Annotated in this window: 46 protein-coding genes, 6 tRNA genes and 1 riboswitch (2 of these 53 cut by a window edge); of the genes, 26 read left to right on the top strand and 26 right to left on the bottom strand. The window is 44.7% G+C overall.

Annotation, left to right across the window (positions count from 1 at the left end; genetic code table 11):
• Positions 1-2,052, bottom strand: the 5' portion of a protein-coding gene (locus tag BLW16_RS12510) for an Ig-like domain-containing protein (RefSeq protein ID WP_245735257.1). Its footprint begins 8,892 nt before the window's first position; only the first 2,052 of its 10,944 coding nucleotides appear in the window; the start codon lies at positions 2,050-2,052; its stop codon lies off the left edge, out of view.
• Between the two features lie 377 nt (positions 2,053-2,429).
• On the opposite strand from BLW16_RS12510, the gene BLW16_RS12505 reads away from it, so the two are divergent.
• Positions 2,430-4,940: an NACHT domain-containing protein gene (locus BLW16_RS12505; protein WP_090557053.1), complete on the top strand. Its 2,511-nt coding sequence runs from the start codon at positions 2,430-2,432 to the stop codon at positions 4,938-4,940.
• 299 nt (positions 4,941-5,239) lie between these two features.
• Here the strand turns inward: BLW16_RS12505 and BLW16_RS12500 are convergent, their stop codons facing one another.
• The 5 genes from BLW16_RS12500 to BLW16_RS12480 form a co-directional block, all read right to left on the bottom strand.
• Positions 5,240-6,841, bottom strand: coding sequence for a S8 family peptidase (locus BLW16_RS12500; protein WP_090557051.1), 1,602 nt, complete (start codon positions 6,839-6,841; stop codon positions 5,240-5,242).
• A 58-nt stretch (positions 6,842-6,899) separates the two neighbouring features.
• The gene (locus tag BLW16_RS12495) at positions 6,900-8,858 is read right to left on the bottom strand and encodes an ATP-binding protein (protein ID WP_090557049.1); all 1,959 of its coding nucleotides are present in this window, start codon (positions 8,856-8,858) and stop codon (positions 6,900-6,902) included.
• Positions 8,859-8,978: 120 nt separating this feature from the next.
• A complete protein-coding gene (gene cobA / locus BLW16_RS12490; RefSeq protein WP_090557048.1) occupies positions 8,979-9,767 on the bottom strand; it encodes a uroporphyrinogen-III C-methyltransferase in 789 nt (262 codons plus the stop codon).
• Between the two features lie 112 nt (positions 9,768-9,879).
• Entirely contained in the window at positions 9,880-10,317 is a 438-nt protein-coding gene (locus BLW16_RS12485; protein WP_090557046.1) for an RrF2 family transcriptional regulator, read from the bottom strand.
• An 89-nt stretch (positions 10,318-10,406) separates the two neighbouring features.
• Positions 10,407-10,655, bottom strand: coding sequence for a hypothetical protein (locus BLW16_RS12480; RefSeq protein WP_090557044.1), 249 nt, complete (start codon positions 10,653-10,655; stop codon positions 10,407-10,409).
• A gap of 251 nt (positions 10,656-10,906) precedes the next feature.
• Between BLW16_RS12480 and BLW16_RS12475 the strand changes: the two genes are divergently transcribed.
• Both BLW16_RS12475 and BLW16_RS12470 read left to right on the top strand, forming a co-directional pair.
• Complete coding sequence (locus tag BLW16_RS12475) at positions 10,907-11,224, top strand: hypothetical protein (protein WP_090557290.1); 318 nt, start codon at positions 10,907-10,909, stop codon at positions 11,222-11,224.
• A gap of 85 nt (positions 11,225-11,309) precedes the next feature.
• Entirely contained in the window at positions 11,310-12,638 is a 1,329-nt protein-coding gene (locus BLW16_RS12470) for a sigma-54-dependent transcriptional regulator (protein ID WP_090557042.1), read from the top strand.
• Between the two features lies 1 nt (position 12,639).
• Here BLW16_RS12470 and BLW16_RS12465 read toward each other — a convergent pair whose 3' ends face one another.
• From BLW16_RS12465 to BLW16_RS12455, 3 genes are read right to left on the bottom strand one after another with little or no spacing between them, the layout of a single operon-like run.
• The gene (locus BLW16_RS12465; protein ID WP_090557040.1) at positions 12,640-15,243 is read right to left on the bottom strand and encodes a hybrid sensor histidine kinase/response regulator; all 2,604 of its coding nucleotides are present in this window, start codon (positions 15,241-15,243) and stop codon (positions 12,640-12,642) included.
• A gap of 57 nt (positions 15,244-15,300) precedes the next feature.
• Positions 15,301-15,900: an alpha-ketoglutarate-dependent dioxygenase AlkB family protein gene (locus tag BLW16_RS12460; RefSeq protein ID WP_090557038.1), complete on the bottom strand. Its 600-nt coding sequence runs from the start codon at positions 15,898-15,900 to the stop codon at positions 15,301-15,303.
• A 3-nt stretch (positions 15,901-15,903) separates the two neighbouring features.
• On the bottom strand, positions 15,904-16,758 hold the full coding sequence (locus BLW16_RS12455; RefSeq protein WP_090557036.1) for a bifunctional helix-turn-helix domain-containing protein/methylated-DNA--[protein]-cysteine S-methyltransferase: 855 nt from the start codon (positions 16,756-16,758) through the stop codon (positions 15,904-15,906).
• Between the two features lie 115 nt (positions 16,759-16,873).
• Here BLW16_RS12455 and BLW16_RS12450 point away from each other — a divergent pair, with 115 nt between their 5' ends.
• Both BLW16_RS12450 and BLW16_RS12445 read left to right on the top strand, forming a co-directional pair.
• Entirely contained in the window at positions 16,874-17,419 is a 546-nt protein-coding gene (locus BLW16_RS12450) for an NADPH-dependent FMN reductase (protein ID WP_090557034.1), read from the top strand.
• Positions 17,416-18,735, top strand: a complete 1,320-nt coding sequence (locus BLW16_RS12445) for a cobyrinic acid a,c-diamide synthase CobB (RefSeq protein ID WP_090557033.1) — start codon at positions 17,416-17,418, stop codon at positions 18,733-18,735. The genes BLW16_RS12450 and BLW16_RS12445 overlap by 4 nt, the downstream gene beginning before the upstream one ends.
• On the opposite strand, the gene cobT is transcribed toward BLW16_RS12445, so the two are convergent.
• The 9 genes from cobT to BLW16_RS12395 form a co-directional block, all read right to left on the bottom strand.
• On the bottom strand, positions 18,732-20,507 hold the full coding sequence (cobT, locus tag BLW16_RS12440; RefSeq protein ID WP_090557031.1) for a nicotinate-nucleotide--dimethylbenzimidazole phosphoribosyltransferase: 1,776 nt from the start codon (positions 20,505-20,507) through the stop codon (positions 18,732-18,734). The genes BLW16_RS12445 and cobT overlap by 4 nt on opposite strands.
• Positions 20,508-20,633: 126 nt before the next feature.
• The gene (locus BLW16_RS12435; protein ID WP_090557029.1) at positions 20,634-22,667 is read right to left on the bottom strand and encodes a magnesium chelatase subunit D family protein; all 2,034 of its coding nucleotides are present in this window, start codon (positions 22,665-22,667) and stop codon (positions 20,634-20,636) included.
• Between the two features lie 37 nt (positions 22,668-22,704).
• Entirely contained in the window at positions 22,705-26,979 is a 4,275-nt protein-coding gene (gene cobN / locus BLW16_RS12430; protein ID WP_217631565.1) for a cobaltochelatase subunit CobN, read from the bottom strand.
• Positions 26,980-27,560: 581 nt separating this feature from the next.
• A tRNA-Glu gene (locus tag BLW16_RS12420) sits at positions 27,561-27,632 on the bottom strand.
• A gap of 41 nt (positions 27,633-27,673) precedes the next feature.
• Positions 27,674-27,746 (bottom strand) — tRNA-Met (locus BLW16_RS12415).
• Positions 27,747-27,787: 41 nt separating this feature from the next.
• Positions 27,788-27,859, bottom strand: a tRNA-Glu gene (locus tag BLW16_RS12410).
• A gap of 46 nt (positions 27,860-27,905) precedes the next feature.
• Positions 27,906-27,978, bottom strand: a tRNA-Met gene (locus BLW16_RS12405).
• A 46-nt stretch (positions 27,979-28,024) separates the two neighbouring features.
• Positions 28,025-28,096 (bottom strand) — tRNA-Glu (locus BLW16_RS12400).
• Positions 28,097-28,137: 41 nt separating this feature from the next.
• Positions 28,138-28,210: transfer RNA gene (locus tag BLW16_RS12395), tRNA-Met, on the bottom strand.
• A 110-nt stretch (positions 28,211-28,320) separates the two neighbouring features.
• On the opposite strand from BLW16_RS12395, the gene era reads away from it, so the two are divergent.
• Both era and der read left to right on the top strand, forming a co-directional pair.
• The gene (gene era, locus BLW16_RS12390) at positions 28,321-29,199 is read left to right on the top strand and encodes a GTPase Era (protein ID WP_090557286.1); all 879 of its coding nucleotides are present in this window, start codon (positions 28,321-28,323) and stop codon (positions 29,197-29,199) included.
• 44 nt (positions 29,200-29,243) lie between these two features.
• Positions 29,244-30,545 (top strand): ribosome biogenesis GTPase Der, encoded by a 1,302-nt coding sequence (gene der / locus BLW16_RS12385; protein WP_090557025.1) that lies wholly within the window; start codon positions 29,244-29,246, stop codon positions 30,543-30,545.
• Positions 30,546-30,557: 12 nt separating this feature from the next.
• On the opposite strand, the gene BLW16_RS12380 is transcribed toward der, so the two are convergent.
• The gene (locus tag BLW16_RS12380) at positions 30,558-32,165 is read right to left on the bottom strand and encodes a S41 family peptidase (protein WP_090557022.1); all 1,608 of its coding nucleotides are present in this window, start codon (positions 32,163-32,165) and stop codon (positions 30,558-30,560) included.
• 275 nt (positions 32,166-32,440) lie between these two features.
• On the opposite strand from BLW16_RS12380, the gene murQ reads away from it, so the two are divergent.
• The 6 genes from murQ (at position 32,441) to BLW16_RS12350 (ending at position 40,178) form a co-directional block, all read left to right on the top strand.
• Complete coding sequence (gene murQ, locus BLW16_RS12375) at positions 32,441-33,247, top strand: N-acetylmuramic acid 6-phosphate etherase (protein WP_090557020.1); 807 nt, start codon at positions 32,441-32,443, stop codon at positions 33,245-33,247.
• An 8-nt stretch (positions 33,248-33,255) separates the two neighbouring features.
• Positions 33,256-33,825, top strand: coding sequence for a hypothetical protein (locus BLW16_RS12370; protein WP_090557018.1), 570 nt, complete (start codon positions 33,256-33,258; stop codon positions 33,823-33,825).
• A 54-nt stretch (positions 33,826-33,879) separates the two neighbouring features.
• Positions 33,880-34,632, top strand: coding sequence for a Bax inhibitor-1/YccA family protein (locus BLW16_RS12365; RefSeq protein ID WP_090557016.1), 753 nt, complete (start codon positions 33,880-33,882; stop codon positions 34,630-34,632).
• Between the two features lie 190 nt (positions 34,633-34,822).
• A riboswitch (SAM riboswitch) is annotated at positions 34,823-34,932 on the top strand.
• A 112-nt stretch (positions 34,933-35,044) separates the two neighbouring features.
• Positions 35,045-38,704 (top strand): methionine synthase, encoded by a 3,660-nt coding sequence (gene metH / locus BLW16_RS12360; RefSeq protein ID WP_090557283.1) that lies wholly within the window; start codon positions 35,045-35,047, stop codon positions 38,702-38,704.
• A gap of 8 nt (positions 38,705-38,712) precedes the next feature.
• Positions 38,713-39,666: a methylenetetrahydrofolate reductase [NAD(P)H] gene (gene metF, locus BLW16_RS12355; protein WP_090557013.1), complete on the top strand. Its 954-nt coding sequence runs from the start codon at positions 38,713-38,715 to the stop codon at positions 39,664-39,666.
• Positions 39,667-39,743: 77 nt separating this feature from the next.
• Entirely contained in the window at positions 39,744-40,178 is a 435-nt protein-coding gene (locus BLW16_RS12350) for an META domain-containing protein (protein WP_090557011.1), read from the top strand.
• Between the two features lie 27 nt (positions 40,179-40,205).
• On the opposite strand, the gene thrC is transcribed toward BLW16_RS12350, so the two are convergent.
• From thrC to thrA, 3 genes are read right to left on the bottom strand one after another with little or no spacing between them, the layout of a single operon-like run.
• Positions 40,206-41,519 carry a threonine synthase gene (thrC, locus tag BLW16_RS12345; RefSeq protein WP_090557009.1) on the bottom strand — a complete coding sequence of 438 codons (1,314 nt, stop codon included), beginning with the start codon at positions 41,517-41,519 and terminating at the stop codon, positions 40,206-40,208.
• 11 nt (positions 41,520-41,530) lie between these two features.
• The gene (locus BLW16_RS12340; protein WP_090557007.1) at positions 41,531-42,466 is read right to left on the bottom strand and encodes a homoserine kinase; all 936 of its coding nucleotides are present in this window, start codon (positions 42,464-42,466) and stop codon (positions 41,531-41,533) included.
• On the bottom strand, positions 42,463-44,910 hold the full coding sequence (gene thrA / locus BLW16_RS12335) for a bifunctional aspartate kinase/homoserine dehydrogenase I (RefSeq protein WP_090557005.1): 2,448 nt from the start codon (positions 44,908-44,910) through the stop codon (positions 42,463-42,465). Before thrA ends, BLW16_RS12340 begins: the two co-directional genes overlap by 4 nt.
• A gap of 331 nt (positions 44,911-45,241) precedes the next feature.
• Here thrA and rsgA point away from each other — a divergent pair, with 331 nt between their 5' ends.
• Genes rsgA through BLW16_RS12320 form a run of 3 tightly spaced genes read left to right on the top strand, consistent with a single transcriptional unit; the run spans position 45,242 to position 46,943 of the window.
• Positions 45,242-46,162, top strand: a complete 921-nt coding sequence (gene rsgA, locus BLW16_RS12330; RefSeq protein ID WP_090557281.1) for a ribosome small subunit-dependent GTPase A — start codon at positions 45,242-45,244, stop codon at positions 46,160-46,162.
• Positions 46,163-46,615, top strand: coding sequence for a D-aminoacyl-tRNA deacylase (gene dtd / locus BLW16_RS12325; protein ID WP_090557002.1), 453 nt, complete (start codon positions 46,163-46,165; stop codon positions 46,613-46,615). It begins immediately after the preceding gene.
• A gap of 1 nt (position 46,616) precedes the next feature.
• Complete coding sequence (locus BLW16_RS12320) at positions 46,617-46,943, top strand: nucleotide pyrophosphohydrolase (RefSeq protein ID WP_090557000.1); 327 nt, start codon at positions 46,617-46,619, stop codon at positions 46,941-46,943.
• A 10-nt stretch (positions 46,944-46,953) separates the two neighbouring features.
• Here the strand turns inward: BLW16_RS12320 and BLW16_RS12315 are convergent, their stop codons facing one another.
• Positions 46,954-47,346, bottom strand: coding sequence for an HIT family protein (locus tag BLW16_RS12315; protein ID WP_090556998.1), 393 nt, complete (start codon positions 47,344-47,346; stop codon positions 46,954-46,956).
• 10 nt (positions 47,347-47,356) lie between these two features.
• Positions 47,357-47,830 (bottom strand): transcription elongation factor GreA, encoded by a 474-nt coding sequence (gene greA, locus BLW16_RS12310; RefSeq protein ID WP_090556996.1) that lies wholly within the window; start codon positions 47,828-47,830, stop codon positions 47,357-47,359.
• A gap of 189 nt (positions 47,831-48,019) precedes the next feature.
• Between greA and BLW16_RS12305 the strand changes: the two genes are divergently transcribed.
• The 3 genes from BLW16_RS12305 to BLW16_RS12295 all read left to right on the top strand — a co-directional run bounded on the left by BLW16_RS12305 (position 48,020) and on the right by BLW16_RS12295 (position 50,801).
• A complete protein-coding gene (locus BLW16_RS12305) occupies positions 48,020-49,885 on the top strand; it encodes a M1 family metallopeptidase (RefSeq protein ID WP_090556994.1) in 1,866 nt (621 codons plus the stop codon).
• A gap of 174 nt (positions 49,886-50,059) precedes the next feature.
• Complete coding sequence (locus BLW16_RS12300) at positions 50,060-50,374, top strand: hypothetical protein (RefSeq protein ID WP_090556993.1); 315 nt, start codon at positions 50,060-50,062, stop codon at positions 50,372-50,374.
• 13 nt (positions 50,375-50,387) lie between these two features.
• Positions 50,388-50,801: a hypothetical protein gene (locus BLW16_RS12295; RefSeq protein WP_175470564.1), complete on the top strand. Its 414-nt coding sequence runs from the start codon at positions 50,388-50,390 to the stop codon at positions 50,799-50,801.
• 220 nt (positions 50,802-51,021) lie between these two features.
• On the opposite strand, the gene BLW16_RS12290 is transcribed toward BLW16_RS12295, so the two are convergent.
• Both BLW16_RS12290 and rsmA read right to left on the bottom strand, forming a co-directional pair.
• Positions 51,022-51,945, bottom strand: a complete 924-nt coding sequence (locus BLW16_RS12290) for a 2-hydroxyacid dehydrogenase (protein ID WP_090556989.1) — start codon at positions 51,943-51,945, stop codon at positions 51,022-51,024.
• A complete protein-coding gene (gene rsmA / locus BLW16_RS12285; RefSeq protein ID WP_090556987.1) occupies positions 51,935-52,741 on the bottom strand; it encodes a 16S rRNA (adenine(1518)-N(6)/adenine(1519)-N(6))-dimethyltransferase RsmA in 807 nt (268 codons plus the stop codon). The genes BLW16_RS12290 and rsmA overlap by 11 nt, the downstream gene beginning before the upstream one ends.
• A gap of 307 nt (positions 52,742-53,048) precedes the next feature.
• Between rsmA and pdxA the strand changes: the two genes are divergently transcribed.
• From pdxA to accC, 7 genes are all read left to right on the top strand, one after another.
• Entirely contained in the window at positions 53,049-54,128 is a 1,080-nt protein-coding gene (pdxA, locus tag BLW16_RS12280) for a 4-hydroxythreonine-4-phosphate dehydrogenase PdxA (RefSeq protein ID WP_090556985.1), read from the top strand.
• A 76-nt stretch (positions 54,129-54,204) separates the two neighbouring features.
• The gene (locus BLW16_RS12275; RefSeq protein ID WP_090556983.1) at positions 54,205-54,738 is read left to right on the top strand and encodes a YceD family protein; all 534 of its coding nucleotides are present in this window, start codon (positions 54,205-54,207) and stop codon (positions 54,736-54,738) included.
• Between the two features lie 24 nt (positions 54,739-54,762).
• Complete coding sequence (rpmF, locus tag BLW16_RS12270) at positions 54,763-54,954, top strand: 50S ribosomal protein L32 (RefSeq protein ID WP_090556981.1); 192 nt, start codon at positions 54,763-54,765, stop codon at positions 54,952-54,954.
• A 100-nt stretch (positions 54,955-55,054) separates the two neighbouring features.
• Complete coding sequence (gene plsX / locus BLW16_RS12265) at positions 55,055-55,993, top strand: phosphate acyltransferase PlsX (protein WP_090556979.1); 939 nt, start codon at positions 55,055-55,057, stop codon at positions 55,991-55,993.
• Between the two features lie 12 nt (positions 55,994-56,005).
• Positions 56,006-56,995: a beta-ketoacyl-ACP synthase III gene (locus BLW16_RS12260; RefSeq protein ID WP_090556976.1), complete on the top strand. Its 990-nt coding sequence runs from the start codon at positions 56,006-56,008 to the stop codon at positions 56,993-56,995.
• 69 nt (positions 56,996-57,064) lie between these two features.
• Positions 57,065-57,541: an acetyl-CoA carboxylase biotin carboxyl carrier protein gene (gene accB / locus BLW16_RS12255; RefSeq protein WP_090556974.1), complete on the top strand. Its 477-nt coding sequence runs from the start codon at positions 57,065-57,067 to the stop codon at positions 57,539-57,541.
• A gap of 36 nt (positions 57,542-57,577) precedes the next feature.
• On the top strand, positions 57,578-57,671 hold the 5' portion of the coding sequence (gene accC / locus BLW16_RS12250; protein ID WP_090556972.1) for an acetyl-CoA carboxylase biotin carboxylase subunit. It continues 1,247 nt past the right edge of the window; the window shows 94 of its 1,341 coding nt (coding positions 1-94); the start codon lies at positions 57,578-57,580; the stop codon falls past the right edge of the window.

The raw sequence follows: 57,671 nt of genomic DNA, 5'->3' as shown, positions 1-57,671 counted from the left end.
TGCCGGAACGTTAGCCGCAGTATAGGTATATACGCCGCTTCCGCCGGTGGCCGATGGAATGATCTGTGCAGGATAAGCCTGTCCGGTAGTGCCATCCGATAAGGTTGCAGGAGGCAATGCCAGCGGGTTTCTGACAAGGATAGTGAAATCTGTACTCACCGTATTGCCATCTGCATCTGTCAGCGTTACCTGGAAGGTGAAGTTTCCTGCAAGTGTTGGTATTCCGGTAATCTCTCCCGTAGTTGGGTTGAGCGTTAATCCCGGAGGCATAGTTACCGCAGTGTAAGTATAGGGTGTGGTACCGCCGGAAGGGCTTGGGAGCAGTATGGAAGGATAAGTTGCTCCTACTGTTCCTGTTGGTAAAACAGCGGTTGGCAACACCAGTACAGCAGTCACGTTTAAGGTAAAGCTAGTGGTTGTCACACAGCCAAAGCTGTCGGTGGCGACCAGATCAAAATTGGCTGTCCCTGCGGTTGCAGGTGTACCGGTGATCAGGCCTGCGGGCGAAATCGTTAACCCGGCAGGAAGACTGTTTCCCGCAGCAAGTGCGTAAGTATACCCCGGGGTTCCGCCAGTAGCGGCAGTAATTTGCCGGGAATAAGCCTTACCTGCTGAAGCATTGGCCAATGTTGTAGCGGGAAAAAGCAGTGCAGGTTTTACGGTAACGACCACGCTGTCCCGGTCAGATTCGCCGGCACAGTCTGCTTTTTGTGCTGTGATATAATAAGTGTAGTTACCCGCTGCAAGTCCGCTTTCCGTATAAGTACCTGCTGTTGCCGCAGCAACCTGAGCAGTGACGTTATTTGTTTTTTTATAAAAATTGTAGGTATAGGCGGGATTTAAGTTCTGGCCGCTAAGGCTCAGGCTGCTGCCCCCACAGATGGAGAGCGTACCGTTAACTGTTCCCGCGAATATAGGTTTAGTTACTGTACGCTGTACCTCGTGGATGTTCAGCCCTCCAGATAAAATATTGCCGCCAATGGCCAGGGTGTTATTGACCGTGACTTTGACCCTGTCAAACGGTGCGCCGGGAGTAAAATATACCGGAAACCTGTTGTTGTTATTCAATGAGCTGAGCAGTTGTATATTGAGCAGGTTGCTGGCCGTTTGTACGCCGCCAACGGGAATAGTTCCATTATAGGCCTGCAAGGTTATGGTTCCCACCACATTGACACTAAGTATAGTTCCGGGCTGGGACAGCACTACCTTGGCTACGTCTCCGGCAGAGGAAAGCCCGTTCAGAAAAACTGTTTGTGAAACTGAAGATCCCAGGCCGATCACACCGGCCTGTAATTGTGAGAATGTATTGAGGTTACCGTCAATGGCACGTTCGGGATTTGACACCAGGCTTGTAAGGGAGACATTCAGCCCAGGGGCCTCGCCGAGATTCGTAAAAATTGAAGTACCGCAGTTGTCTTCTGTATAATTAAATGCTGTATATACATTCAAATGGATGGCAGCACCCAATGATAAACCAAGCAGGCTACCCGCATACCGGAGTCTCACACGTACAGAATTATAAGCACTGGTGGATGTAACCGCAAAATAGTTCCTGCCACTGGCATCCCGCACGATAGTACTGGTTACGTTTGCCGCCGGAACGATCGTCCCGCTGCTTCCGGCAGTTGCACCACTATAGGCATCAATCTTCACAAGGTTTTTGCTGAAGAGCCCGGTCAGGTCGCCCACAAGATTAAGTAAATCCACATTTATACCAGTTATGGTAGGCTGGTCGAAAGGAATATAAGTTGTTTTTCCAGCCGTCACCGGGCTGCCGTATTTCAACTGGATGTACGCTTCCCCTTCCGCAGAGTAAAGACCCAGAAGATTAAAGTAATTTGAGTTAAGGGAAGCGGGACTGGCAGAACTCCCTGAGGCTGCGTTGGCAGGATCTGTTACCGAACCGGCATTTGCTGAAACTGCTTGGGTAGGATTACCCAGCAATGTGTAATATGCAATTGCACCGGTTGAAGGAGTAACTTCAGCATAATTTTTAGTTTGGGCATACGAATGCGAACCAAATAACGTTAATGTTAATAGGTTCGCAATCAAAAAGAGGTAGTTTTTAATCATTTTGGGAGTAGACATTAATTTCATTCCGGGAAGCTTTAGGGTTAACTCAAATTACTTACTGCAATTTTAAGAATAGCGACCTTCTCTTTACGTGTTCAAATCATTCATTACTCAAAGCGAAATCATTCACTGATTTCATTCATTTTGTTCATTTTATATTTTCTTCAGCAGAGAATTTCTGCTAGATTGATTTAGTAGGCATTTAAAGGCATTTATCTTTTAAAAGTCATATTCCTCAGGGTTTTTATTTAAAACCCTTCTGTTCATTTATCACGTATATATGTTATATTGGGTTCCATAACTGGTTCTTATTAGCTATTTACCAAATGATAAACTCGTCGACTTAAAACGGAACTATGGAATACAATAATCGGCTGAATGAACTTAAAGGCCTGATTCTCTTAAAACTTGGTATCCGATTTATTACGCCTGCAGATTGTAAGAGAATATCCATTGAGATCAGTAAACATCTAAACAAGAATGTTAGTGAGACTACGATAAAACGACTGTTCGGATTTGCTTTGGTGAAACATAAATTCTCGACATTTACGTTGACTACCCTGGCTGAATATGTTGATATGGCCGGAATTGAGCCGGAGCAGGTGAGTATAGGGCATGAAAGTCCGGACGATTGGAATGTCCTGAAAGAAAAGTCTGATGCAATTACCAGTTTTACCCTTCGGACCATAAGGAACCGTTCAGGCATTCCCTATGACATGACCATCAGCAGGAAATTTGCTGAACATGATTTTGATGAGTTTTATAACGGAGAATATATTTTTACTGCCTTCGTATCACAGCCCGGTTATGGAAAAACGATACTATTGAGCCATTTAACAGAGAACCTCTTTTATAAGCCCAATGCGTTTTATAAAGATTCAGGTGTGCTGTTCATTAGGGCCTATAGTTTTTTTAATAAAGAGGCGATACACCTGCATCTTGAAGAGCAGCTCAAACTACATCTTCAGATAGACACCAGTGAAAACGTACTGAACTATATCAACAGGATACAGGGCACACATGGCGGAAAATTCTTTGTTATCATCGACGGATTTGCAGAGCTGATATTAAAAAAGGAAGACAAGACTATTTTATATGACAATATCATCAACCTGATCTGTTCACTGGAGGATTTCAGGAATATCAAACTGGTGATGGCAATGCGCTCTACTACATGGACAAGATTTTACGACCGCATGCGGCATTCGTCATTTCTTAAGGCCAAGTGGTTCCCAGGAAACTACTTCAACCTGCATGAACTGTCCAATGTCCCTCCCCTTTCAGAGAAAGAGGTAGAGATCATTATTTCAAAGATCAACTACCTCGATAAAAAAGAGATCAACCCCAGATTAAAGGCACAACTCAAATTCCCCTTTCACATACAGCTCTATTACCAGTTAAAAGAAGAAGACCCGGATTTCAACTACTACACCAATATAACCTTCTACGAGCTCGTTTCCCGTTTTATCCAGGAAAAGATCTACCGCTCCAACTACTATACAGAAAAGATCCTTTTTCTAAAAAAGATCATACAGCTTACAGGCTACGGCAAAACATCAAACTCGGTTGAAAAAGATTCCCTGATCGCTGAGCTTTCAGCATTCAGAAATGCCTATATGGAGCTGCTTTCCGATGGTATATTGATGGAAGAAAAGAGGTCAGAGGATGCTCATCCCAAAGAATATGTCCGGTTTCTTCATCCACACATGTTCGAATACTTCCTCTTTGTAGAAATATTGGAGAAATTCCATCTGCAGGTAAATAAAGAGTTTTTTACTTATATCAATGATGAGTATGACTATAACCAGGTACGGTTCCAGCTCTTGCAGTGGGCTACCCGCTTCCTGATTAAAACAGGTAATTTCCATTCGCTCAAAGCCTTCTTCAAACTGAACCTGAACAGCTACGAGACCAATTATATCATCCTGTTCATTGCCGAAGAGATTAAATACAGGTCCAAATATAATTCCGAGATCCTCAGGATACTTGAAGATGATAAATTTCATGATATCATTATTTCCAAGCTGATTAATCTGGATTTTATTGATTCCTGTTATCCTGAGGCCATTCTTGCGCTGATCGCTATTGCCAAAAATGAAGAACACCTGATGACCTACTATTCCATATTAGGCGTGATGGAGATCATCAGACTGGACAAAAAAGGAATGAAGGATATCATCAAAAAACTGCATTTGCTGGACAGCGACAAGTGGATGATCAACCCTGCACATATACTGGAAATAATTTTATCGAAAATCAATGGCGAGCCTATTGTACATAAGGACATTCTACAGCAGATAGATCAGTTTAAACAGGGTAGCAACCCCTTCTCCGTGAAAGGAAATCAGCAGATGGATACAAGGGAAGGAATTTTCTATGTTTTGCTTCTTCTGGTCAACATATTTCTGGGGGACGGGCAATCGGCCAGGCAGATCATTGAAAATATCGTTAAACTACACCCAAAGGAAATCAAGAAAAAAAGCAATTTCGATCTTTATATATTGAGTATCTATGGCCTGTATGGCTCCAAATTGTATCCGGGAAGAAAAACTGACCAGATTGAAAATATTATGGTCCACTTGTCCGTCAGGAGCAGTTCATATCTGACAAAGTACCAGGAGTCCATTTTAATGATGTTCCAGGCTGAGCAGGCTTATTACAGAAAGCAATACTCCGTTGCTATTGACTACGCAAAAGAATGCCTGCTGCTTTTCAGAAGAAATGAAGTGGTACTGAATGCCATATTCATATTCAACCTGCTGATCATGATCTATACAGACCTTGAAAACTACGACATGGTGAACGAGTACAAGTATGAGAAACTGTGCCTGTTAGATGAACAGGAGTTATCCAGGCAGTTGTTTTAAAGGCTGTTACCTGCCTTGAGTTTAGAGGCTATTCTGGCTTCGCTGAAAAAAGTGATCAATGGTCACTTTTTTTAAAGGTAATCCTAATAGCATGATGGCCGGACATTATCCGGATAGCATGATGTCCGGGAGGATCTTTGGACGTTGGGTTTGGAGGATGACTGTTGGATAAACTGTTAAAAAAATACGGGGTACTGGATCAATGCCTTCTGCTGCCCTTCAGCAGCATACAGCATTGATCCAGTACCCCGTATTTTTAATTGAGAAGATCCCTTAGACTAATATGCTAAAGACAATTCTTATTTATACGTAGCAGCCAGTTTTAAGGCTTCATATGCATTTACAATACCTCCTGTAATGCACAGATCAGCAAAAGGCACAGATTTAGGTGCAATACCCTCTTCCATTTCGATATCAACATTATGATTTACTTTCACTACTGATTTCAGGATAATCTCTTTCACCTGCACCGCAGTTAGTTTAGGATAGTAAGACCTGATCAGTGCAGCCAGTCCGGCTACAACAGGGGAGGCCATACTTGTACCGTTATAGGCTTCATACTTGTTGTCTGGTACTGTCGAGTAGATCTGCACACCCGGGGCAAACACGTCTACAGTAGTTTTACCGTAATTAGAGAAATCCGCTTTCAGCGTTTTATCATCATTTGGTCCCGAGGCACCGACAACGATATAGGAAGAAGCAACTCCCCCATCTTCATACCTGCGGTCCGGGAAGCTTTTTTCAACATCCAGGTTCTTGTTGTCATTTCCTGCAGCCTGAACAAGCAGAACGTCTTTAGAAACTGCATATTTAACAGCTTCATCTACAGCTTTTTTATCCCAGGAATATCCTTTCCCAAAGCTCATGTTCAGCACTTTGGCTCCGTTTGCTACCGCATAACGAATAGAATTGGCCACATCTTTATCTCTTTCGTCACCATCAGGCACAGCACGTACACCCATGATCATCACGTTATCGGCTACGCCCTGAATACCGATGGTATTGGTACGGTCAGCAGCGATGATTCCGGAAACATGTGTTCCATGGCTGGCATCAGGTCCTTTTACATCATTACTCCCGTAGTTCCGTTGCTGGCTGTCAGCATAATTGTCGCCCACCAGTTCAGGACGCGGGTCAAAATCAGGATTGAGGTTATAATCCAGCTGATCCTGGTAGTGTTCCAGTCCTTTAACGATCTGGGAACTGTAAAAAGCTTCAAAAGTAGAGTTTTGCAGCTGCGAAACCATGATACGTTTCAGGCGGTCTTCTATAGAAGATTCAGCCTTGAAATTCTGAAAATCAGCCAGTTCAGGCTTTTCCTTGCCCATCTTTTTAACCATTGAATCCAATACAGTTTTCAAACCTCCTATGTTTGCCACAGCATTTTTAGCTTCATCGGTCTGTTTTTCAAAATCTATTTTAGCTTTCAGGTATTGATTAAAAGCAGCTGAATCTGCCGGTTTTACAATTGCAGCAGTTACATTCTCAAATTTCGCTTTGTCCCTGCGCAGAATACGTGTCAGTTCCAGTGCTTCATGGCTTACTGATCCTTTAGCTGAACCAAGAAAGTTCCAGCCATTGACGTCATCTATGTATCCGTTTTTGTCATCATCCTTACCATTGCCTGCTTTTTCTTTTTTATTGACCCAGATAACGCGTTTAAGGTCTTCGTGGTTGATATCGACACCGCCATCCAGGACACCCACCAGTACCGGGGCTGATTTTTTTCCTTTTAATAATTCTTCGTATGCTTTTTCAGTATCTATTCCAAATACGCTATCCTTTTGCAGGTCTAGGTTTTGCCAGTTCTTCTTCTGGGCAAATGAATGGAATCCAAGTCCGGCCAGGAGCAGCATACTTAATGCTCCTCTCAGCATAACTTTATTTTTCAGTTTATTCATATATGATATTTAAATTAGTTTCTAAACGTAAAAAACTAAAAATAGTTGTTTTCATCAATTATATCTTTTTTAGCGTAAAAAAGAATTGAGAACCTTCCCCTATTTTGCTTTCAACCCAAATCCTGCCCTGATTGGCAATGATAAATTCCCTGCTGATCACCAGCCCCAGGCTTGTTCCCTTTTCGTTATTGGTCCCGGTTGTACTGACGTTGTTTACGTTAAAAATGCTTTCCAGCCGTCCTTCATCTATTCCAACTCCGTTGTCCTTTATCATAAAAATGGCCTGTTTATCATGATATTTCCGTACAGATATCAGGATATGGCCGCCGTCGGGCGTGAATTTTATTGCATTAGACAAAAGGTTACGGATCAGAAAATCCAGATGGTCAGCATCGCAAAAAACCAGCAGGTCAGACTGAACATCCTGTTCTATTACAATTGATTTCTGTGTTGCTGCTTCCTTTAAAAGGGCCGTATTCCTTTTGATCACCCTCAGCGGATCAATTTCGGTCTGATTGATCAGCACACCTTTCAACTGCATTTGTCCCCATCTTAAAAGAAGATTAAGAGTTTCCAGGGAAGCATTACAATGAGATTCCAGTTTTGTCAACATGACCGTCTTTTCCTCTTCGCTCAGCCAGCCCCTGTTCACCAGACCGAGCAGGTTAAGGACCGAAGCGAGCGGTCCTTTCAGGTCATGCCCCAGTACAGAAAAAAGTTTATCTTTAACCGTATTGGATTCGATAAGGGCGGCATTGGTTTTATTCATGAGCAGGTTCAGCTTCCTTATTTTAAAGAAATAAGCACCCAGAACCATCAGTAAGGCAAGGCTTCCGAAAATGATCCAGGACATAATCCGCTGTTCAAGTGATTGTTCGCTATTCAAAAACTTCAGCTGCTCTATCTTAGCCTGCGATTTTGTGAGTGCATACTGTGCCTGCAGATTGGATATTTTAAGCGAGATATCTTTAAAATAAAAACTATCAGCTATGCTGTACTGGGTGGATTTTGCGAGATAAGCGGCTTTATAATTACCGAGTCTTTCATGTAAGGCTGCAATATGCGCCAGAGCCTCCAGGATTTGTTTATTGGCTTTCCTGCTTTGTCCCAATACCAGGGCCTGCTGCAGATATCCAAGTGATACATTAGGGTTGATATGATCATAACTCTGTGCGAGTGCCATCAGGCTTTGAAATTCGCGGATCGTATTGGCGATCTTTCTGGACTTGACCAGGGCACCCTTCTGAAGGGCAATGGCTTTTGTGATTACCCCTGATTTATAATACACCTGTGCAAGTCCGATAGTCAGGGAGATATTGAGTCCCATCATCTCGGGATAGTCACTCTGGCTGATCCCTTTTTCAAAATAGAAGATGGCTTTAGACAATTCTCCTGTCTCCCGGTAGGCAGTACCGAAATTCAGACAGGTGTTTAGCTTTAAACTTGAAAAAGGCAGGTTTTTCCCAATATTTTCCGCCTTTTTATAATAGGATATCGCTCTCTGATAGTTATGCTGTGCTGCGTATACTTCACCAAGTGTGATATAAGACTCCATGATACCATCGTTATCCTTATTCTTTTCACTGACTTTTAATGCCTGCAGGAAATAAGGGATTGCGCTGGCAGAATTTCCCTTCCTGTTTTCCACTACCCCGAGCCGGATATTCTCCTTAACGATCCCTTTAGGATTGTTAAGGAGAATATAGATTTCAAGCGCTTCAAGATAACGCTGCCTTGAAGATTCCGCTTTCCCGGAATTGTCGTCTATCATTCCCATCTGGTTTAGCATCCTTGCAACGCCCTCTTCATTATTGGTCTTTCTTGCAAGTTTCATTCCCAGGTTTACAAAAAACAGGGCAGAGTCCGGCTTATCGTAACGGTAATGAATGATCAGTTTCTCATATGCAGCAATATCAGGCGCAGCAGCCCTCGTCTGTGCAGGTATTTGGAAACCATAAAGTAACGGGGAGCTGAATGCCAGAATAAAACAGAAGAAAAGCGTACGAAAAACGGGCATATCAAATATTCACCAGGGAAGCGGCATTTCTCAAAGGTAACAGTTTTACCTTTAATTTTAACTGAAAAAAGCCAGGTATTTCCCGGCTTTTTGATATCAATATTTTTAAAACAGAATGATTTATTCCTCATTAAGAATTGCGTAAAAGTCCCTGATCCTTGAAAACGCGGGATGCAGGGAAACAACGTTTCCAAAAACCAGTAATGCAGGCGATGAGATCTGATGATCTTCGATCAGTTCTGCAATGGTATCTACGACCCCTACAATGATGTTTTCGTTTTTACTCGATCCATTCTCAATCACAGCGACAGGCAGCCTGTCTTTTCCTTCCTGCTTAAAAATTGCAGCAATTTCCTTGATCCGTTCAATACCCATCAGTACCACTACCGTTGCGTCTGACTTTGCAGCACCCCTAAGGTCCGCCGATAACTCACCTTTGGAATTTGTTCCTGACAGTACCCAGAAGCTTTCACTCAGGTCGCCATAGATCATTGGTATTTTATGTAAGCCCGGTACACCTGTAGCACTGGAGATGCCCGGTATGATTTCCGTTTGTATGCTATAGGATTCTGCAAAATCAACTTCTTCAAATCCTCTTGCAAAAACAAAGGGGTCACCGCTTTTTAGCCGTACCACATGGCCATAATTCAGTGCATAATCAATCATTAATTTATTTACGGCATCCTGCGAGAAAGACTCATCGTCAGAACGGCCTACAAAAATCTTGATTGCGTGTTCAGGTGCGTGGTTGAGCAAAGCACCGTTAACTAAAGCATCATACAATACCACATCGGCTGTGTTTAGTGCCTTCACTCCTTTTAAACTAATTAAATCAGGATCTCCGGGGCCAGCGCCAACCAGCGTGATACGTGGCTCCTGGATGCTGCTTTTTGTTTTATTTAAAATCATAACCGAAATTTTATAGATTGTATAATGTGTTTGACAATACAAATATACAAAGTCTATTGAATAAGTCGTCTTTATTTTAAGATAAATTTATTTTTGCCCTGCACACCCTCTTTTACAACAGCAGATCGTCTGTATTTTCGCGGGCAATCACATCAGCCACGGAGGTTCTTGACAGCACCTGCAATGTTGCGTCCCTAACGTCAATAAATGTTTTTCTGATGCCGCAGGTTTTTTCGTCATGACATTCATCACATTTACGGTAGAATTTTAAACTTGCACAGGGAACCATCGCAATCGGGCCATCAGTTATCCTTAAAATATCTGCAAGGTAGATATCAGCAGCATTCTTGTTGAGGCTATATCCTCCGCCTGCACCCTTTTTACTGTACAGATAACCTGCATTACGCAGATCCAGTAATATCTGTTCCAGGAACTTTCTGGGTATCATCTCTTGCTCTGCCAATCTTACGATCTGCATTGGAGGATTTTCTACGTTTTTGCCTAAAGCCACCAGTGCTTTAATGGCATATTTTGTTTTCTTAGACAACATATTAAGTACAAAGCTAAGAAAAGATTTAGGTAATGATAAATGCTGGAGATTAATTCGGATTTACAATGCGCAACTGAGGCTTTATACGATTATTCTTTTAGGAATTCTTCGTAGAAATTGTCCGCCGCTTCGGTATCTGCAGAATCTTCATTTTTTACTGTTGCCAGCAGTGCTATTAATTTTTTCTCCAGCCGGTCATACTCAGCCCTGTGCTGTTCTGTTCTCTCCGGTGAATATTTATCAGGATCAACCACTGACGAGATTTTTGATTCTAAATATGAATTGTAAGTTTCGGCTGTTCTGTCCGCCAGGTCATAAAGGAGTTCTTTATAGGTCATAGTATTTCATTTTATAGATAATCATATAACGCTCATTTTATAGATAATCATATAACGCTTATCTGTTTGTTTTGTTCTAACAGAATTTTGCTTCGATTTAGGACACACTGTAGAGAAAGTCAGCACTAATTTCCAGCCCGGCAAACATAAAACATTGAATTAAAGATAAATGATCACTTTTGGCATACTGGCACCATTTTGAAACCTCTGATTGCAGAAATAACAACCATATTAAAATAAACGAACACCGTATGAAAAACTTCATTTTATCAGCCGCCATTTTAGCATTCGCAGGAGTATCCACAGTTAAAGCAAACGAAATCAAAACGCCGATTGCGGTTACATCAAACCTGGAACAGGATAGTTCTGCTAAAGTCCCTGTTAAACTCGAAGAATTGCCAGACCCGGTAAAAACTACTTTAAAAGCTGATGCCTATAAAGCATGGGTACCGACAGCAGCTTTTTTAATTACGAAGGCAGATAAATCAACCTTCTACCAGATCGATGTTAAAAAAGGAACTGAAGTAGCCTATTTACAACTAAGCAAAGAAGGTGCTGTGATGCAATAATAGAACTACATACACAAATATGACGATATAAAAGCGGGAAGTCATGCGGCTTTTGTATTTTTGCAATTATATCAAATCGGATACTATGGCGAAAATACTTATTATTGAAGATGATCTAACTTTCTCACAGCTGTTAGAGGGCTTTCTTAAGAAGCATGGCCATCAGCCATTTATTGTTCATGACGTCAGAAATTCCTATAAAATATTAGCACAGAATACCTTTGACCTGTTACTGGTAGACTACCGCCTGCCCGATGGCACTGGTCTGGAAGTACTTTCCCACGTGCGCGAAAAAGGATTCAACTATCCTGTAGTGATCATGACCAGTTTTAATGACGTACGCACTGCCGTTAAATCAATTCAGCTTGGCGCTATTGACTACATTACGAAACCTGTTAACCCTGATGAGCTGCTGATGATCATTGGCGGTGCCCTGGAGAAAAAAACAGAGAGCGGCAAAGAGGAATCCGTTAAACATGCTGATTTTATAAAAGGCAAAAGCTCAACAGCAGACAAACTGTATGCCCATATAGACCTGGTAGCGCCCACAGATATGTCGGTCATTATTCAGGGTGAAAGTGGTACAGGCAAAGAATATGCAGCCAGGACGCTGCATGCGCAAAGTAAACGCAGTGCCAAACCCTTTATAGCGATTGATTGCGGCGCACTTTCCAAAGATCTTGCTGCCAGTGAACTTTTTGGTCATGTGAAAGGCGCTTTTACAGGAGCCGTAAATGATAAAAAAGGTCAGTTCGAGACTGCAGAAGGCGGTACCCTTTTCCTGGATGAAGTAGGGAACCTGAGTTATGAAGTACAGGTAAAACTATTGAGGGCTTTACAGGAGCGGGTAATACAACCTGTCGGAAGTACCAAAAAAATCGCTGTTAATGTCCGCATTATTACCGCAACCAATGACGACCTGTTAAACAGCATACAAAACGGCGAATTTCGTGAGGACCTTTATCACCGGCTGAACGAATTTAAGATCCTGCTTCCCGCCCTGCGCGACCGTGGAAAAGACCTGGAGCTCTTTATAGATCATTTCATTAAGCTTTCGAATGCAGAGCTGGACAGAAATGTTCATAAACTCTCTCTCCCCGTAAAAGACCTGCTGCTGAACTATGACTGGCCCGGTAACCTGCGCGAACTTAAAAATGTGATCAAAAGAATGGTCTTGCTTACCCCAACGGATACTGCAGGCCTGGAATCACTTCCGGATGAGATGATCCTCTCTATTAAACACACACCGAAACCAATCGGATCTGACCTGAAGGCGATCAATGAGAGCAATGAAAAAACACTGATCATTGAAACCCTGATCAAAGTAAAATATAACAAGTCGAAGGCAGCCAAACTGCTGAACATCGACAGGAAAACGCTCTATTCCAAAATGGAGCGTTATGAAATCGAATAGATCATCCGATCTTCAAATCTACCAGCTGCATCAGCAGACGAAGTTTGCCGATGCAGCTTTTTAGTTTTTCCCGGTGGGCGGCAGCGATCTCAGACGCTTCGGAAAGTTCAATTTCCATCATCCTGAATTCCCCGGCAAGTTTAGCCGATCCCATCTGGGCGGTTCTGCCTGCAATCCTGTGCATGATCAGTCTTGACAAAGCCAAATCATCTGCCAGAATACCCTGTTTCAGTTCCTCCATATCGTTTTCACAATCATCCCTGAAGCGGTGCAGGATGCTGACCAGCAATTCCTGGTCCCCGAAAGTCATTTTTTCAACCATTGACGTATCCAGCACGATCTCTGAGGGACCATCATCCTCAGTTACTTCAGCAGTGGCATCCAGGCCGGGTACGGTTACCATACCCTCCTCTTCCCGGGCTGTCTCTGATTCAGCAATTGCGGCATCTTCTGCAGCCGTCTGTTGCTGTACTTCATCACTCCCGAAAACAGCCAGCAGATCGTTTTCCCTGAAAGGTTTCATAATCAGCCCGTCAAATCCCTGTCCGAGCACTGCTTCAAGTTCTTCAGGAAGCACTTGTGCTGTCATGGCATAGATCTTTACATCAGCCGGGATCCGCTCTCTCATCAAATGACACAGCTCAGTCCCCGAGATCTCAGGCATCCGCATATCCATTAACATATACTTTACTGCTGGATCCCATTCTGCTGCAAGTACTGCTGCCGGGGAATTGAAACATACATGAGGGATCTGTTTTTTATTGAAAATGATCTCACAGAGGTCAAGTATCAGCTGATCATCATCAACAACCCATATAGTGTCGCTGGTATTGAGCATTCTGGCAGGTACAGGCAATGCTTTCTCCACCTGCACCGCATCAGCCACCTTAAAGGTAAGGTAAACCGTAAATGTACTTCCTGAACCAGCTTTACTTTTTACATAGATACGGCCGTCCTGGTTTTCTACCAGAGATTTAATGATCGTTAATCCCAGTCCGGCACCAGCCTTGTTAATCACTTCTTTATCTGCAGAATCAATCTGCTCAAATTCGTTAAAGATCCTGTTGCTTTCTTCTTCGGTAAAGCCTATCCCCGTATCTTTGACCATGAATGTGAAATGCAGGTTTCCGAGCTGGCGTTTGTAATAAACGGTTAAAACTACCTCGCCTTTCTGGGTAAACTTAACAGCATTACTGAGCAGGTTGTAGAGGATCTGTTTCAACCTGAAGGCATCACCTTCAATAAATTCAATCCCATGCAGTTCTATTGCAGTGCGCATGGTCAGTTTTTTCTGCTCCGCCTGCGGTTTCATTACAGACACTACTTCATCTAAAAGTTCCCTGACATTAAATGCCTTGCGCTGAAAAGTGAATTTCCCGGAAATGATCCTGTTGTAATCCAGTATCTCGTTTACGATCTGCAGCAGGTGTTCTGAAGAATGATAGATCGCTTCAATATCCTTCAATTGAGGATGCTCCTGGTTCCTGATGATCTCGGCATAACCAATAATGGACTGGAGAGGCGTTCTGATCTCATGGCTCATATTGGAAAGAAACCGCTGTTTGGCCATTCCGTGATATTCAGCTTCGTCCCTCGCAGCCTCCAGCTCTTTTCTATACACGTTGCTTTTGGTGATATCTGTGAGAATCAGATAGAGCAGAATAACTGTTAACAGAAAAAACCCGATCATGATCCAGCTGATCCTGGCGATACCGGTATTCACCACCGCTTTTGCTTCTATACCATTTTGTTCGATCTGTGCAACCGCTTCAGCTTCTACTTTCCTTAAAATATCCAGCATCTGACGGGTTAAGGCCTCATTGGCATTGGCCAGCACGGCCTCTCTGTCTAAAAAACGTTCACTTTTCAGCCGCTGTTCGTTGGCAATGGTGCGGAGCGATTTCTCAAGGCCCTTTGCGATGATCGTTTCTCCGGATAGGGAGATCGTATCTCTTTTGATATTCTCTTCATTGGTTACCTGATAGGACTTGTTTGGTTGCAGCTCTTCACCTTTCTTCCCGAACAGCCTGTTGAAAAACCCCTTACGTTTTGCTTCATCCACAGGCAAAATAGTAACGGTTGAGGTCTTTTTCTCTGTGGTAACGATAGTGCTGTCCTGCTGTTGCGGAGGTCGGTTCACCAGTTCATTCAGCTTTTGGACTTCCTGATTGAACGATTCATTGTTTACCAATCCTTCACGTACTTTCAGGTAATTGACAAATTGTTTGTCCCTCGCCACCAGCAGCTTTTCTATCGACTTGATTCTGCTCAGCTGTTTAGGGTCTGTGCGGTACATCCCTCCAAGAGAATCCAGCAGCAGCCTGAGCTGTCTCGAATCCTTAAAAAAACGGCTGTACTTTCCGGGAGAACTAAAGGCCGAGGACCTCTGTTGCTGGTCCAGGCCTGCAACTTTCCTTGAAACCTGGTTCACCAGACGTAATTTGACGTTTGGTGTCGAGATCGTATCCACCGTATCCAACATCTCATTGAACGCGATCTTGCTTACTCCCCAGGCAAGAAAAAGAGCAAAGAAAGCAAGCACAAATCCAATAATGATCTTGCCTTTGGCATCGCCTAGAAAACTCTTTTGGGAAACATCTATCATTTGCAATATCGGGTAATGTACTGTAAAGATAACAATGATCGACTGAGTTTGTGTGGTTTAAATCATAGTCCGGAACGTCAGGTTGATTCTTGGCTGTGTAACTTTCGTCGTTTTCGGCAGGCCATGCAGCCAGTTGCTTTGCGTAGCGCCCTTCATCAGCAGCAAACTGCCGCTTTCCAGCAGCAGTGAAACAGCCTGCTTGCTAACCCTGTGTTTAAAAGCGAACTTCCGCTCTGCGCCAAAGCTTAAAGACGCAATGCCGGTGTTCTTGCCCAATGATTTCTCATCATCGCTATGCCATGCCATTCCTTCGCTGCCGTCGTGGTATAAATTGAGTAAACAGGAATTGAACTTTGTACCGGTTCTTTGTTCTGTCAGCTGTTTGAGGGCGAGCAGCTCCGGTGTCCATGCCAGGGCCTGCTTTGTGATATTGGAATAGGTATAGGAGAACTCCACATCACCATACCAGGCCACCTTTCTTTTTGTAATGATGTGCCGGCCAAAAATCACGGCCTCATCATTCTTCCAGGCAATCTGATCCAGCAATTTTATTAAATAATCATGCGCATCATCTGCCGGAAGTACTTTTCCATAATAATAAACCTCTCCGTCATAGGGTAGCAGGTTTGCGGGTTCTCCATTGTTAAATAAGTCCATTTTTTATACAATTTCTTTATTTTCTGCCTGAGCGGCCTCCCAGCCGATCATGGCCTGCTTACGGGTACTTCCCCAGTGGTACTGGCCAAATACGCCGGTAGATTGTATAATGCGGTGACAGGGAATCAAAAATGCCACCGGGTTTGCCCCAACTGCCGATCCTACCGCCCTTGACGCCGAAGAAAGACCTATGTTTGCAGCAATAGCGCCATACGTGCTGAGCCGTCCGGCCGGGATCCTCAGCAGCGTCTCCCACACCTTTAACTGGAAAGCCGTGCCCTTTAAATGCAGTTTAACCTGAGGCAGCTGCGACCAGTTCTGCGTAAAAATATCCAGCACATTCTGCTGTGCATCGTCAGCCCGCTGCTGATAGCCTGCATTAGGGAACTTCGACTTTAGTAAGGGCAGCGCAAGTTCTTCCTCTTCCGCGAAGGCGATATAACAGATCCCTTTTGTCGTAGAAGCTACCAGGATTTTTCCAAAAGGAGTATCCGTAAAACTATAGCTGATGGCCAGGTCTGCCCCTCCGTTTTTATATTCTCCGGGTGTCATGCCTTCAATATTGATAAAAAGATCGTGCAATCTCCCGGTACCGGAGAGCCCGGTTTCAAAAGCAGTTTCAAATAACGTTGCCTGGTGTTCCTTCAGCATTTTTTTTGCATACGCCAGCGTGAGGTACTGCAGGAATTTCTTCGGACTCACACCGGCCCATTCTGTAAACAGGCGCTGAAAGTGGAAAGGACTGAGGTTAACCTGTTCTGCTACCTCCTCCAAACCAGGCTGCCTTTTAAAATTACTGTTGATATAATCAATTGCTGATGCAATGCGGCTGAAGTTTGTTTCTTCCTGAATGTTCATGTTACAAGGATTTGCTCAACAAAAGTAAACAGGATATTCTCCGTTATCTACCCGATACTTGCGGAGTTGATGAATTATTTCATTCCTTACAAGGATTCCCGTTATCTTTGATGGTATGAATATAGCCATCATTTCCGGAAGTGCAAGACCTGAAAGACAGTCGCACCAGGTTGCTCTTGAAGTACAGCAACGTGTAAATAAACTAGGCTTATCCAGCTGGATCTGGGATATAAAAGAGTCAAATTTCCCCTTACTGGATTACACCTTCGGCGAACATCCGAATCCGGGAGAATCTTTAAAACAGGTGAAAGTACAACTTGACCAGACGGATGCTTTTATCATCGTTTCACCGGAGCATAACGGGAGTTATCCGGGTGCATTAAAAAACGCAATGGATTACTTTTACAAGGAGTATGTACACAAGGTATTTGGTATTGTGACGGTTTCTAACGGGGTTTTGGGTGGGATCAATGCACTGAAGAACTTGCAGCACTATGTGTTAAAAGTGAACGGCATAGTTTCTCCTGAATTTGTGATTACACCGGAAGTACAAACTCTTTTTAAGGACGGAATACTGACCGATGAGAAATATGGACACCGGACAGATGTCTTTTTAAAGCATTTCCTTGAACTGGCGGGGGCCCTTTCTGCAAACAAATGAAACCTCAGTTCTTAATTGCGGCTCCTCACAGCGGTGCCGGTAAAACTACCGTTACCCTGGGCATAATCAGGGCGCTGCGCAACCGGGGCCTCAAGGTTCAGCCTTTTAAATGCGGCCCGGACTACCTCGACCCCAAACTGCATACCATTGCATCAGGAAACGCCGGTATTAACCTGGACCGTTTCATGATGGATGATGCATACATCAGGGAATTATACAGCCTTTACGGCAGCCAGGCAGATATACTGGTCACTGAGGGTGTAATGGGTTTGTTTGACGGAGCGGTTAAGATGGAAGGCAGCAGTGCTGATCTGGCAGGCTTACTCCAAATTCCTATTATACTAATCGTGAATGCAAAAGCTATGGCATATTCTGTTGCCGCACTTTTGCTGGGTTTTAAGCTATTACGAACTGACATACATATCGCCGGGGTAATTTTCAATTTTGTAGAACATGAATCGCATTATCAGCTGCTCAAAGCGGCGGCAGAAGATGTTGGCATGACGGCTCTCGGTTTTCTGCCGAAAAATGAGGGAATGCAGATCCCCTCAAGACATCTGGGTTTAAAAACCGGCATGGAGATCAATCACGAAGCCATTATTGAGGAGGCCGCAGCGCACATCAGCAAACATATTGACCTGGATAGGCTGATGCGTATGACCACTGTTCTGTTTTCCGCGGCTCAGAATATACCTGCAGCCCCTTCAATTGACATAAAAATTAAAAGCACAAGGAAGATACTTGTAGCCCGCGATGAGGCATTCAACTTTCTTTATCCCGAAAACATCCGGGCATTAGCGGGGCTTGGAGAACTGAGTTATTTCAGCCCCCTGAACGATGCCGAACTGCCTGCGGCAGACCTGATCTATTTTCCCGGCGGCTACCCTGAGTTATACCTCGAAGCTTTGTCTTCCAACTCTGTACTGAAGGACAGCCTGAAGCGTTACCATGAGCAGGATGGCAGGTTCCTCGCAGAATGTGGCGGAATGATGTACCTCGGGCAATATATTGCGGATGAAAATGGCCGCCAGTTTCCAATGACAGGCATCTTACCCATTGCCACAGGAATGCAGCAAAAAAGACTTTCCCTGGGATATAAACGCGTAAATATCAACGGCACTGAACTTCTGGGCCATGAGTTTCACTACTCCCATTTTATAGAAACCCCAAAACAGGAAGACGATATCCGGGTATGGAATGCGAAGAATGAGATGCTGCAGACACCTGTTTTTAAAACCCGCCAGGTACTGGCCAGCTATCTCCATTTTTATTTTGGGAACAACATTCAGGCTATAGAAAAGCTTTTATTTGATTAAACCCTCAAATCTCCCCCGGTGCTCACATCCGCACTTTCAAAACTGGCCATATCATTCAAAAAATCGACCGCACTCTGAAGCAGCGGAAATGCAAGAGCACAGCCTGTACCCTCTCCAAGCCTTAAATTCAATTTTAATACTGCTGTTGCATCCAGCTGCGCAAGTAAAAGGCGGTGCCCCTGTTCGTCAGACTCGTGACAGAAGATCACATTGCTTTTCACAGCCGGATTCAGCTTGAATGCACACAGATAAGCCACTGTACAGATAAAACCGTCTACCAGGATCAGCATATTTCTATTTCTCGCCTCTAAAATTGCACCTGCAATCTGCATGATCTCGAATCCGCCAAAATGTGCCATCAGCGGCTTCAGTTCATAACTTCCCTGATAGCGGTCTATAGCCAGCTGCAGTATCTCCTGTTTTTTCTGCAATTGTTCACCGGTAACACCAGTGCCCTTCCCGACGCAGCCCTCCAAAGGGAGATCACACAACATGTGCATCAGGACAGATGCACTTGAAGTATTGCCAATTCCCATTTCACCAAAACCAACCGTATTACTGCCCCCCGCCTGAACTGCCGAAACCACTTCTGCCCCTTTTTGCAGACAAAGCTCCAGTTCATCTGCCGACATTGCCGGGCCATATAGAAAGGATTGAGTACCTTTCGCTATTTTATGAACGATCAGGTCTGCATTGGTGGCAAAATCATAATTCACGCCGGCATCAACAACCTTCAGGCTGATATGGTGCCGCCTGCAGAAAACATTAATCGCCGCGCCCCCTCCAAGAAAATTATTCACCATTTGCCGGGTCACTTCCTGCGGATAAGCACTCACTCCATGATGGGCAATGCCGTGATCGGCGGCAAATACGATCAGCTGGGGATCTTTAATCTCCGGTGTCAGGCTTCCGAGCACTTCACCGATCTGCAGCGCCAGGTCTTCGAGCATACCCAGTGAGCCCAACGGTTTCGTTTTACAGTCAATAACAGCTCTCAGCTGTGCCGAAATTTTTATTTGACCCGGTACTGCATTTTCACTGCTGCCAGGAGTAAATACGGGACTTACCTCAGGTACCGCATTTCCGCTGTTCACAGGGCTATATACTGCATCTATTTCGGTGACAATGGGTGCTGCAGATTTGTTTTTCCAGCCCAGCTGCTGCAGCATAGGCTGGTTTTCATAATCTGTTGCCGGCCTGCCAACACAGAAATAACCCAGGGGTTCAATTTCATCCGGCAAATTCAATATTTTCTTAAACTGATGATAATTCAGTATGGATACCCAGCCCATGGAATACTCCTGTTCTGTCAGTGAAAGCCAGATATTCTGTATCGCACAAACTGCACTTGACCGGATGGTATCGTTACTGGCAATGGTGCCAATCGTAAATTCATCTAAAACTGAGCGGTCATAACACACTACTAAACCCAACGGCGCATCCGTAATGCCTTCCAGTTTCAAAGCCTGGTAGGCTGATTTCTGCGGTTCTGTTTCGATCAGCTGCTCAGCCTTATGGTTATAGGCGTCAAAAAGCTGTTTTACTGCTTTTTTAACTTCGCCAGACCGGATAATATAATAACGCGTGGCATCCGTGAGGCCTACTGAGGGCGCCATATGCCCGGCATTCAGTGCTTTTTCCAAAACAGCGTCGGGCACAGGCTCATTCGTAAAATGCCGGGTATCACGTCTCAATTTTAACAGGTCTTCTAACATATTTTTTCTCTTATCGAAGAATGTGTAAGCATTTAACTTAACGCACCGGATTATCATCTTCCTGCAAATCTCCCCGCCGGTCTTCAGGATGCAACTATTAACAAAACGTAAAATTAACAAGAAATATCTGCGAACGGCAATCCTCAGCCGGCAAAGTCCTGATTAAAAACAATGACGGGAGTATTACAGCAACTGGCTGACAATAGGCGTCAGGTTTTCCGGAGAAACTTCATGCAGCGACATATATTTCGCATCCATGGCTACTGCCAGTTCTTCAGCTTTGTTCAGGTTAAAGAAACCGGATGCTGTGTTTAAGACCAGCGACCGGATTTTCATATCTTTCAGTTGCCCGGCTAAAGCAAGTGTCTGATCCCATGGATCACCCTCAGCTTCCAGCGCAACATTGGCTTTCCCGTCGGTTAAAATAATCAGTATAGGGTGATAATCTTTGCTGAACTGCCTTGCTACAGCTACGGCTGTCTGCAGGGCATGGGGCAATGGCGTCCGCCCCCCTGTAGGCAAGCTCCGCATTGCCTCTTCAGCAAATTCAATGTTTTGCGTAGGATGCAGCAGCACCTGTGCAGCTATTCCCCGAAAAGCAATGACACCAACGGTATCCCTCTTCTGATAGGCATCCTTCAGCAAATGAAGCACTGTTCCCTTTACCGCCTCCATCCGTTTACTTGCAGCCATGGAGCCTGAAGCATCCACTACAAACAGGATGAGGTTGCTCATTTTAGCCTTGCGCTGCTTCTGGTGGAGGTCGGCCATGGTAATATCCAGCTCAGCAGGATTTCGCTGCAGCGCATGGAGCACCGTTGCATCTACCGCGATGTGTGCCGCATTTTTTACCGGTTCAGGACGGATATATGCGCCTCTTTTTGTATCAGGGACGGCACTTCGTTTACCCGGCTGTTCTGATCTGCTGTTCAATCCTTCAATCAGGGGCAGCACTACAGGCATACCTGGCTCAAAGACCTGTTCGCCTGCATGATCTTCTCCATTACCGTTTTCCGGTGAAGCATTCCCAGTTGAAGGACTTTCATTAGCGGGCTGACTTTCACTTTCATTAGCAGAAGGACTTTCGTTTGCTGAGCCACTATCATTGACAGAGGAACCTTCACTGAAGGAAGAGTTTCTTTCGTCTGAACCCTGCTTCTCTTTCACATCCTGTCCTGCAGAATTTCGGGGAGAATGCTGGGTAGAAGGTGGCGTCTCCGGCGGCGACTGATCCGCCGGTGAACGTTTCTGCTGGGACGCTGATGACTGCATCGGGCTTCTCCTGCTGCGGTGCGCCAGGGCCAGTATGGCCGCTTCCCGGACATCCTCAGCAGTAACTGCTGTCCGCTGATCCAGTGCAGCCAGCGTTACCGCAGTTTTATACATGACGATATCTGCCCTGAGGCTTTTTACTCCTAAACCAGTCGTAAGTTCACTGATCAGGGTCAGCAGGTCGTCATGCAGTTGTACGGCGGGCAACAATTGTTTCGCCTTCAGCAACCGTTGCTGCAAATCAGCCTGGCTGGCTTCCCATCGCTGAACAAAAGATGCAGGATCATTTTCATAAGCAATCCTCCGTCGCACCACCTCCGTTCTTTCTATTACCTCTTCAGGAGCTTCCACATTCACCATCAGGCCAAACCTGTCCAGAAATTGCGGGCGCAGCTGCCCTTCTTCCGGGTTCATCGTCCCGATCAGTGTAAAGCGGGAAGGATGGCTAAGCGATAAGCCTTCTCTTTCTATCATATTCTCGCCCATTGCGGCAACGTCCAGCAATACGTCTACCAGGTGGTCCGGCAGTAAATTCACTTCATCAATGTAAAGGATACCCTGATGGACAGCAGCCAGCAGACCTGGCTGAAATTTCTTTTTCTTCTCTGTAAGGATACCTTCCAGGTCAAGACTGCCGATCACCCTTTCTTCCGTTGCACCCACAGGCAAGTTCACAAAGGGCACCTGCACCTGCTGCAATGTTCTTTCAGCCTGTTGACAGGCCTCACAGATTTCCAGAGGAAGGTGTTCAGCACAGTTGAACCGACAATGTGCAATTTTCACTATCGGGGGCACTATCTTGGCAAGTGCGCGGGCGGCTGTACTTTTCGCCGTCCCTTTATCTCCCTGGATCAGCAGGCCGCCAATGCCCGGATTGATTGCACATAACAGCAAAGCCTTTTTAAGTTTTTCCTGCCCTACTATTGCTGTAAACGGATAATTCATAGGATAAATATGTTAATATGCCCGGAAAACCGGGCTGTTAAACTTCGTTACGTTCTTCCAGTAAGGCTTCACTTTTCAGGTAAAGCTGCTTCAGGGCTTCCAGCGTTTCTGCCGGAGCGGCCCACATCTCACGCTGTACCGCTTCCAGAAGACGTTCAGTGATCGCATGTAATGCCCATGGGTTGTTTTTGGCAAAAAACTCCTGCATCTCTTCATTTAATGCGTATGTTTCAGCCAGTTGCCGGTACATCCAATCATCCATCACCTGGGCTGTGGCGTCATAACCAAATATATAATCTACCGTGGTAGTGAGTTCCAGCCCTCCTTTATACCCATGTTTCTTTATACTTTCCAGCCATTTGGGGTTCACTACCCTGGAGCGGAAAACACGCAGTACTTCTTCCTTTAAGTCCCTTACCACTGCCCTGTCCGGATTCTGGGTATCCCCAAAGTAACTTTTAGGCTGCTTACCTGTCAGACTCCGGATAGAGGCGATCATGCCCCCGTGGAACTGCAGGTAATCATCACTGTCAAAAATATCGTGCTCCCTGTTATCCTGGTTATGCAATGCCACTTCCACGATAGAAAGCCTTTTTTTAAACTCTTCCCTAGCATCTACACCATCAGTGCTTCTTCCATAGGCATAACCGCCCCAATTGATGTAGGTAGTGGCGAAATCAGCATCAGAATGCCAGTTCTTTTCCTGTACAAGCTCTAGAATTCCTGCACCATAACTTCCCGGAGGGGAACCAAAGATGCGGTAAGCTGCCTTCTCTTCGGCCTGTTCCAGGGAAAGGTCTTCCGCCTGAAGAACAGCCAGGTCATCCAGGAAATGTTTTCTTAAAAAGTTATTTTCTGTGGGTTCGTCTTCCGCGCTGATGACCATTTGCACTGCCTCATCAATCAGGTCGATCAGATGGGGAAAGGCGTCCCGGAAAAACCCGCTGATACGGGTGGTCACATCGATCCGCGGGCGATTCAGTTCTTCGGCAGGGATCAGTTCCAGCCCAATTACCCTCCTGCTTTCTGCCTGCCACAGGGGCCTTACACCCAGCAAAGCCAGAATTTCGGCCACGTCATCACCCTGAGTACGCATGGCACTGGTTCCCCAGATGCTGATGGCCACACTTTCCGGGTAAAAACCCTTTTCTTTCAGGTGGCGTTCCAATACTTCGTTCGCCAGCTGCTGCCCTACTTTCCAGGCTGCCTGTGAAGGCAATGCCCTTGGGTCAACACTATAAAAATTGCGCCCCGTTGGCAATATATGCGCCATTCCGCGTGTGGGCGCTCCACTTGGGCCGGCAGGAATATATCCGCCGGACAGCCCGTGTAAAAGATTACTGATTTCATCATAGGTTTGCGCCAGATTAGGCAGCAGCAGCTCACACACGTAAGTCAGCACCTGAATGATGCCTGCGTCTTCAGGAGTTGCGGTGCCAAAGGTTTCGCGGAATACCTGCTGTACAGCTTCCGGTTTAAAATGATATTTATACAGCAGCTGCAGGAGGTGATTGCCGAGCTCCTCTATCACTTCAAGGGCATCGGCGGCTGTGACCACCGGCCTGCCCGCCAATATGGTGAACAGTTCCGGAACATGTGAAAGGCGTTGTCCTTTCCGGTCTAGTAATTCATTGAGATCAAATCCAAAAAGAGCAGCGATCTGTGGAGGAAGACCCGGAACGCCTATATTGGAAAGCCGGGTGAGCGACTGTAGCATATCTGTCAGCGCAGTTCCCTCCGGTGCCTGGCCAAGGATATGCAGACCATTGCGGATCTGCGCGGCGCCTAACTCACACAGGTAGCCATCAATGTCTTCAATTAAATGCGCGATATCCTTGCCATCCATCTCGGTGATACTCACAGGAACACCATCAGGGGTCATTTCATCATCCCATTCATGTTTGTGATCGCCATGGTCACGCTGCAGCATGACAGACAGGTCTTTATCCAGGTTCGTCTGTTTGATCAGCGTCCAGATCTGATGCTGCAGCAGCGGAAGTTTCGAGGGGTCCAGTGTTTCCACCTGGTAGTATTCATCCACCAGCTGGGTCAGCATGGCCAGTTCGCCATAGCTGTCTGCCGAGGTCATAGCCGGGGTCAGGTGGTCTACAACAACAGCATGGGCACGGCGTTTTGCCTGCGAGCCTTCACCGGGATCATTGATGATAAAGGGATAGAAAAGCGGCAGATCTGCAAGAAAAGCATCCGGAAAGCAGTTCTCTGAAAGACCTATGCTTTTTCCCGGCAGCCATTCCAGCGTGCCGTGTTTGCCCACATGTACGATCGCATCGGCACCCCATTCATTACGCAGCCATTTGTAAAAAGCGTGGTAATGATGCGTTGGCGGCAGGTCGGGCTGATGATAAATCGCATCGGGGTCTATCCCATAACCGCGCGGCGGCTGAAGGGCAACCATGACGTTCCCGAATTCAAGACCGGCAAGTGCAATGTGGTCACCATGTATATATGATTTTCCGGGAGCAGGCCCCCATTGTTTATCCATTTTCTTCTGCAAGGCTTCCGGTAGCTCCTTAAACCAGGTATGATACTGATCGAAGGGCACCTGTCCTACGGCATCTGCCAGTTGCTGCGGGGTCAGGTAAGTTTCATCATAGGAACACCTGCTGATCAGCTCGTGGATCAGCTCAGTACCTGAGGCAGGCAGGTGATCTATAACATACCCCTCTGCCTGCATGGCCTGCAGGATAACCATCAGAGATGCCGGTGAGTCCAGTCCTACGGCATTTCCGATCTGCGAGGCTTTGGTACTTGAATTGGTAAAAACAAAAGCAATTTTTTTCACCCTGTTGGGTAAATGTTTCAGGCGGGAAAAACGTACTGCCAGTCCGGCTACCCTGTCTACACGGTCTTCCAGCGCCTCATATCCGCTGGCATCTTTTCCCTTTTCCTTAAATGAAACGGGTACGGTAATGATGCGTCCGTCAAACTCAGGGATGGCCACATTCATTGCGGTATCCAGCGGATTCAGGCCACGGCTGGAAGATTCCCAGGAGCCACGGCCCATGCCGCTGGTAATTGCCTGCAGAATGGGAACATCCAGTTTACTCAGTATATTTTCGGCAGACACCGCTGCATTGCCTCCCTGCATGGCGAAAGAAACGGTATTGATCAGTACATCAATACGAACATGTGTGCCGTCCATAAAGAAACGGAACGCAGAAGGCCACTCTGAATCTTTATACACAGCTTTTAAAGAGGCCGTAAATACAGGGAGGGCATTTAAATTTTTATCTTCGAGGGACCTTACCAATGCGTCAATAAACGCGGTATTGCCACTCATATAATGAGCACGGTAAAACGTGATCCCTATCGTTGCCCATGCGGCATTTCTATGTTGCTGCCAATCCTCAATAGTTGCATTTTCAGGAAGGTCGGGATGATAGATACCGTGTTGCGACAATATAATTGGGGCATCAAATCCAAAGCCGGTCATCAGCAGGCGGTCAGAAAGATAATGCAGCAGGGATAACATGTTCAGTTGCCCCCCGGCGTCCAGGTAATCCAGCGTTTCCTGCAGTATATCCGGCGGGACGGTAGATACAGCAGCATATTCGGGGTTAAAATCGCTCGTTCCGCTAACGATGATCAGGTGCTGGCCCTGTTTTTTCACGCGGCTTACCAGTTCACTGAACCCGGGAATAGTACTTGGGCGTCCTAATATACGGAGAATGATAATTTTTGCTCCTGCTATTTCCCTGTCCAGCAGTTGCGCCATATGGGCCTCGCTTTTTACGGCGAGCAGGTTTATTCCGAGCGTCTGGGGGAAATCTTCGGGAAGAAACTGCAATGCCCGGTGTAAACTGAGCAAGTCTGTATCTGCATGGGAAAGAAATACAATGCCTTCCTTAGCCTGATCAGGAGGAGCTGAAAGCGAAGGCGCCTCAGTACCTTTCCAGGTATAAAACTGAAAAACGTATTCGCTGAGTTCTGCCGGCGGAACCTGAAAACCATCTGCAGCAACCATACTGTCAATATAATCAAATATGGCTTTTACCTGCCAGTCGCTGTTCACAGAATGGAACCAGACAGAGTGTCCGTCAAAAAGAAGGGTAACAACATTTGCCAGCGTACAGGGGCCCAAACAACCGCCTTTGGTCATATGTACCACATTCCGCAATTTACGGCGGAGCCATTCACTTTTGTACAGGTCTACCGGTACCGCAGCAAATCCCCTGTCGGTCCTGCCACAGCAGCAGGCATTATAACAATATGATAAATGCCCTCTTCTCTGAACCAGGTTAATGGCCTTTCCGTCTGCTCGTGTAACCCGCTGCCTTTTCATCTCACCCATTGTTCCTGTAAATGTTAAAACTTAAATACAATTGAGATTGCGCTCTGTCAAAAGTATTAAGAATTTTTATCATTTATCCGAACAAAACCAGTAGTTTGGGTGATCAGGAAATTTGCGGTAAGGTTTGATGTAATGAACATGTTTTCATAAAGGTTAGTTTCTAATAATGTTCAATATAAACGCAGGCTACGGCCTGCGACCTTCTTTCCCTGTAACGGAATGGGTTTATGCTACAAATTTACAAGGCTTAAACTGCCCTGAATTGTCTGCATCAAACCAACACTTGACTAATTCAAACCTTCCCCGAAATCATATATTGTTTTTACATTACTTTGTATTCGTTGTGTTTATAGGTGTCGTCAAACCAAATTGGCAGGGGGTTGGAATAAGAAAAAGGTATTCCAGCCCCCTGCCAGTGGTAATCCAATGACGGCACAACATACGGGAAATATAAAGCAATACACAAACTGGCACAAAACCACGAAAAAAACCTTTTCAGGAAAAATAAAACCACAAAAAAAAGCCGTCTTGCAATTGCTGCAAAGACGGCTTCATTTTCTACGATTTAAAATCGGTTTTTGTAGCCCGTAGGGGAATCGAACCCCTATTTCCAGAATGAAAATCTGGCGTCCTAACCGGTAGACGAACGGGCCTTTTCAAAGCGACTCACCTTTGCAGGTGCTGCTTCTCCAGGTAGCGGGGACCAGACTCGAACTGATGACCTTCGGGTTATGAGCCCGACGAGCTACCAACTGCTCCACCCCGCACTATATTTTTATTTCAAGCCATTCCACCTGTCGGTTTCAAGTAGCCCGTAGGGGAATCGAACCCCTGTTACCAGAATGAAAATCTGGCGTCCTCACCCCTAGACGAACGGGCCATTAAATTAAAGCGTTTAACCTTTGCAAGTTAAACGCTCTTCCAGGTAGCGGGGACCAGACTCGAACTGATGACCTTCGGGTTATGAGCCCGACGAGCTACCAACTGCTCCACCCCGCACTATGTCTTTAATGAGAAACGCCAGCGTGCAACTAGCGTTTCTGTGTAGCCCGTAGGGGAATCGAACCCCTATTTCCAGAATGAAAATCTGGCGTCCTAACCGGTAGACGAACGGGCCTTTTCAAAGCGACTCACCTTCGCAGGTGCTGCTTCTCCAGGTAGCGGGGACCAGACTCGAACTGATGACCTTCGGGTTATGAGCCCGACGAGCTACCAACTGCTCCACCCCGCACTTTATATCAGTTTAAAACGGTGAAAGAATTAATCTTCCTTTGTTTTAAATTGGTCTGCAAAGATATATTTCGTTTCTTTGCAATGCAAATTTATTTTAAAAAATATTCGATGTCGCATAAAGCAGGTTTTGTAAGCATAATAGGTAAGCCAAATGTTGGTAAATCTACCCTAATGAATGCCCTGGTAGGGGAAAAACTATCGATCATCACTCCGAAGGCCCAGACTACCCGTCACCGTATCCTGGGAATTGTGAATGAAGAAAATTACCAGATCGTTTTTTCTGACACTCCCGGCATCATAAAACCGCGCTACGGACTGCAGGATTCCATGATGAATTTTGTGAAAGGCGCATTGAGTGATGCAGACCTGCTGCTGTTTGTTACAGACGTAAATGAGCAGCATGATGAAAATGATGTGCTCGAGAAAATCATCAACAGTACTATTCCGATGATCGTCCTGATCAACAAGATCGACGGTGCTACACAGGAACAGGTAGATGAGAAACAGGCCTACTGGCAGGAGCTCTTAAAACCCATGCATATCTATGCAATATCCGCACTCCATAAATACAACCTGGAAGGAATACTGGAAAAGGTGCTCGAATATCTTCCTGAACATCCCGCGTATTATGACAAGGAAGAACTGACCGATAAAAACCAGCGTTTCTTTGTTTCCGAGATCATCAGGGAAAAGATCTTCAATAACTACCAGAAAGAAATCCCCTACAGTACTGAAGTGGTCATCACCTCTTTCAAGGAAGAAGAGAAGATCACCAGGATCAGTGCCGAGATCATCGTGGAGCGCGACTCCCAAAAGAACATCCTGATCGGTAAAGGCGGCTCTATGCTGAAAAAAGTTGGTACCGAAGCCCGTAAGGATATTGAGCGGTTCCTGGACCAGAAAGTGTTCCTGGAAACCTTCGTAAAAGTGCTTCCGGACTGGCGCAGTAAAAAGAACTATTTAAAAAGTTTCGGGTACGAAAATTAAACCTACCTTTGCAACCCCTTAATAATTAATACAATTCACAACACATGGCTAATATTATAGCAATCGTCGGAAGACCAAACGTAGGCAAATCTACCCTTTTTAACCGCTTAACTGAGAGTCGTAAAGCTATTGTTGATGACTTCAGCGGTGTAACACGCGATCGTCACTATGGCGTTGCCGAGTGGACTGACAAACAATTTACTGTGATCGATACCGGTGGTTATGTAGCAAATTCAGAAGATGTTTTTGAAGCAGCCATCCGTGAACAAGTCGTCATCGCAATCGAAGAAGCCTCAGTTATCCTGTTTATGGTTGATGTGATCACCGGAATAACAGACCTGGATGATGAAATCGCACAACTGCTGCGCAGAAGTAAAAAACCTGTTTTTATTGTCGTAAATAAAGTAGACAATACCTCTCTTGAAAATGATGCGGCTGTATTTTATGGCTTTGGGCTCGGAGAAATCTATTCGATCTCCTCGATGACCGGATCTGGTACCGGCGACCTGCTGGACGAGGTGATCTCGCACTTTGAAGACGTTCCGCTCGAAGAGAACGGATTACCAAAATTAACTATTGTAGGACGGCCAAACGTAGGTAAATCTTCCCTGATCAATGCCCTGATGGGCCAGGAGAGAAACATTGTTACGCCTATCGCCGGAACTACCCGTGATTCTATCCATATCCACTACAACCAATTCGGACATGAGTTCATGTTCATCGATACTGCCGGTCTGCGTAAAAAGACTAAAGTAAAAGAGAACATCGAATTTTATTCGGTTATGCGTACCATTAAGGCGCTTGAAGAGGCTGACGTAGTCATCCTGATGATAGACGCCATGGAAGGCCTCGAAGCGCAGGACGTGAATATTTTCCACCTTGCTGAGAAGAACAAAAAAGGTATTGTAATCCTGGTGAACAAATGGGACCTGGTAGAGAAAGACAACAAAACAATGAAAGCTTTCGAAGAACAGATCCGTCAGAAACTTCAGCCCTTCACCGACGTGCCGATCGTATTCACTTCAGTACTCAACAAACAGCGTATCTTCAAGGCAGTAGAAACAGCCCTGGAAGTGTTTAAAAACAGAGGTAAAAAGGTTCCAACCTCAAAACTGAATGACGTGATGCTGCCAATCATTGAGAAGTATCCGCCACCGGCACTGAAAGGAAAGTATATCAAAGTAAAATATGTTACGCAGATCAATGCTTCATCACCGATGTTCGCTTTCTTCTGTAACCTGCCCCAGTATATCAAGGAGCCGTACAAACGTTTTATTGAGAATAAACTCCGTGAGAATTTTGATTTCAACGGTGTACCGATACAGATTTATTTCAGACAGAAATAATAAAAGATAAGGTTATTGCAGGCTTGAAAGAGCCTGCTTTACCATATTATCATTCAGGTTCAAAGCCCTGTAATAACCCGCATCCCCCAGGTGATACCTGTAAAGCAATGCTTTAAGATCATTGCAGACCACAGGTTTCGAAGCAATCAGCTGCTTATAGTCTATCACAATGTTCTTGGATTGCACATACCTCACAAAGTCTTTGTAGTCTGCCTCGCTAATGGTAAAAGTTGGCAGGTTCTGTTCGAGGTATGCCGAAGTATAACGGTTGGCAAGCACATCGAACACATAATCAAATAGTACTTTCTTATCCATCAGCAGGCTGTAAAACTTATTGATCCCGGCAGTGTCCATCTTCACATAGATATCAGGCTGTATACCGCCGCCTGCAAACACCCGTTTTCCTGAACCGGTGGTATAGGCCAGGTTTTTCTGCATACTGTCCCTCGAGGCAAGAGGGCTTTCAGTCAGTTCGCCATCATTAAAGCGTTCTTCTATCTCATTCTGGTAAGCGGTATATCCTCTCTTGTATGATTTTTGAATACTTCGGCCCAGTGGCGTATAGTACCTGGCAATGGTTAAATTTAAAGCAGAACCGTCACCAAAAGGAAATTGCTCCTGTACAAGTCCTTTTCCAAAAGAACGGCGCCCAATGATGATGCCCCTGTCCAGGTCCTGTACTGCACCGGCAAGGATCTCGCTCGCAGAAGCAGAGTTCTCATTAATGAGAACCGCCAGTTTACCATCCTCAAATTCTCCGCCGCCAGTCGCAATATAATCTGTACGCGGTTCATGTTTCCCTTCCGTATAAACGATCAGTTTATTCTCCGGAAGGATCTGGTTGGCCAGGCTGGTGGCGGCTGTCAGATAGCCTCCCCCATTGTCGCGAAGATCGAGGATCAGCTTTTTCATACCGGCCGACTTTAAACTTTTTACTGATTCCACAAAATCCCTGTCCGTATTGGCGCCGAATTCACTGATCCGGATATATCCTGCATCTGCATTGATCATGTAGGCTGCATCAATGCTGCTCACATTTACGCGTCCGCGTTTGATGGCCATTGTAACCGGGTGCGCGGAGCCCGGGTGCAGAATCAGCAGCTGTACTGCCGTTCCCCGTTTACCTTTGATCTTTCCGATCATCTGCTCTCTCGGCAAATGTTTACCACTCACAAAAAAGCTGTCGATCTTTAATATTTTATCTCCCAGTTTAAGTCCCGCCAATGCAGCAGGCCCGTCTTTAAAAACACTGGTTACCAGAAGTGTATCTTTCAATATATAATATTCTATCCCGATCCCTTCAAAATTGCCTTCCAGTAAGTCAGACTGCTCGCTCAGCTTAACAGGTGGAAGATAAACACTATGAGGATCCAGCTGATGTAATAAACTGTCGATTTCCAGGTGGCTCAGCGTATCTGCGTCAATCTCATCCACATAATTGCGGTTGATCAGGTTGATGATCTCATCCACTTTTTCCGAATTGTTGTCGGCAAACTGAACATTACGCTGAAAGGTGAAACCCTGGTCCCGTAAAAACTTGTACCCCAGGAACATGCCACCTATTAATGTAACAGAATAAGTAAGTGCAATGAGAAGATTTTTTCGGGTAGTCGGTTTCATGTTCAGCAATTGTACAAAGCTATAAAATTAGGTTGTCAATTAACTATCTAACGGGCTCAGATTTATTATTGTTTGATCTATTTTTTTATTCTTTCTTTTATTTGTTCAAATTTCACCATTCAAAAGAAATTGACGATTTTTATCAAACCATATCTGCTTACAGATACGTAAAAATTAACAGTAAGGCTCTGGATCTGAAAAATAAGAATAGTTGAAGCTGATCGTAAAAGCTCCATCAGAATAAGAGGAATTAAAAAATTAATGAAACACAAATTATGATACGTGTAACCGAACAAGAGTCGAAGTACAATAATATAGACCAGATGGAAGTGCTTGATATTCTTAAGGGCATAAACAATGAGGACAAAACGGTCCCGCTGGCCGTGGAAAAATGTCTTCCACAGATAGAAAAACTTTCTCTGGCCATTACCGAAAGGATGAAAAGCGGCGGCAGGTTGTTCTACATCGGTGCAGGAACAAGCGGACGCCTGGGCGTAGTAGATGCATCGGAATGCCCGCCAACCTTCGGTGTTCCTTTTGATGAGGTAGTAGGGATCATTGCCGGTGGTGATAAGGCGATCAGAAGGGCTGTGGAAAATGCCGAAGATGATGACCGGCAGGCCTGGATTGACCTTCAGGAATTTGATATCAATTCAAAAGACAGCCTGATCGGCCTTGCCGCTTCAGGAACGACCCCTTATGTGATCGGAGGATTATTAAAAGCCAGGGAAAACGGTATTTTAACCGGATGTATCGTATGCAATGAAGGAGGGCCGATCGCAGCAGCAAGTGATTTTCCTGTGGAAGTAGTGGTTGGCCCCGAATTTTTAACAGGATCTACACGAATGAAATCAGGTACTGCACAAAAACTGGTATTGAACATGCTGAGTACTACAGTGATGATTAAACTGGGCCGCGTAAAAGGCAATAAAATGGTCGATATGCAGTTAACAAATCATAAGCTGGTAGACAGAGGTACTCAAATGGTAATGAACGAACTGAAGATCGATTATCAGAAAGCCGAAGATTTACTGATCCGCTACGGAAGCGTGAGAAAGGCTGTTGAAGCCAGTACTAAATAATATCTGCTATGCATGAAATAGAACCTTATTACCGCTGGCGGGACGATTATATTGCCGCAGAAGATCCCCGCTCGCCATTTTTCAATACGGAATATTCAGAGTTTTATTTCGACAAACAACTGTACAATTACCTGATCCACCCGCAATGGGACGATTTTGGTTCGAATACACTTTATATCAAAGTTCTCTTTGTAGATTATGACTACAATTATGCGATCATAGAATTTATAGGGGAATGGAATGATGCCATCTCCAATGATATCATGATGCTCAAAAGGGAGATCCTGGAACTGATGATTGATGAAGGAATCAATAAATTTATCCTGATAGGAGAAAATATCCTGAACTTTCATTCTTCTGAAGACAGTTACTATGAAGAGTGGTTCCAGGATGTGGAAGACGGATGGATTACAGGCATTAACTTTAACCCGCATGTGATCGAAGAGTTCAGGAGCAGCAACATTGACTATTATATCAATTTTGGCGGCGAGCTGGACGATTTGGCATGGAGAACATTAAAACCACTCCAGATATTTCGTAAAGTTGAAGAAATTCTGACAAAAAGACTCGGGGCATAAATTTTGCATATAATATAACATATTACGCGTATATTTAATTAAAATTTTAAAAAAATGGATAACAACAATAATTATAACTGGTCAGAAAAATCAGTTTTTGTAGAGAACCAGACAGGAACCGTTGCAAAAAAATTCTTTGCAAGTGTGTTTTTATGGATGTTCGTTGCCTTAGGCATATCTACACTTGCTGCTGTTTACATGGCAAATAGCCCTGAAATGCTGAATTACCTGCTAAGCCAGGAAACCGGCAGACTTTCAACTTTAGGTTATGTGGTCATGTTTGCACCGGTAGGACTGGTACTTTTAATGAGCGCCGGTTTGAGTAAGCTTTCTTATGCAGCCTTATTGGGTACATTTATTCTGTATTCAGTATTAACAGGAGTAAGTTTGAGCTTTATTTTACTGATTTATGCATCAGGATCTGTGATCGGATGTTTTGCTGCTGCTGCCGGTATATTCGGCTTAATGGCTGTCCTTGGATACACCACCAACACTGATTTAACTAAATTCGGCCCGATCCTGATGGTGGGTGTGATCGGCCTGGTAATTGCAAGTGTGATCAATATGTTCCTGAAAAGCCCTGGTTTTGACTATATCATGAGTTTCTTTGGTGTAGCCATCTTCACTGCATTAACTGCATATGACGTACAAAAGTTAAAACGCATCGGTGCCGGTATTGAAGAGAACGGCGATGCTATTGCTGCTGATGACTCAAAAAAATTAGCCATCATGGGCGCATTGTCATTATATCTTGACTTTATCAATATCTTCCTGTTTCTGTTAAGGATATTTGGAGGAAGAAAATAATATTCAGTGTAATAGGTAAAAAGAGGCTGATCGGCCTCTTTTTTTTTTGCTTTATAGTGATCACAAACCATATGCACCCCCAGCCTGCATCACCCTGTACAGGGAGAGAAACGTAGCATCCAATTGCAATTTTATTGTGTTTAGCCTTACATTTCTTGGAATTGATTTTTCTTTGTTGCATTTTTGCACACGCTTATAAAGAAAGACGGAGGGATTAGACCCTGCGAAGTCTTAGCAACCTGTGCTTACAAGGTGCTACATTCTACTCGGGCAGTTGAGGCTGCTCCTGAAAGATAAGTTAATTCGATCCGGTACCGGAATTCTGATTAAGCCTGTTTATTAAGTTTGCCCTCCGCTGTTCCTGTAAAAGAACGATAAGTTTATGGACAAATGGCTATGTATACCCCTGATAATGAACATTAGAGAAGAGTTAGAAAAACGAATTTTAATTATTGACGGTGCGATGGGCACAATGATACAGCGGTATGTCCTGACAGAAGAAGACTTCAGGGGTGCACGCTTTAAGGATCATCCCTGTGATGTAAAGGGCAATAATGACCTGCTCAATATCACCCGTCCGGATATTATCAAAGCAATACACACGGAATACCTGAAAGCAGGAACTGATATTGTTGAGACCAATACCTTTAGTACACAGCGCATCTCCCTGGCAGATTACCAGATGGAGGAGCTGGATTATGAAATGAGCTTCGAAGGCGCCAAAATTGCCAAAGAGGCCGTAAATGAATTCATGGCTGCCAACCCCGGGCGTAGATGTTTTGTAGCAGGTGCCGTGGGGCCAACAAACCGTACCCTGTCCATTTCTCCCGATGTGAACGACCCCGGATTCAGGGCGCTGACATTTGACGAACTGGCAGACGCCTATTATCAGCAGATCAGAGGCCTCATTGACGGCGGTTCCGACCTGCTGCTGATTGAAACGATATTCGATACCCTGAATGCAAAGGCAGCAATTTTTGCCATCAAGAAATATGAAGAGGTCATCGGCCGCAAGATAGAGATCATGATCTCCGGTACGATCACAGATGCATCGGGAAGAACTTTATCCGGACAAACTGCAGAGGCCTTTTTAAACTCTGTTGTTCATGCCAAACCCCTGAGCATTGGTTTTAACTGTGCCCTGGGTGCCAAAGATATGAGGCCGCATATTGAGGAACTTTCGGCAAAAGCCGGATGTTATGTCTCGGCATACCCGAATGCCGGCCTGCCAAACGAATTTGGTGCCTATGATGAAATGCCCGATGAAACCGCAGCTTTTGTGGAAGATTTCATTGAGCATGGTTTCGTGAATATTGTAGGAGGTTGTTGTGGCACCACGCCGGAACATATCGCTGCTATTGCTGCAAAAGCCAAAAATGTTACTCCAAGAACTATCCCCGTTATTCCACGTTACCTGCGCTTAAGCGGACTGGAACCCGTAACCATCACTCCCGAAAGTATGTTCGTCAACATTGGCGAAAGAACCAATATCACGGGATCCCCGAAATTTTCCAAGTTAATCCTGAGTGGCGATTATGAAGCCGCACTGGCCGTTGCACGCCAGCAGGTGGAGGGCGGTGCCCAGGTGATCGACGTGAATATGGATGAGGGAATGCTTGATTCCGAAGCCGCAATGACCAAATTCCTGAACCTGATCGCCTCAGAACCCGACATCTCCAAACTGCCGATCATGGTAGACTCTTCAAAATGGAGCGTGATTGAAAACGGACTGAAATGCCTGCAGGGAAAAGGTATCGTCAACTCCATTTCCCTAAAAGAAGGAGAAGATAAATTCCGCGAAAGCGCACGCAAGATCATGAACTTTGGTGCCGCGATTGTAGTCATGGCCTTTGACGAACAGGGACAGGCAGATAATTTTGAGCGCCGTAAAGAAATTTGCAAGCGCTCGTATGATATCCTGGTGGATGAGATCGGCTTTCCTGCCGAAGATATTATTTTTGACCCGAACATATTAACCGTGGCCACCGGCCTCGAAGAACATAACAACTACGCGGTTGACTTTATCAACGCGGCGCGCTGGATCAAAGAAAACCTGCCTTATGCCAAAGTAAGCGGCGGTGTTTCCAACATCTCCTTTTCATTCAGGGGGAACAATACCGTACGTGAAGCCATGCACTCCGCATTTTTGTACCATGCCATCAAAGCCGGCCTGGATATGGGGATTGTGAATGCAGGGATGCTTGAAGTCTATGAAGCCATCCCGGCCCAACTGCTGGAAAGAGTGGAAGATGTATTGCTCAACCGCAGGGAGGATGCAACAGAACGCCTTGTCGATTTTGCTGAAACGGTAAAGTCAAAAGGAAAAGAACTGGTGAAGGATGAGGAATGGAGAAAAGAATCCGTTGAATCCCGCCTCTCCCACTCCCTTGTTAAAGGGATCATTGAATATCTTGATGACGATGTAGAAGAAGCCAGACAGCAGTACGAAAGACCCATCCATGTGATTGAAGGCCCGCTGATGGATGGAATGAACATCGTAGGTGATCTTTTTGGTGCCGGAAAGATGTTCCTTCCGCAGGTGGTAAAATCTGCCAGGGTAATGAAAAAAGCCGTGGCCTACCTTCTTCCTTTCATTGAACAGGAAAAACTGGATAACCCGGATGGCGATCAGAGTTCCTCTGCCGGCAGGGTACTGATGGCTACCGTAAAGGGTGACGTACATGATATCGGTAAAAATATTGTGGGCGTAGTTCTGGCCTGCAACAACTTTGAAATCGTAGACATGGGCGTGATGGTTCCCGCACAGGAGATCATCAGAAAAGCAAAAGAGATCAATGCAGATATTATCGGTTTAAGCGGCTTGATTACCCCTTCACTCGATGAGATGGTGCATTTTGCAAAAGAGATGGAGCGCGAAGGCTTTACCATACCGCTGCTGATCGGAGGTGCTACCACATCCCGGATCCACGCCGCCGTAAAGATCGCCCCGAATTATTCTGGCCCTGCGATCCATGTACTGGATGCTTCCAGGAGCGTATCTGTATGCAGTACGCTCATGAATGCAGAAACCCGCGGCGCTTATATCAGCAACATCAGACAAGAGTACGATAAAGCGCGTGAAGCGCATTTAAATAAACGGTCAGACAAACGTTTCAAAACGATTGAAGAGGCCCGGACAGATAAATTCCAGATAGACCCGGCACGGGTAGCACCTGCGCCGGCATTTTTGGGTACAAAAACCTTTAGTGCTTTCCCGCTGGATGAACTCGTTCCCTATATCGACTGGACTCCCTTTTTCCATACCTGGGAAATGGGCGGCAGTTATCCGAGGATCTTCAGCGATAAAAAGATCGGTGATGAAGCCAAAAAACTGTTTGACGACGCACAGGTATTGTTGAAAAGAATTGTAGAGGAAAAACTGCTTACCGCCAACGGAGTGATTGGATTCTGGCCCGCAAATGCGGTAGGAGACGATATCCTGCTGGAGGTGGAGGGCAAACCTGTCACCATTCATACCCTTCGCCAGCAGGCTGAAAAAGTTGCGGGACAACCTTACTATGCATTGTCAGATTTTGTAGCACCAAAAGACAGCGGCATACAGGATTATTTCGGAGGTTTTGCAGTCACTACCGGCATCGGCTGTGATGAGCTGGTAGCTGAGTTCGAGGCGAATTATGATGATTACAACAGCATCATGGCCAAAGCACTGGCCGACCGCCTTGCGGAAGCCTTTGCAGAAAAGATGCACGAGATGGTACGTAAAGAATACTGGGGTTATGCAAAAGATGAACAGTTGAGTGCCGATGAGCTGATCAAAGAGGAATACGCAGGGATCCGTCCCGCTCCGGGATACCCGGCCTGTCCTGATCATACCGAAAAGGAAACGCTCTTCGCCATCCTTGATGCAGAGCACCAAACAGGACTGCGCCTGACAGAAAGTTTTGCCATGTACCCTACCGCCGCAGTAAGCGGGTTCTATTTTGCACATCCCGATTCGAAATATTTCGGACTGGGCAAGATCACCAAAGCCCAGGTAGAAGAGTATGCCCTTAGAAAAAATATGTCCCTGGACGATACAGAAAGATGGCTCAGCCCTAATTTAGCTTATTAAACTCAGAAATGAAGATCACCGAACATATTAACGCTGCCGGGGGCAAAACCCTGTTCTCCTTCGAATTACTGCCACCTGTAAAAGGAAAAAGCATCTCTGACATCTATAATGCCATTGATCCGCTGATGGAATTTAATCCTCCTTTTATAGATGTAACCTACCACAGGGAAGACTATATCTATAAACAGCATGACAATGGCTTGCTGGAAAAGGTTTCTTACCGCAAACGCCCCGGAACGGTAGCCATCTGCGCAGCGATCATGAACAGGTATAAGGTAGATGCTGTACCCCACCTGATCTGCGGAGGATTTACAAAGGAAGAAACAGAAAACGCACTGATTGACCTTCAGTTCCTGGGAATAGATAATGTGCTGGTATTACGCGGAGATGCAAGACACGCTGATTCCGGGTTTATTCCTACGCCGGGCGGACATGCCTATGCTACAGATCTGCTGGAACAGGTAGCCAACATGAACAAAGGAAAATACCTCTTTGAAGATCATGATGCTTTCCAGACCGACTTCTGTATCGGCGTTGCCGGATACCCGGAGAAACATTTTGAAGCCCCTAATTTAAAAACCGACTTTAAATATTTAAAGCAGAAAGTTGATATGGGTGCTGAGTTTATCGTTACGCAGATGTTTTTCGATAATTCAAAATATTCAGAATTTGTTGCACAATGCAGGCTGAACGGGATCAATGTTCCTATTATTCCAGGTCTGAAACCCATTACTTCTTCAAAACAACTGATCAGCCTGCCAAAGATTTTCCATCTTGACCTCCCTGATGATCTTTCCGAAGCCATACAGGCGTGTAAAAATGAGACGGAAGTGAAGGAGGTAGGAATTGAATGGATGATACAGCAATGCAAAGAGTTAATCCAGATTGGCGCCCCTGTACTGCATTTTTATACCATGAGTAACCCCGAACCTACCAAAAGAATTGCGCAGGCAGTATTCTAATATTCAGGTCTTATTATTTTCCTGGATAAACTTTGGCAGATTCTTTGTACATTTCATTTCTAACAAATCGGAACGTTATGAGAAGGACGACATTGATAATGCTTGCTATAGTTACGTTATCATCATGTAATGCATTGAAGAATACAGTAGACGCGAGTTCTGATTTATCAAAACTTGGGGGAACCTGGGAACTGAATTATATTTCAGGCCCGCGGATCGCCTTTAATGGTCTTTACCCGGGTAAAAAACCTCAGCTATTATTTAACCTGTCAGAAAAGAGGGTCAGCGGAAACAGCAGCTGCAACTCTTTTTCAGGTAAGCTGATTGCTGACGATTCATCCATCAACTTCAATGAGCCCATGATAGCTACAAAAATGGCCTGCCCGGGTGAGGGAGAGGCCGTTTTCTTTGAAATGATAAAAAAAGTAAACAAATATGCTATAACCGGCGATACCACCCTGAACTTTATGATGGGCGATATCGCTATTATGCGTTTCAGCAAGGTCCAATAAAACCTGCCATTGCTCAAACGCATTAAATTAAACTTCTCCGGCCAGTAAAAATGCCTTGAAGGCATCAAAATCAACTCCCATATGTTCAGCTGACTGCGCCCTTTTTTTCAGTTCTTCCAGTTGTGCCGGAACGTCAATCTTTGCCGCAATTTCCTCAGGAAATACATCCGGGAATTTGCATGCATGCGCTGTAGACAGGAAGACAAAAGTCTCTTCAGCAGAGGGGTAACCGGTCTTATAGGCCTGAACCGCTAACCAGGCAATTGCCGTATGCGGGCAGGCCACATAGTTGAACTGCTCATAGATATCGGTTATCGCCTGAACAGTTTCTGCATCCGTATAACGGTAGCTTTTCACCAGTTCTTTCAGTTTCAGGGTATCCTGTTTAAACAGTTCCATGATTCTTATCCAGTTACTTGGTGCGCCTACGTCCATCGCATTGGCATAGGTCTGCACAGATGGCCTGGTTTCGTACACTCCTGTTTCCAGGAAACGCGGAACAGTATCATTGACATTGGTAGCTGCAATAAACTGTTTTACGGGCAATCCCATTTTATAGGCCAGCAGCCCGGCAGCAATATTGCCGAAGTTTCCGCTTGGCACAGAAAATACAATTTCTCTTTTTCCTGCTTTGTATAACTGCGCAACAGCATTGAAGTAATAGAAAGTTTGCGGGATCAGTCTTGATATATTGATCGAGTTTGCTGAAGTAAGTCTCATTCTGGCGTTTAATTCATCATCAGCAAAAGCCTGTTTCACCAGGGCCTGGCAGTCGTCAAATGTTCCGTCGATCTCTATCGCGCGGATATTTTGTCCGTTGCTGCACAGCTGCAGTTCCTGGATCTCACTTACTTTCCCTTTTGGATACAAGATTGTCACACGCGTATTGGGTACTCCAAGGAAACCTAATGCCACTGCACCACCTGTATCACCTGAAGTGGCAACCAGCACGTCGAGCATCTTTTCCCCGTCTTTCAGGAAATAAGCCATCACACGGCTCATGAACCGGGCACCGAAGTCTTTAAAAGCCAAAGAAGGACCGTGGAACAGTTCCAGTACATACGTATCATCACTGAGGGCTTTAACCGGGGCAGGAAAATTAATCGCGTCATCAATCAGTGCTTTCAGGTCCTCAGCCGGAATATCTTCATGCAGCAAGGCTGATGCAATGGTGTAAGCGATTTCGGGCAGCGTGTACTGATCCAGGTTTTCAAGGAATTCAGCCTCCAGTACAGGGATCTCTGCAGGCATGTATAGTCCTTTATCCTGCGGCATACTGTTAAAAACGGCAGATTGAAAATCTACTTTCAGGTCGTGATTGTTGGTACTGTATAATTTCATTATAATAATATTTAATCGAGTATGACGGGGCCTTTTTTGTTGACCGATGATACGAATGACAGACTGTTGATCTGAATAGATTTCAATTGTTTTTGCAGTGCCCGGGTGATGGCATGTCCGGTAGCTTCGTCTTTGGTTAATGCAAAAACAGAAGGCCCCGAGCCTGAGATCCCAAAGCTGACCGCCCCCATTTCCATGGCAATACTTCTCATCTTATAAAAATCCGGAATGAGGATCGAACGCGTAGGCTCTACCAGTCCATCCACCATACTGCGGCCAATCAGGTCGTAATCTTTGGTAAACAGGCCTGTTACCAGTCCCGCTACATTTCCCCATTGTTTCACCGCGTCTTTCAGTAAAACCTTGGAGCGGATCATTTGCCTTGCATCTTTGGTAGGTACATCCACCTCAGGATAGACGATTGCAGCGTACATTTCTTCCGGGAAAGGCAGGCTGATCACATCCAGGGGTTCATAACTCCTGATCAGTACAAAACCTCCCAGCAGCGCAGGGGCCACATTGTCGGCATGTCCGTAACCGCAGGCAATCTCCTCGCCTTTCATGGCAAAAGGAACCAATTCCCTGGCAGTGAGCTGCTGATCAAACAGGGTGTTGATCGCAAACAAGCCCGCTACAGTACTCGCAGAGCTTGATCCCAGTCCACTCCCAATAGGCATCTTTTTATGTAATTCTATATCTATTCCGATATCGGTACGGCCGATGTGTTTCAGGTAGTCCTGAACGCTTGCACTCACGGTATTTTTTGCCGGATTGAGCGGCAGGCGCCCTTCATCACCGGTGATCTTAGAGATCACCACTCCGGGTTTATCTGTTACACGCATGATCACTTCATCACCGGGTTCATTTACTGCAAAACCCAGGACATCAAATCCGCAAACAACGTTTGCAACAGTTGCGGGCGCAAAAACTTTTACTGACTCTCTCATCTTTTACCAACATTTATGATATCTGCAAATACACCTGCGGCAGTTACTTCTGCTCCGGCACCAGGGCCTTTAACTACCAGCGGACGGTCTTTATAACGGTCTGTGATAAAGGAAATGATATTGTCACTTCCTGATAACATGTAGAAAGGATGGGCATCATCAACCATTTGCAGCGTGATCGCCACTTTTCCGGCTTCCAGCTTGCCGATATATCTTAATACTTTACCACGGGCTGCAGCGGTCGTTTTTAAATTCTCAAAATAGGCAGAATTGTTTTCCAGCTCCTGGTAAAAATCGACCACGCTTTCAGCTGCCATACAGGCAGGAGGCAGCATGCTTTCGATTTTGATATCAGCTTCCTCTAAAGGATATCCTGCGTCCCTTGCCAGGATCAGCATTTTGCGCATAAAATCTTTTCCGTTCAGGTCGTCACGCGGATCAGGTTCGGTATATCCCATTTCCTGGGCTGATTTCACGATCTCATGAAAACGTACTTCATCTTTAAAATTATTAAAGATATAAGAGATGGTACCCGACAGGATAGCCTCGATGCTGGCAATGTTGTCACCGCTCATCATCAGGTCTTTCAGTGTCCGGATGATCGGAAGGCCTGCGCCTACGTTCGTTTCGTAGTGAAAGTCTACACCATAGGTGCGGGCTGCCGCCTTGAACGCACTGTACTGGCTGTATTCAGCCGAGTTACCAATTTTATTGCAGGTCACCACAGAGATGCTGGATTCCAGGATGTCCTGGTAAAAATCTACCGGATAAGGGCTTGCTGTATTGTCAACAAACACACAGTTGGGCAGGTTCATAGCTTTCATCTGCCTGACGAACTCTTTCAGGTCGGCTGGTTCAGCATTGGCGTTCAATTCAGTCTCCCAGTCGGACAGGTCAAAACCGGCATTGCTCATATACATCTGGCGCGAGTTGCTGATTCCCATCACCTTTACTTCAAGGTCGTTGTTTTTTGCCAGGTGCGGGGTTTGGTTCAGCAGCTGGCGGAATAAGGTTTTACCGATATTTCCTGTGCCCAGGCAAAAGATATGCAGCGTTTTCTTCAGGTCTGCAAAGAATGCATCATGAACAGCATTCACCGCTTTGGAAAGGTCTGTCTTCGAAAGGATAACCGAGATGTTATATTCTGAGGAGCCCTGTGCAATGGCCCTTACGTTCACTCCGTTTCTGCCCAGTGCATAGAATAACTTTCCAGACATACCCGGGGTATGTTTCATGTTCTCCCCTACGATGGCCAGTACAGACAATCCGTTTTCTACCTGTGGGTATTCCAGTTTTTTTGCAAGCAGTTCCAGCTCAAATTCCTTGCTGATGATGGCCAGTGCTTTTAAGGAGTCTTCAGGTTTTACTGCAAAAGTGATGCTGTGTTCTGAAGAAGACTGGGTAATGAGCACCACATTGATCTGCTCTCTCGATAACAGGGAGAACAAACGGCCGCTAAAACCTGCTTTACCCACCATGCCACTGCCGGACAGGTTCAGGATACTGATCTCGTCAATGGACGAAATGCCTTTGATAGGGAAGTTTGAAGTATCTGCCCCATGACGGATATAAGTTCCTTCAAACGCTGTATTGAAGGTATTCTTGATCACAATAGGGATCTTCTTTAGAAATGCAGGGATCATGGTTGGCGGGTAAATCACCTTTGCACCAAAGTAAGACAGCTCCATCGCTTCGGTGTAGCTGAGTTCAGACAGGGAAAATGCTTTTTCAACAATCCTTGGATCGGCAGTGAGCATGCCGTCAACATCGGTCCAGATCTCTATTTCCGCAGCATTTAAGGCAGAGCCCCATATGGCAGCGGTAAAATCACTTCCTCCGCGGCCCAATGTGGTCATCCTGCCTTCGGTATTGCTGGCGATATAACCGGTTACAAATAATAGTTTATCCTTATTTGCCGCATAGAAATCCTGGATCAGCATTTCTGTCAGCGGCGTATTTACTTTAGCCTGCCCGAAGTTACTGTCAGTCTTGATCAGCTCAGCGCCTTCTACAGCAATTGCATTTGGAAAATCCTGTTTGGCTATATGGCTGATCATGAAAGTGGAGCAGCGCTCTCCAAAGCTCAGGATCAGGTCCCTGGTCTGAGGACTCAGTTCTTTTAGGGTATATACCGACTGCAGGATATCTTCCAGCTCGTTGAAGTATATTTTTAACCTGGTAAAAACAGGGTTTTGCGCGGAAGCAGGTAAAAGTTCGCGCAGGGCCCGGAAGTGTTTTTCTTCAATTTCTTTTAACTCTGCAGTATATTCCTCAGCCAGCACTGCTTTTTCTGCCATGGACTGCAGCAGATTGGTTACGCCGCTCATCGCTGAGAGTACTACTACAGGGTAATCTTCCTGATCTCCCTTCTTCAGTATGCTGATCAGGGTACGTATGCCTTCTGCTGAACCTACTGAAGTACCTCCGAATTTTACAATATTCATAATTTTAAATTTAAAAAAAAAGCGCCTTCCGTTTAGAGGAAGGCGCTTTCTATGGTTTTTTATTTTGTCTTTATACCATTAATTCACCTCCCTCCGAGTTCCCCGGTGGTGGTGGTAATAATGGATGTAATTGTTAAATTAGTTTTCATATTTAAATAGCAATACTGCTTAGCTGTTGCTACGCCATAAAGTAAAGTTATATTTTTCTAATAAGCAAGCGTTTCCTCAAAAAAATAATTTTAGGCAGCTAAATCATTTGAGCCGTCCGGCTCCGGAAAAGACAGATTCAGAAAACGGCATCCTCTTTTTTCCTTACCTTTACAACGTAAATATGCAAGGATTAGTAATAAAATCAACAGGAAGCTGGTACCTGGTCCATGGGGAAGATGGGCAGGATTATGACTGCAGGATCAAGGGGAAATTCAGGATCAAAGGGATCCAGACCACCAACCCTGTTGCGGTGGGCGATCAGGTAGAATTTGAGATGGAACCCAATTCAGACAATGGGGTGATCTTCAAACTCCATGAACGCAGGAACTATATCATCAGGAAATCCATTAACCTGTCCAAACAGGCACAGATCATCGCGGCTAACCTCGATCAGGCCTTCCTAGTGGTTACATTGGTTTCCCCGCGTACATCGCTCGGTTTTATAGACCGTTTCCTGGTGACCGCAGAAGCCTACCGGATCCCGGCCACGCTGGTCTTTAACAAGCTGGACCTGTTCAGTGATGAGGGCCTGGCGGTACTGGCAGACTACAAGAGCATTTACGAGCGGTTAGACTATCCCTGTTATGAGGTGTCAGCACTGGAAGGCACCAACGTCCCTTTGATAGAAAGCTTATTAAAAGATAAAACCACCCTGTTCTCCGGGCATTCCGGAGTAGGGAAATCCAGCCTGATCAATGCCCTTTTACCGGGCAGGAGCATTAAAACGGGAGAAATATCAGAATCAAGTGATAAAGGACAACATACTACCACGTTTGCCGAAATGCACACCCTGCCTTTTGGCGGTTACCTGATCGATACGCCGGGCATCAGGGAACTGGGGATCTATGATATCAAACCGGAGGAACTGGGACATTATTTCAGGGAAATGCGCGACCTGATGCACCTCTGCAAGTTCCATAACTGCAGGCATATCAATGAACCGGGATGCGCCGTACTGAAAGCTGTTGAAAATGATGAAATAGAGATCAGCCGTTATGAAAGTTACCTCAGTATTTTTCATGGCAATGAAACCCGGGCATAAATGAGAGCAGTGATACAACGTGTGACAAAGGCCAGCTGCAGGGTGGACGACCAGATTACAGGAGAGATCCGGGATGGGCTACTGGTACTGCTGGGCATTGAAGACAGCGACCAGCAGGAAGATGTAGAATGGCTGGCAGCAAAGATCGTCAACATGCGGATCTTCAGCGATGAACAGGGGCTCATGAACAGGTCGGTAACAGACATTGACGGAAATATCCTACTGATCAGCCAGTTTACGCTCTATGCAGCCACAAAAAAGGGCAACAGGCCAGGTTTTACCAGGGCAGCCCGACCGGACAAAGCCATCCCCCTCTATGAATCCATGATCAGACAGCTTAGCCTGCTGCTGAACAAAGCGGTGCAGACAGGGGTATTCGGGGCAGATATGAAGATCAGCCTGCTGAACGATGGACCTGTAACCATATTGATAGACACCAAAAACAAAGAATAGAATGACCATACAGGAAGCACAGGAAACGGTTGACCAGTGGATCAATACCACGGGTGTCCGTTATTTTAACGAGTTGACCAATACCGCAATCTTAATGGAAGAAGTGGGCGAAGTGGCCCGCATCATGTCACGCCGCTACGGCGAGCAGTCTTTCAAAAAAAGCGACGAAGCGGTAGACCTTGGTGACGAAATGGCTGATGTGTTATTTGTACTGATCTGCCTGGCCAACCAGACAGGCATCAACCTGACTGAAGCCATGGAGAAAAATATGGTGAAGAAGAATATCAGGGATGCCGACAGGCACAAGAATAACGAGAAATTAAAATAGCACAGTTATATTATAACTGTGCTTTAATTTTTAATGCAGCTTCTGCAAGCTCCTCATCAGTAGGGTGCAGCTTTGGCCTGCTGAAATTGATGTCATCCATTGTGTTCAAAGGAATCAGATGGATGTGTGCATGCGGCACTTCAAGACCAATGACAGCCATGCCTACTTTGATACAGGGAAATGCTTTCCTGATCCCTGCTGCTACGATCTTGGCGAACAGCGTAAGCCCGAAATAGCTTTCTTCATCCATGTCAAATATATAATCGATTTCCTGTTTAGGAATCACCAGCACGTGGCCCATGGTCAGAGGATTAATATCTAAAAAAGCAAGAAATTCTGTCGTCTCGGCAACTACGTGTGCAGGAATCTCCCCATCTATGATCTTTGAAAATATACTTGGCATATGCTTTGGTTTATCTGCTGATTTCTAATATTTCGAATTCTATTTTACCCGCCGGAACATCGATCTCCGCCGTATCACCAACAGATTTCCCCAGTAAGCCCTGTGCAATCGGAGACTTCACCGAGATCTTGCCGATCTTCATATCCGCTTCCGTTTCAGCCACCAGCTGATAGGTCATGGTAGCCCCGTTTTTAATGTTCTTGATTTTAACAATAGATAATGCCAGTACCTTTGATGTATCTAATTTTGATTCATCAATCAGTCTTGCCGAAGCTAAAGTGGCCTTCAATTTCGATATTTTTGCTTCATGCAGTCCCTGTGCCTCTTTTGCAGCATCGTACTCCGCATTTTCGGAAAGATCACCTTTATCTCTTGCTTCAGCTATAGCCTTGGAGATCAGTTGCCTCCCCGTTGTGGTTAAGTAATGTACTTCTTCCTTTAGCTTATCTAATCCTTCCTGAGTGTAGTATGTTACCTCTGTCATAGCTTAATGTATTATTTATAACTTCCTTTAAAATACAAACAAGACTACATCGGCAGATTAAGCCTACATAGTCTTGCTTCAATTAAAACGAAGATAACAGGCTATTCTTATAAAAGCAAATCTTTTGATTTGAATTGTTTAGAAAGAACTTAAAACCTTTACTTTTGGTGCAACAAACTTATTATTTTTATGCACAACAAATTTTTTAGACTAGCTGTACTATCCCTGTTATATTCAATAACTTCCCAGGCACAGGACCTGTACATGCCAAGAAATATCAGGGCCGCCTACGATAAAGGTACCCGCGCTGCAGACGGAAAACCCGGAAAAAAGTATTGGCAGAACAAAGGGAAATACGATATGACCCTTACAGTAACACCAAACGATAAGACAGTAAAAGGAACAGAAACGATAGATTATACCAATAACAGCCCCGATACACTTGCCCAGCTCGCCATCCGGTTTGTCAATAACGTCCATAAACCCGAATCACCAAGAGCGGGTTATGCAGGAAAAGATTTTCTAACAACAGGACTAAGTATCAGTTCCTTTGTGATCAACGGGCAGACTTACGCGATCGATGCCAAAGACTGGGGAACCGTAGTAGCGGTTAAACTAAAAACAGCAATCAGACCCGGTGAAACCGTAAAGCTGAAGATCGACTGGAGTTACCCGCTTTCTAAGGAAAGCGGAAGGGAAGGACAGCTGGACAGCACTACTTTTTTCGTCGCCTACTCTTTCCCCCGCGTATCTGTATACGATGATTACAATGGATGGGACATGCTCCCTCATATGGACAGGGCAGAGTTCTATAATGATTTCAATGATTACCAGCTGAACGTAAAAGCACCAAAAAACTATGTGGTCTGGTCTACGGGCGACTTGAAAAACCCCGATGAGGTACTTCAGCCTAAATTTGCCGAGCGGCTGAAAAAATCATATACCAGTGACGAGGTGATCTCTATGGCCAGTGCCACTGAAATGGCAAATGGAGAAGTCACCAAACAGAACGCCTGGAACACCTGGAAATTTACCGCTGCCCACATTACAGATGTCACTTTTGCTTTGAGCAACCGTTATATATGGGATGCAGGAAGTGTGATCGTAGACCCTAAAACCAACAGGAGATCCAGTGTACAGTCTGCCTATGACGCAAAGGCCAAAGATTTCACACATGGTGTGGAATGGGCCAAACTGGCTTTGGGCTGGTTTTCCGGCAACTGGCCGGGAGTACCCTACCCTTTTTCAAAAATGACCGTTGTACAGGGCTTTGCTGATATGGAGTACCCGATGATGGTCAATGATTCCACCACGCCTGATATGGAGTTCAGCCAGTTTGTAATGAACCACGAGATTGCGCATACCTATTTTCCATTTTACATGGGGATCAACGAAACACGTTACGCCTATATGGATGAAGGATGGGCCACAACACTTGAATACCTGATCTCATGCGAGCAGCTGGGCAAAGAAAAGGCTGCTGAGAACTATAAAGCCTTCAGGGTAAAACCATGGATTTTCAAAAAGAATGCTGAAGAAGAGCAACCTGTGATCACACAAACCACCTGGTCTACCGGCAACAATTCTTATGTAAAACCTTCGCTGGCCTACCTTGGTTTAAAAGATATGCTGGGTGATGAAGCCTTTAAAAAATACCTGCGCGCCTATATGGACCGCTGGAACGGAAAACATCCTATTCCATGGGACTTCTTTAACTCGATCAATAACGCATCCGGCCAGGACCTGAACTGGTACTGGAATAACTGGTTCTTCAGCAATAACTATATTGACCTGGCCATCGGCAAGGTATCTATCAAAGGCACCAATTACACAGTGGCACTGAATAACGTCGGCGGATTTGCCATTCCATTTGATGTGAAAGTGACTTACGCGGACGGAACCACTCAGGTAATCCATCAGACACCGATGGTCTGGAAAGCCAGTCAAAAAGCAATTTCAGTTCAGTTCAATGCTGCAAAAGCAGTTTCTTCAATTGTGATTGACGGAGGTATCTATATGGATGCTACGCCGGCGGATAACGACTGGAAGAAATAGGACCTTAGACCTCAATAAACGGCCATCTCATTAATTTGAGATGGCCGTTTATGTTTTATGCTGAAAGATATGGCATCTCTTTCGTATATTGAATTTTTAAAAAGTTTATTTTTATTTTGTTTTAAGAAAATACATTACTAGTTTTGCTTACCTGTTCACATCAAATAAAATAGTATGAATCATAGAGGACGCTTTCAGGTACAGGGTAAAAATCTGGAAGATTCCAATAGCTGGGCACAGGATGTGCCGCTATTGGCTATCACCGGAATTGAATTATTAAATAATTTACACGAGCGTTTACGCAGCAGCGACGCCAGTATAAGATCAAAGGGATTTGCAAAGTGCAGGAGGTTTATTGCAGCAGCACGGGAAAATGGAGGAGTTAATATCTCAGGCATGGGGAAACCATTGATTAAGTCATTCCCAAAAAATTTCACCGAAAGGTTAGATTTGGAGGTGCATTTAGGAATCGCTTTTATAAAAGAGTAAAATGAAAAATCTGATGGAAGTATTAGCTATTGGTAGTTTTGTGGATAGTCCGCAAAACTACGCCGATTTGATAGATTTTTGGAAACACACCTTTACCAGCCTGACTGGTTTAGCTGAAGAATCCTATGTCAACAATACATACGGAAACGGGAAAGCTATTCTTGATGGAAATCCTATTTTCATTTCAAAAATCACCGCAGACAAAGGAATCAGAATTATACAGGCAGAGCCGGATATGGAACAGCCTCTCCTCTCTTCCTGGATTCATCAAACTGTCATTCATGACAAACCTTTTGAAGAATTGGTAATTGCCCTCCAGTTAAATTCAGAAACTTATACAGAAACGATACAGCTGATCAAATTATATGCTGATGAGGTTTTGACACCCAAAATTCTTCAGGGCATCAACGAGAAATACGAAGGGTAAAGCTTTCCTGAATTGATCAGACATCGCCCTCTGCCCGTTGCTTCTGGCCTGTTCCTTCTCTGTGAGTCCGAGGTACATCCATCCAGGGAACGAGGCTAGACCTGGTTTAAGGCTTAAACTCGGTCTAGCCTCGTTCCCTTGGGACACCTATGTCGGACTCATATAGAAGGAACAAGCCAGTTTGTATGAATAATGGATCTTTAGACTGTGGTATTCCCGCCTATAGTTGCTCCAGTTTATCGGCAAGCACTTCAGAGATCTTACGGTAGGAGTCAAACGTCCATCCGCCAATATGGGGCGTCAGAATTACTTTTGGAGATTCCCTTAGTTCAGTGTACCAGGATTGGTCACCGAGATTCGGAAACTTTTCTGCTTCCAGCACATCCAGTCCGGCACCTAAGATCCTGCCCGACTGCAAACCGGTGAGAACTGCCTTTGTATTCACAATCTCGCCCCTGGCGGTATTGATAAAAAAGATATTCTTTTTAAAATGGAAAAGATATTCCTCATCCACCATCTGCCTGGTTTCAGAGGTCAGCGGAATATGCAGGCTCAGTACGTCACTATGTTTCACGATCTCTTCCATACTGCACTCCTGTGCATAAGCATCAGAAAACCCTGTCTTGTATTTATCGTAAGCAAGCACTTTAACTTCAAACCCTGAAAGCTTGCGTGCAAAACTACTCCCCATAAAGCCATAACCAATGATCCCTACGGTCTTGCCCTTCAGTTCCCATCCACGGTTCCCTTCACGGTCCCAGATGCTATTCCTGATCTCTATATCCGCTTTGCGGAGGTTATTGATCAGCGACAACAGCATCGCCATGGCATGCTCGCCCAGAGCGTCCCTGTTCCCTTCAGGCGCATTGATCAGCAGGATACCCTTTTCATTGGCATATGCTTCATCTATATTGTCAAGCCCGGCTCCTGCCCTTGCTACGAATTTTAGTCCGGGAGCGGCATCCATCAGTTCTTTATCTATCCTGAATTTGGTACGTACGGCAATTCCGTCATATGCCGAAATGATTGCAAGTGTTTCTGCCCGTGTAATTTTCGGACGGTCATCTACCTCATACCCCAATTGTCCGGCCCTGCTTTTAAATACAGGATGTAAGTCGTCAACAATTAAAATTTTACCCTTCATCTGGTTGTATAGTTATTTTTGAGCGTTCAGTTACATGTTGTGTAAGTGCAATAAAATCCTGCACAGTAAGCTGCTCCGCACGTTTTTCAAAAAATATATGGTCGTCCATTTTGGCTTTGGGAAGCACGCCCGATAAAGCATTACGCAGTGTTTTTCTGCGCTGGTTAAATCCGGCCTTTACTACCGTCCAGAACAGTTTTTCATCACATGCCAGCGTTTCAACATTATTTCTGCTCAATCTGATCACGCCAGAGTTCACTTTGGGCGGCGGGTTAAAAGTACCCGGTTTTACCGTGAACAAATAGTCAATATCGTAATAAGCCTGGATCAGCACACTCAGGATACCGTATTCTTTTGTTCCTGATTTGGAAGCACAACGCTCTGCTACTTCTTTCTGAAACATGCCCACCATCTCTACTACGTTGGCACGGTGTTCAAGAACTTTAAAGAGGATCTGTGAAGATATGTTATAAGGGAAATTACCGATAATGGCAAATTTGCCGGGAAACACTGCGGCCAGATCCATTTTCAGAAAGTCGCCATTGATCAGACGACTGCCCATCTGAGGGTATTTATCATTCAGGAAATGATAAGACTCAGTATCGATATCGATCATAAATGTTTCCAGGTTCTCCCTTTCCAGCAGAATATCAGAAAGAATCCCCATTCCCGGGCCTACTTCCAGCACCTGGCGGTACTGATCGGTATGAACAAGACCGTTCACAATTTTCTCCGCTATCTTCTTATCGGTCAAAAAGTGTTGTCCTAAATGTTTTTTCGCCCTTACCAAACTCATATGCTTTCCTGTTTATTTGCCGGATGCAGAAACTTCTGCTCCCCTTGCTGCAAAATAACTAAAGTTTTATGACTAATGACTTAACATTAACCGGAAACCGGCAGAAGCTTACCAAATGATAACAAAATAAATCAAAACTGATAAAATCAGGATGTTTCTGAACCGAATGATAGATCACCCGGGTAGTATGACAACGCGGCTAATCACCTGAAACAGCTTTGACAGGTTAAGCATAAGGACATCTGACGCACGAAAAAACTGTATCCTAATGATTTTTCTGTATTTTGCGCTAAATTTTTATTTGAGCATGAGCAGTAAAATTAAAATAGGTATCAGTATAGGTGACGTGAATGGCATCGGTTTGGAAGTGATTTTAAAAGCTTTAGCCAACCAGAGCATTCTTGATTACTGTACCCCTATCGTTTATGGACATACCAAAGTAGCATCCTACCATAGAAAAGCCCTGGGTTTGGGCGATTTCAGTTTCAATGTAATCAACCAGGCAGCGGAAGCAAATCCTAAAAAAGCCAATATGATCAATTGCTGGGAAGAGGATGTGAAAATTGAATTGGGCGTAGCCAATGAAACAGGCGGAAAGTATGCCCTGTTATCACTGGAAAAAGCAACGGAAGACCTTGTAAACGGGAACATAGATGCTTTAGTTACCGCACCTATCAATAAACACAATATACAATCTGATACATTTAAGTTTCCGGGCCATACGGAATATCTTCAGGAACGCAGCGGCGCTTCGGATGTGCTGATGTTCCTGGTAAGTGAGGACATCCGCGTTGGCGTAGTTACCGGCCATATCCCGATCAGCGAAGTTGCACAGAGCATCACCAAAGAAAAGATCGTTAAAAAACTGGTAATGATCAATGAAAGCCTTAAGAAAGATTTCTGGATCGAGAAACCTAAAATAGCTGTACTGGGACTGAACCCGCATGCGGGCGACAATGGCCTGCTGGGCACGGAAGAGCAGACAGTTATCATGCCGGCTATACAGGAAGCATTCGACTCCGGCGTGATCTGTTTTGGCCCTTATCCGGCAGACGGATTTTTTGGTAAAGGCAGCTACAAACAGTTTGATGCTGTTCTGGCCATGTACCATGACCAGGGTTTAATCCCTTTTAAGACCATAGCCTTCGGAAACGGCGTTAATTATACCGCAGGGATGAAATTCGTACGTACCTCACCAGATCACGGCACAGGTTATGATATCGCCGGAAAGAACATAGCAGACCCTTCTTCTTTTATTGAAGCAATTTTTGCCGCTACACATATCGTAAACCACAGGCGTGAACAGGAATCTCTGTTAAGCAATCAGTTAAGAAGCGGAGGTAAAATTATTGAAACGGCTGCAGATGTAAAGGACGATGCAAATTAACCTGTAATAATATTTATAAAACATTTTATAAATCCCAAATTAATTCATACATTTGCGGGCTAAAATTTTGTTACAATTGAAACCTTTAAAACAATTTTCAATCCCGTTTACAGGCTTAAAAATTGGCAAGCATCAATTTGATTTTGAGATTGATAACAGCTTTTTTGACGCATTTGAGTACTCTTTAGTAAAAAAGGGAATGCTTAAAGTAGACGTAGAGCTGGACAAACAAGAGACAATGCTGATTCTCAGGATTCACATTGCAGGAACGATTATATTGGATTGCGACAAATGTTTATCAGAATTTGATGCACCGATTGATATTACAGAAAGGCAGATCGTAAAGTTTGCTGAGGATGACCTGGAAAGTGATGATCTGGAGATCATCATGCTGAATAAAAAGGAAAGCAGTATTGATATAGCAGAAATTCTGTATGAATTTATCACCGTATCAGTACCATATATAAAGATTTGTGAGCAGAACGGCAATGGCGTTCAGTGCGACAAAGAGATGATTGAAAGACTGGAAAGTCTGGCTACCCCATCTCAGCAGGAAGAAAAAACAATAGGTGACGACCCCCGTTGGGAAGCACTGAGAAAATTAAAATAATAATTAAAAAATAATAAATCAGCAATGGCACATCCAAAACGCAAGATCTCTAAAAGTAGAAGAGATAAAAGAAGAACACACTATAAAGCGGTAGCTCCTTCTTTAGCTACTTGTCAAACTACTGGTGCAATACACATCCCTCACCATGCATACAACGTTGATGGTAACTTATACTACAACGGTAAATTGGTTATTGAAAATACGTCAATAGGTTAATTTTACTGAGAAATTGTTTGTGTTTTCAATGTGTTTAAGTTTAACTTAGGCGCTTGGAAAAAAAGGCAATAACGCTTTACTCACAAACTGATTTTTTACTATGAAAATAGGTCTCGATATAATGGGCGGAGACTATGCTCCCAAAGCAAATGTTTTGGGAGCAATAGCAGCCCATGAACTTTTATCGCCAAATGAGCATTTGGTGCTTATTGGCGATACACAGCAAATTAAGCCCATACTTGCCGAGCAAGGCTTCAATGCCGATCACTTTGAATATGTTCATACCGAAGAGGTGATTGGTATGGGCGAACATCCTACCAGAGCAATCAGCCAAAAACCAAATTCCAGTATTTCTCTAGGTTTCTCTATGTTAAAACATAAAGAAATTGATGCTTTTATTGGTGCCGGAAACTCCGGTGCAATGATGGTTGGCGCCGTCTTCAGCGTAAAAACTGTTCCCGGGATTATCAGGCCCAGCCTCTGCACACTTGTTCCAAAACTTAGCGGAGGAACAGGCTTAATGCTTGATGTTGGTGCCAATGCAGATTGTAAACCAGACGTACTGGTCCAGTTTGGTATTGTAGGTAGTTTGTACGCCGAAAATGTAATGCACATCAATAATCCAAAAGTTGGACTGATCAATATCGGTGAGGAAGATGAAAAGGGCAATATGCTCAGCCTGGCAACTTTCCCCCTGATGAAAGAATCCAATCAATTTAATTTCATCGGAAACATTGAAGGCCGTGACTTGTTCAATGAAAAAGCTGACGTAATCGTTTGCGATGGCTTTACCGGAAATATCATGTTAAAACTCGCCGAATCCTTTTATATCATGACCATTAAAAAGGGCCTTAAAGATGAATTCTTTGACAGGTTCAATTATGAAAATCATGGTGGAAGCCCGGTTCTCGGCGTAAATGCACCCGTAATCATTGGTCACGGGATCTCTACTCCCAAAGCTGTGATGAACATGGTTCTGCAGGCCAGGGAGATGGTAACTACAGGTCTGGTAGAAAAAATACAGGCCGCTTTTAAATAAATAAGAGATAAAATGAATAAAATTCACGCTGCTATTACTGCGGTTCAAGGTTATGTTCCCGAATATGTACTTTCTAACAGAGAATTAGAATCACTAGTAGAAACAACAGACGAATGGATCATCTCACGAACGGGTATTAAAGAGCGAAGAATATTAAAAGGCGAGGGACTCGCAACATCTGATATGGCTGTGCACGCTGTCAACGGCCTGCTAAAAAAACGCGGTATCAGTGCCGAGGAGATTGACCTGATCATTTTCTGCACCGTTACTCCTGATATGCCCTTCCCTGCAACAGCAAATATCCTGGCTGATAAAATAGGGGCAAAAAATGCCTGGGGTTTCGACCTTCAGGCGGCATGCTCAGGTTTCATCTACGGACTTACTACCGCTTCACAATTCATTGAATCCGGAAAACATAAAAAAATACTGGTTGTAGGCGGCGATAAAATGTCGTCTATCATTGACTATACTGACAGGACCACCTGCATCATCTTTGGTGACGGCTGCGGTGCTGTTTTAGTAGAACCCAATGAGGAAGGTAACGGGATTATGGACTCGATCCTGAAATCAGATGGGTCAGGCAGGCAGTTCCTGAACCAGAAAGCAGGCGGATCCCTCAGACCCGCATCCCATGAAACAGTAGAAAATAAGGAACATTTTGTTTTCCAGGAAGGTAAAACAGTATTTAAATTTGCTGTGACCAACATGGCTGATGTGGCTGCCGAAATCATGGAAAAAAATGAGCTGACTGCCGAAGATATAGCCTGGCTGGTTCCTCACCAGGCCAACAAAAGAATTATTGATGCCACTGCCTCAAGAATGGGATTAGGATCAGAAAAAGTAATGATCAATATTGAACGTTACGGTAATACCACTAATGGTACCATACCCCTTTGTTTATGGGAATGGGAAAGCAAACTCAAAAAAGGCGACAACATTGTTCTTGCTGCTTTTGGAGGCGGCTTTACCTGGGGCGCCGTTTACATCAAATGGGCGTACTAATTTATACGATAATAAATATTAACTTAGAGTCTTTAAGAGACAGGAATCTTTTCAACAAAATACCAAAAAATGGATATCAAACAAATTCAGGAACTCATTAAATTTGTTTCTCGTTCGGGCGTCAATGAAGTTGCAATTGAACAAAAAGACTTCAAAATCACTATTAAAACGAATCAGGCCCCTACAGTTATAAACACTACTGTACCCGCAGCCGCACCGCAAGTGCTTGCTGGAGCACCTGCTGCACAGCCTGCCGCTGTTATAGCAAATGCAGCTCCGGTAGCTGAAGCAGAAGATACTTCAAAATATATAACCGTTAAATCTCCAATGATCGGAACATTTTACCGTTCTGCAAGTCCGGATAAACCGTCATTTGTAAATGTTGGGGATGAGATAGCTGTAGGTAAAGTAATCTGCATTATTGAGGCAATGAAGTTATTCAACGAAATTGAAAGTGAAGTTTCTGGAAGAATAGTTAAAGTACTGGTAGACAATTCATCTCCGGTAGAATACGATCAACCATTATTTTTAGTAGAACCTATGTAATATTTGCTTTTAGCAAATTATCATCTTATCAATTATATGTTTAAAAAAATATTAATTGCCAACAGGGGCGAAATTGCCTTGCGTATCATTCGTACCTGTAAAGAAATGGGCATTAAAACTGTTGCTGTTT

The sequence above is a fragment of the Pedobacter hartonius genome (assembly GCF_900107535.1).
Lineage (GTDB): Bacteria > Bacteroidota > Bacteroidia > Sphingobacteriales > Sphingobacteriaceae > Pedobacter > Pedobacter hartonius.
The sequence above is the reverse complement of the archived record's forward strand: the minus strand, read 5'-3'. Positions and strand labels throughout refer to the sequence as shown.

What these genes read in the sequence shown, in the direction of transcription:
- BLW16_RS12445 (WP_090557033.1), top strand. Translation starts at nt 17,416, where the DNA reads ATGAAACCTCAGTTCTTAATTGCGGCTCCTCACAGCGGTGCCGGTAAA.
- BLW16_RS12350 (WP_090557011.1), top strand. Translation starts at nt 39,744, where the DNA reads ATGAGAAGGACGACATTGATAATGCTTGCTATAGTTACGTTATCATCA.
- accB (WP_090556974.1), top strand. Translation starts at nt 57,065, where the DNA reads ATGGATATCAAACAAATTCAGGAACTCATTAAATTTGTTTCTCGTTCG.
- metF (WP_090557013.1), top strand. Translation starts at nt 38,713, where the DNA reads ATGAAGATCACCGAACATATTAACGCTGCCGGGGGCAAAACCCTGTTC.
- dtd (WP_090557002.1), top strand. Translation starts at nt 46,163, where the DNA reads ATGAGAGCAGTGATACAACGTGTGACAAAGGCCAGCTGCAGGGTGGAC.
- thrC (WP_090557009.1), bottom strand. Translation starts at nt 41,519, where the DNA reads ATGAAATTATACAGTACCAACAATCACGACCTGAAAGTAGATTTTCAA.
- BLW16_RS12365 (WP_090557016.1), top strand. Translation starts at nt 33,880, where the DNA reads ATGGATAACAACAATAATTATAACTGGTCAGAAAAATCAGTTTTTGTA.
- BLW16_RS12260 (WP_090556976.1), top strand. Translation starts at nt 56,006, where the DNA reads ATGAATAAAATTCACGCTGCTATTACTGCGGTTCAAGGTTATGTTCCC.
- murQ (WP_090557020.1), top strand. Translation starts at nt 32,441, where the DNA reads ATGATACGTGTAACCGAACAAGAGTCGAAGTACAATAATATAGACCAG.
- BLW16_RS12470 (WP_090557042.1), top strand. Translation starts at nt 11,310, where the DNA reads ATGGCGAAAATACTTATTATTGAAGATGATCTAACTTTCTCACAGCTG.
- rsgA (WP_090557281.1), top strand. Translation starts at nt 45,242, where the DNA reads ATGCAAGGATTAGTAATAAAATCAACAGGAAGCTGGTACCTGGTCCAT.
- rpmF (WP_090556981.1), top strand. Translation starts at nt 54,763, where the DNA reads ATGGCACATCCAAAACGCAAGATCTCTAAAAGTAGAAGAGATAAAAGA.
- greA (WP_090556996.1), bottom strand. Translation starts at nt 47,830, where the DNA reads ATGACAGAGGTAACATACTACACTCAGGAAGGATTAGATAAGCTAAAG.
- BLW16_RS12495 (WP_090557049.1), bottom strand. Translation starts at nt 8,858, where the DNA reads ATGCCCGTTTTTCGTACGCTTTTCTTCTGTTTTATTCTGGCATTCAGC.
- BLW16_RS12300 (WP_090556993.1), top strand. Translation starts at nt 50,060, where the DNA reads ATGAATCATAGAGGACGCTTTCAGGTACAGGGTAAAAATCTGGAAGAT.
- metH (WP_090557283.1), top strand. Translation starts at nt 35,045, where the DNA reads ATGAACATTAGAGAAGAGTTAGAAAAACGAATTTTAATTATTGACGGT.
- BLW16_RS12315 (WP_090556998.1), bottom strand. Translation starts at nt 47,346, where the DNA reads ATGCCAAGTATATTTTCAAAGATCATAGATGGGGAGATTCCTGCACAC.
- BLW16_RS12485 (WP_090557046.1), bottom strand. Translation starts at nt 10,317, where the DNA reads ATGTTGTCTAAGAAAACAAAATATGCCATTAAAGCACTGGTGGCTTTA.
- BLW16_RS12340 (WP_090557007.1), bottom strand. Translation starts at nt 42,466, where the DNA reads ATGAGAGAGTCAGTAAAAGTTTTTGCGCCCGCAACTGTTGCAAACGTT.
- der (WP_090557025.1), top strand. Translation starts at nt 29,244, where the DNA reads ATGGCTAATATTATAGCAATCGTCGGAAGACCAAACGTAGGCAAATCT.
- cobA (WP_090557048.1), bottom strand. Translation starts at nt 9,767, where the DNA reads ATGATTTTAAATAAAACAAAAAGCAGCATCCAGGAGCCACGTATCACG.
- BLW16_RS12465 (WP_090557040.1), bottom strand. Translation starts at nt 15,243, where the DNA reads ATGATAGATGTTTCCCAAAAGAGTTTTCTAGGCGATGCCAAAGGCAAG.
- BLW16_RS12480 (WP_090557044.1), bottom strand. Translation starts at nt 10,655, where the DNA reads ATGACCTATAAAGAACTCCTTTATGACCTGGCGGACAGAACAGCCGAA.
- BLW16_RS12505 (WP_090557053.1), top strand. Translation starts at nt 2,430, where the DNA reads ATGGAATACAATAATCGGCTGAATGAACTTAAAGGCCTGATTCTCTTA.
- BLW16_RS12450 (WP_090557034.1), top strand. Translation starts at nt 16,874, where the DNA reads ATGAATATAGCCATCATTTCCGGAAGTGCAAGACCTGAAAGACAGTCG.
- BLW16_RS12320 (WP_090557000.1), top strand. Translation starts at nt 46,617, where the DNA reads ATGACCATACAGGAAGCACAGGAAACGGTTGACCAGTGGATCAATACC.
- plsX (WP_090556979.1), top strand. Translation starts at nt 55,055, where the DNA reads ATGAAAATAGGTCTCGATATAATGGGCGGAGACTATGCTCCCAAAGCA.
- BLW16_RS12435 (WP_090557029.1), bottom strand. Translation starts at nt 22,667, where the DNA reads ATGAATTATCCGTTTACAGCAATAGTAGGGCAGGAAAAACTTAAAAAG.
- BLW16_RS12475 (WP_090557290.1), top strand. Translation starts at nt 10,907, where the DNA reads ATGAAAAACTTCATTTTATCAGCCGCCATTTTAGCATTCGCAGGAGTA.
- BLW16_RS12380 (WP_090557022.1), bottom strand. Translation starts at nt 32,165, where the DNA reads ATGAAACCGACTACCCGAAAAAATCTTCTCATTGCACTTACTTATTCT.
- cobT (WP_090557031.1), bottom strand. Translation starts at nt 20,507, where the DNA reads ATGATAATCCGGTGCGTTAAGTTAAATGCTTACACATTCTTCGATAAG.
- BLW16_RS12295 (WP_175470564.1), top strand. Translation starts at nt 50,388, where the DNA reads ATGGAAGTATTAGCTATTGGTAGTTTTGTGGATAGTCCGCAAAACTAC.
- BLW16_RS12305 (WP_090556994.1), top strand. Translation starts at nt 48,020, where the DNA reads ATGCACAACAAATTTTTTAGACTAGCTGTACTATCCCTGTTATATTCA.
- pdxA (WP_090556985.1), top strand. Translation starts at nt 53,049, where the DNA reads ATGAGCAGTAAAATTAAAATAGGTATCAGTATAGGTGACGTGAATGGC.
- thrA (WP_090557005.1), bottom strand. Translation starts at nt 44,910, where the DNA reads ATGAATATTGTAAAATTCGGAGGTACTTCAGTAGGTTCAGCAGAAGGC.
- BLW16_RS12460 (WP_090557038.1), bottom strand. Translation starts at nt 15,900, where the DNA reads ATGGACTTATTTAACAATGGAGAACCCGCAAACCTGCTACCCTATGAC.
- BLW16_RS12290 (WP_090556989.1), bottom strand. Translation starts at nt 51,945, where the DNA reads ATGAAGGGTAAAATTTTAATTGTTGACGACTTACATCCTGTATTTAAA.
- cobN (WP_217631565.1), bottom strand. Translation starts at nt 26,979, where the DNA reads ATGGGTGAGATGAAAAGGCAGCGGGTTACACGAGCAGACGGAAAGGCC.
- BLW16_RS12500 (WP_090557051.1), bottom strand. Translation starts at nt 6,841, where the DNA reads ATGAATAAACTGAAAAATAAAGTTATGCTGAGAGGAGCATTAAGTATG.
- era (WP_090557286.1), top strand. Translation starts at nt 28,321, where the DNA reads ATGTCGCATAAAGCAGGTTTTGTAAGCATAATAGGTAAGCCAAATGTT.
- BLW16_RS12455 (WP_090557036.1), bottom strand. Translation starts at nt 16,758, where the DNA reads ATGAACATTCAGGAAGAAACAAACTTCAGCCGCATTGCATCAGCAATT.
- rsmA (WP_090556987.1), bottom strand. Translation starts at nt 52,741, where the DNA reads ATGAGTTTGGTAAGGGCGAAAAAACATTTAGGACAACACTTTTTGACC.
- BLW16_RS12370 (WP_090557018.1), top strand. Translation starts at nt 33,256, where the DNA reads ATGCATGAAATAGAACCTTATTACCGCTGGCGGGACGATTATATTGCC.